We start from the raw sequence: 57,671 nt of genomic DNA, 5'->3' as shown, positions 1-57,671 counted from the left end.
TAATAATATTTTTATCCCTTTTGCCCCCTTTTTCTTATATTAGCAAAAACGTTATCGATGAGATTTATTTTCTTTTTTTTTATTTGTTATGCATCCCTTTTTGCCCAAAATCAGTACCCTAAAGAGTATTTCAGGTCTCCATTGGATATCCCATTACAACTTTCCGGAAATTTCGGGGAATTGCGCCCCAATCACTTTCATGCGGGCTTTGATTTAAAGACTCAAAAAATGGAAGGGCTAAATGTTTATGCTGTTGCAGATGGATATATTTCCAGAATTAAAATATCTACTTTCGGTTATGGTAAGGCCATATACATCACACATCCAAATGGATTTACCTCTGTGTATGGGCATTTAAAATTTGCAGTGCCAAAAATTGAAAAATACATAAAAGCCAATCAGTACAAAGAAAAAACCTTTGAGATTGATATTTTCCCGAAGCCCGAAGAATTGGTAATTAAGAATGGAGATATTATTGCATTTTCAGGAAATACAGGAGGTTCCGATGGTCCGCATTTGCATTTTGAGATAAGGGACACACAAAGTGAGAAAGTCATCAATCCGATGTTTTTTAATTATGGAAGCCAGATAAAAGACACCAAAAAACCTATAGTTACCAATCTGATGGTTTATCCGCTGGATAAAAACTCCGTCGCTAACCTTTCCCAAAATCCGATGATGCTGAATCTTACTTTGCAGAGCGACGGTTCTTACCTGGCTGAAAAGGTACTTGCCAATGGAAAAATTGGTTTTGGAATCAATACCTATGATGTTTATGATGTTGCCTGGGACAGGAATGGCGTTTATAAAATCCAGTCATTCCTGAATGGAAGATTCTCATTCGGATACCAATTCGATACCTTTTCATTTGATGAAGCCCGCTATGTCAATGCCTTGATTGATTATCCGAGATATAAAAAAATGTCGCAAAGAGTTCAGAAATTGTTTATGAAACAACCATACAACCTTAGTATTATTCAGCCCGACGGCAATAATGGAATTATTGAGGTGTTACCAAATATGACACAGATGTGCCGGATTGAAGTTTCCGATTTTAATGACAATAAAACGATTGTCAGCATTCCGATTCAGTATTCCTCGGCTACAGCTACCGACCATTCGCAGGTGCAGGAAACACCCTATTTGGTAAAAAATAATAAAGAGTACAACTTCGAAAAGGACAATATGTCTGTCTTTATTCCGGCCGGAACGTTCTACGAGGATTTTTATCTGGATTTTGACGTAAAGGACAGTGTACTTTATTTTCATAATGATGATGTGGCTGTTCATACCAATTTTGTGGTTTCGATTCAGGATTCCGTAGCCACTGACAAACAAAAAGAAAAAATGTTTATTGCTTCCGTTGAAGGTAAAAAACGGGGTTATAATCCGACGCGACGTAATAAATATACGTTTACTACCTATACCAAAAACTTAGGCCAGTTTGTTTTGGCTTTGGATACTGTTGCCCCAAAAATTACAATTCCGAAAAGTATTGAGGGGAAGTGGTTGACGGATCAAAAAAGCATCCGGCTTTCTATTAAAGATGAATTATCAGGTGTAAAACAATATAACGGTTATCTCAACGGGCAGTGGATTTTATTTGAATACGATTATAAAACCAGAATGCTAACCCACACTTTCGATGACGCAATAGTTGCAGAAGGGAAGAACGATTTAAAAGTGGAGGTTTCTGATAATGTAGGAAATTCAACTATCTTTGAAACTCAATTTTTTAGAAGTCAGAAACAATAAAAAGAAAGCTCTTGAAAATCATATTTAAAATTACAACCCTGTTTTTTTTGTTCGTCGGATGTGCGGTTTTTGCACAGAATGCGAGAGTAAAGGGAATTATTCTGGATGAGAACAATAATCCGGTTGAAAATGTTAATATTTCTTATCAAAATAAATCCGTGGTTACCAATGCCAACGGTTTTTATTCGTTAACGGTACCGGCAAACCAAAAAGTAGTGTTGGTCTTTACGCATATTTCCCTTAAAAAAACTACAGCGACAGTTAACCTGAAGCCTAACGAAGATTTCGAGTTTAACGTGGTTATGAACGAAAACGCTGAACAAATGGGCGAAGTAATCGTAACTGCTAATAACCGCAAACGTGTACAGGGTATCACCAGTATTGAGCCCGAAGTAATCCGAAAAATTCCGGGAGCAAATGCCGGGATCGAAAATATTTTAAAAACCTTACCGGGTGTTTATTCGAACAACGAATTGAGTACGCAGTATGCGGTTCGCGGCGGGAATTATGATGAGAACCTGGTTTACGTTAATGAAGTCGAAGTATACCGGCCCTTTTTGGTTCGTTCCGGACAGCAGGAAGGATTGAGTTTTACCAATACGGATTTAGTACAGAATGTTGAATTTTCTGCCGGTGGTTTCCAAGCTAAATATGGTGACAAACTATCTTCTGTTCTGGATATTACCTATAGAAGGCCTACTAAATTTGCCGCTGCCGCAGAAGCCAGTCTTCTTGGTGGAAGTTTAGCCATAGATGCCGTTTCAAAGAACCAAAAATGGTCAGCAATAACAGGAATCCGTTACCGCGACAACAGTCTTTTGGTCAATAGTCAGGAAACGGAAACTAATTTCAAACCGACATTTGCCGATGTTCAGACCAATATTAATTTCATTTCTTCGACCAAATGGCAATGGAGTTTTTTGGGTAATGTTTCTCAAAATAAATATAATTACCAACCGTTATCGCGTCAGACTAATTTTGGTACAATCGATGAACCAATTGCTTTACAGGTGTTTTATGAAGGACAGGAGAAAGACCGTTACGACACGTATTTCGGAGCAATGAAATCTACCTTTACTCCCAATGAAAATAATACCTTTAAAGTTATCGCTTCGGGGTATCATACCTTAGAACAGGAATATTTTGATATTTATGCAGCCTATTTTTTAGGTGAGGTAGATACCAATATCGGTTCGGAAACACTGGGAGATGTTACTTTCAATAGAGCTATCGGTACTCAACTGAATCATGCCCGAAATGATTTGGATGCCGTGATACTAAATGGGGAAATAAAAGGATTCCATATTCTGAAAAAAAACCAGATAGAATGGGGCGTTAAATTCACACGGGAAGATATCCGAGACAGAGTAGTGGAGTGGGAAGTTATTGATTCTGCAGGATTTTCCATCAATCCTATATATGTTGATCCTGTTAATGATCAGCCTAACAATCCTTACATGGGGCCATTGGTACCTTATCATAATGTGAGAGCCATTAATTTTAATGTTATAAACAGATTATCCGGTTATGCTCAGTGGAATAGAAAAAGCAAATTGGGAAATCACGATGTATGGTTCAATGCCGGTGTCCGAATGCATCAGTGGCAGGTAGAAAATAGAAATATACAAGGTAAAAGTCAGATGGAATTCAGTCCCAGAGGGCAATTTGCAATTAAACCCGCTTGGGAAAAAGATATGGTTTTCAGATTTTCCACAGGGTTGTATGTTCAGCCACCTTCCTACAGGGAGCTAAGGGATTCCACCGGAACAGTGCTTCTTAATGTTAAGGCCCAAAAATCCATACATTTTGTATTGAGCAATGATTATAGTTTCAAAATGTGGAACCGTCCTTTCAAATTGGTTTCCGAAGTCTATTACAAGTCATTAACGGATGTAAATCCCTATACGCTTGAAAATGTACGGATTCGTTATGCTGCTGCCAACAATGCCAAGGCCTATGTGCAAGGATTGGATTTCCGTTTAAACGGTGAGTTTGTTCCCGGTACCGAATCGTGGTTTAGTTTTAGTTATTTAAAAACCGAAGAAAATATCGAAAACAAAGGTTTTATTGCAAGGCCAACAGATCAAAGATTAAAATTTGGCGTTTTGTTCCAGGATTATATGCCCAATCTTCCGAGTGTGAAATTGTACCTAAATCTGGTTTACAACACAGGTTTGCCTGGTGGTTCACCATCATATGCAGATCCTTATGTATATCAAAGCCGTTTGAGAGATTACCGCAGAGCGGATGTTGGTTTTTCGAAGGTTTTCACGGATAATAATAAAGATCGTCCTGACGGACATTGGCTAAAAAAATTTAAAGATTTATCTGTTGGTTTGGAAATTTTCAACCTTTTCAACAATCAGAATGCCATTACCAATACTTGGGTACGCGATGTTTACACTAAGAATCAATACGGAATTCCAAATTATATGACCACCCGGACTTTTAATTTAAAAATTACCGCAAGGTTGTAATAGATTAGAAAGCGTAAAATTGCTTATATTTGACTATGTAATTCACCCCAAAATTTGGAGGGCATAAGAATAAAAAGATCGAAACAATGAAAACAATAAATATACTTCTCATCGGATTTTCTGTTATGTTGCTCACCAGCTGCAAGCAAGAAACAAAACCTAAAGTAATTTATGAAGCAACAAAAGATAAAGGTAAAACCACTAAACGGGATACTGCCCAAATTGAAATTGCCGATTTACCAATCCAAATGCAAGGAACGAATTATATGATTCATCCGGTAGGAGATTTAAGCGTTTTAGATGGAAAGGCAAAGTATGCGGATCGTGTCAGTTTCACGATTTCAAATACCAGTGAATTTGAAATTACCGGTTATTTACGAAATTTAAAATTCCAGAAAATTGGTTCGGATACAATTACAGCATTGACTGACAAACCGGTATTGATCCAAACGGCCACATATCTTAAAACGGTTTCGGATAAAACCAAGCAGCAGATCATGGTGTATACGATGGCGGATGTAGATACTAATAAAGATGGCAAATTGGACACAAGTGATATCAAAACGCTTTATATCAGTGAAATCAGCGGTAAGCGATTGATGAAACTTTCGCCTGATTTACAAGACTTAATTGATTGGAATGTAATTGAGTCCAAAAACCGTCTGTATTTCAGAACCATAGAAGATGCCAATAAAAATGGCCAGTTCGATAAAACCGATATTCTCTATTATCACTTTGTGGATTTATCCAATAAAGATTGGAAAGTTCTGGATTACAAACCGATTTAATCTTAAATCAGGATATCACTTTCCAAATCTGATTTTTCAATTTTAAAATCAAACCCCAACCGTTTTACCAATTCAATGACCAGGTTTTTATACCAGTTTTCTGATTTGGGGTGAATGTAGATTTTTTCAATCAGCTGATTGATATCTACATCAATTTTAAGTCCATTATCGATGGAGACGTTTTGGTGCGTCAAATCCGAAATGATCCTGATTTCTCTTTCGTACTGAAAACTCTTCCGTTTGAACAAAAAAGGAAAAAAGGCATCGTCAAAAGGGATGTATTCTTTTTTGTAATCAATATAGTTTACCGCACCAATATATTGATCGTAGTTTACTTCCGGGGTCAAAGCTTGTTGTAATCTGCCCACGGTAGACTGGATAGCTAATCCTTCGCTTTTCTGGGTAAAAATCTGCCACATCGCAAACGATTCGTATTCGTTAAGATGCCAGCTACTGATGACTACATTCTCCCGATGCATTTTATAAAAATCCAAAAAGTCGGGATTGTTTACCGATAATTTCCGGATTTCCTCAAAAGTAGGTTCGCTGAAAGTTCCTTCATATTGGTCTTCGAACTTATCGGAGCGGGACATAAATAATTTTCGGTAAAGCAGTAAATCGACAAATTTGGACAGGTCAAGGTATTTCCAGACAATAGTATCTGAATCGTAGGGAAGATCGATGTTTTTGTCTTTGAGATACATATTATATTAGAGTAATTCGCAGTTCAACTTTTTTAAAATCCATGTTGAAGGTACGGATTTTTATCATTATTCAAAAGATTGCATCGTCACTAATTTCTTATAGGTACCATTCAGTGCCATCAATTCGTCGTGTTTTCCTTGTTCGACAATGATTCCTTTTTGCATTACAACAATCTTATCGGCTCTCTGGATGGTGGAAAGTCGGTGCGCAATCACAATAGAAGTCCTGTTTTGCATCATGTTTTCCAAAGCCACCTGAACGAATTTTTCGCTTTCGGTATCCAACGCAGAAGTCGCTTCGTCCAAAATCATAATCGGAGGGTTTTTCAATACGGCACGGGCAATGCTCAGTCTTTGTTTCTGGCCTCCCGAAAGTTTGTTTCCGCTGTCCCCAATATTAGTATAAATACCTTGAGGTAAGTCCTTAACGAATTCGTAAGCGTTCGCAATTTTAAGGGCATCTATGATTTCTTCATCCGAAGCATCTAACTTCCCTAAGGAAATATTCGCTTTGATCGTATCGTTGAACAGAATGCTGTCTTGTGTTACCAATCCCATCAATCCACGAAGCGATTGCAGGTCCATATCTTTGATGTTCAGACCGTCGATGGCAATCGTTCCGTCATTGACATCATAAAAACGCGTCAATAAATTGGCAATAGTGCTTTTTCCGCTTCCGGACTGACCAACAAGCGCAACAGTTTCTCCTTTGTTGACATTTAAAGAAAAGTCCTTTAAAACATTTTCTTTTTCGTATTTGAAATTGATGTTTTGGATGCTTATTTCCGAATCGAATGTGTGTTTTTCCACGGCATCCATCTTACTGGTAATTGGATTTTCCTGGTCTAAAATTTCCAATACGCGTTCTGCTGCGGCATTTCCCCTCTTGATATTATAAGATGCTTTGGAAATAGATTTTGCAGGCGTAAGAATGTTATAAGCTAAACCCATATAGGCGATAAACGAGGCGCCATTCAGTGTTTTTTCAATTAAAACCATGTGTCCGCCATACCAAAGCAAAATTGCAATCACCATAATTCCCATAAACTCACTTACAGGTGACGCCAGATTTTGTCGGTTGCCAATACTATTGGATAAATTAAAAAAACGTTGGGTAGACTCCTGAAATATCCGGTTGAAATAATTTTCCGAATTATAGCCTTTTACGACTTTCAATCCTCCTAAAGTTTCCTCTATAGTCGATAAAAATTGCCCTTGTTCCTGTTGTGCTCTCGTGGATTGTTTTTTTAACTGCTTTCCGATTTTGGATATTACTAATCCTGAAACGGGAATAAATATGAATACAAACAACGTGAGTTTTACACTGATGGTCAACATTGCTGTTATTGTAAAAATAATAGTTAACGGTTCTTTTACAATAAGTTCCAGAATTGAAAGAAAGGATGTTTGTACTTCATTCACATCGCCAGCAATCCTGGAAATAGTATCGCCTTTCCTTTTTTCAGAGAAAAAAGCAAGCGGCAAATCGATGGTTTTTTTATACATCGCATTCCGCATGTCCCTTAAAACACCATTTCGAAGAAAAGTGATAAAAAACATCGCTAAATAATCACTCAGGTTTTTTAGTAAGAAAATGGAAATAATTCCGGCAACCATTATCGATAGAGTAAACCCAATCCCGTTATTGTCGGTAGAAGTGGTAATATAATAACTTAAAAAATCTTCTAGAAATCCTTTTGCATTAGCTATTCCTTCCCAAACTGGCATTATGGTATTTCTTTTGGTCTGGTCAAATAATACCTGCATCATCGGAATCAATGCCATAAAGGAAAGTGTACTGAACAAAGCATACAAAATATTAAAAAAGATATTTAGGTAAGCAAACTTTTTATACGGAATAATAAAAGGATATATTTTTTTGAAATTACTCATTAAACGATTTTTAAATCTATTAAAATGTTCTTGATTTTAGTATCTAACTCAGCTTCCACTTCAGCAGCCTCTTCAACCGAATGAAGAGGAGCGTTTACGCTAACGTAAAACTTTATTTTCGGCTCCGTTCCGCTTGGCCTTGCCGCAATTTTAGCGCCATCTTCAGTATAGTAAATCAATACGTCCGATTTGGGGATTTCCATCGTCTCTTCTTCGCCGGTAAACAGGTTTTTGGCAATGGAAGTCTTATAATCTTCTACCATCACCACACGTTCGCCATTAATTTCTTTCAAAGGATTCAGGCGTAAATCCACCATCATCTGATTGATTTCCTTTAATCCTTCTATTCCTTTTTTGGTCATTGAAACCAAATGTTCCTTATAAAATCCGAAATCAACATACAGGTTCAGTAATTCCTTATATACCGAACTGCCATTGGCTTTTGCCTGAGCGGCAATTTCGCATATCAGTAATGTAGCGGCTACAGCATCCTTGTCACGAACGGCATCGCCGACCATAAATCCGAAACTTTCTTCGCCACCACCTATGAAATTCAATTCCGGGAAATCCTTGATCATTTTGGCAATCCATTTGAAACCGGTCAGTCCGACTTTGCATTCCACTTCATATGCAGAACCCAGTTCCAACATCATCGGAGTCGAAACAATCGTAGACCCGATGAATTGCTTTCCGTTGATTTTACCTTGTTTTTTCCATTGCTCCAGTAAAAAAGCGGTCATCATCACCATACTTTGATTCCCGTTAAGCAAAATCATTTTACCTTCATTGTTCCGTACCGCAACGCCTAATCGGTCAGAATCGGGATCGGTTCCCACGACGATATCGGCATTTACTTTTTCTGCCAGTGCCAAAGCCATGGTCAGTGCTTCAGGCTCTTCCGGGTTCGGTGATTTTACCGTAGGGAAATCTCCATTCGGCTCGGCTTGTTCCTCCACAATGTGTACGTTGGAATATCCGGCCTGCGCCAAAGTATCCGGCACCGATTTGATCGAAGTTCCGTGCAAAGACGTGAAAACAATGCTCAGGTTTTCTTTTGAGGCAGCAGCAGTGTCAAAACTTGCGTTTTTAATCGAAGACTGGATAAAGGCTTCATCCACTTCACTGCCAATATATTGAATCAGGTTTTCATTCGCCTGAAATTTAATCTGATCGTATTTTAAATCTTCGATAACTTTAATAATCTCGGCATCCTGAGGCGGAACCAATTGCCCGCCATCTTCCCAATAGACTTTATAACCGTTGTATTCCGGCGGATTATGGGAAGCGGTAAGCACAATACCACATTGACAGCCTAGATATTTCACTGCAAAACTCAATTCCGGCGTCGGGCGCATGTCCGAAAACAGATAAACCTGAATGCCGTTTGCCGAAAACACATCCGCAACCACTTTTGCCAAAGTATCACTGTTATGACGGCAATCATAAGCAATAACGACTTTCAGTTCTTTTCCCGGAAATACCTGATGCATATAATCGGAAAGTCCCTGCGTATTTTTCCCCAACGTATATTTATTGATACGATTGGTACCCACGCCCATAACGCCACGCATACCGCCAGTGCCGAATTCCAGGTTTTTGTAAAAACGATCTTCGAGTTCTTTAGGCGAAGAAGTCATTATTTCCTTGATCTCCTCTTGGGTCTGTTGGTCAAATGCTGGAGTTAACCATTCATTTGCAGCATTTAGTATGTTTTGTTCGATATGCATTTCTTTATTTTTTTCAGGAGCTATTTCCTGCTTTCCGCTGTATCCACACAAAAAAGTGTGGGATGCCGCTTCAATCAGGGCTAGGCATTTAGTCTAAACAATTATATGTTGGCAGTATTTGAGATTTTGTAGCGTTCCTCATTATTTTTGGTGCGCAGGATAATTTCGCCTAAAAACCCGGCCAGAAACAATTGGGTTCCAATAATCATCGTCGTCAATGAAATATAAAACCACGGATTTTGGGTTACCAGATTCGCAGACAGGTGATTGCCAAGGCGGTATAATTTGGTAACTCCTATTATTCCCGCGGCAACAAACCCAATGATAAACATGATGGAACCTAAGGCGCCAAACAGGTGCATCGGTCTTTTTCCGAAACGCGACAAAAACCAGATCGTAATCAGATCCAGAAACCCGTTGATAAAACGATCCATTCCAAATTTGGTCGAACCGTATTTTCTCGCCTGGTGTTTGACCACTTTTTCGCCGATTTTTCCAAATCCGGCATTTTTGGCCAAAACCGGAATGTAACGGTGCATTTCGCCCGAAACTTCCACATTTTTGACCACCACATTTTTATAGGCTTTCAGGCCGCAGTTGAAATCATTCAGCTGCACACCGGAAGTTTTCCGGGCCGCCCAATTGAATAATTTCGATGGGATGTTTTTGGTTACAACCGAATCATACCGTTTCTTTTTCCAGCCCGAAACCAAATCAAAATGCTGTTCCATAATCATCCGGTACAACTCTGGAATTTCTTCCGGATTGTCCTGCAGGTCAGCATCCATGGTAATGACCACATCACCTTTGGCTTCAGCAAAACCGGCATGTAAAGCCTGGGATTTTCCGAAATTTTTCAGAAAACGGATTCCTTTTATATTTGGATTTTCGGAGGATAATTGTTTAATGATTGACCAGGAATGATCAGTGCTTCCATCATCAATAAAGATAACTTCATAAGAATAATTATGCGTATCCATTACAGAAACAATCCAGTTATGGAGCTCCTGCAAGGATTCTTCTTCATTAAGAAGAGGTATGATGACGGATAGGTTCATTAATTGGAAATTAGAAACTTTGAGGCTTTTCATTTTTAACAATAGCCCCAATTATTAAGGAGTACAATAGTCCAAAAAAGGCATACATAGCTATAGTGGCCGGAAATGCAATCATTGGATTCATGAATTTTCTTTGAAATGATAAACCCATTTCTAATTGTTTGCTTGTTATTTCGGGAGTTTTCTTTATAATCTCAGATCTAATTATCGAAATCATCTCATCAACGAATTCAGGAAATATTAAGTTAAAAATAACATTGAAAGCAGCATAAATCAAAGCAGCTATAACCATCATAGAAACGCCCACTTTTAGACATTCACCGAATGAGGCAAAACCATTATTCAGATTTTTGTAGTTTTTACATCCCATATAAATAAATAATAATGGGAGTCCAATAAAGTTTAAAAGATTTACGATCATGCCAACGGGTGAACCAATCAAGGATTTCATTCCTATAACGTACATTATTACGAATTCTAAAACCATAATAACTCCAAATAAAATACCTAACTGAAGTCCAGATTTAGCTGGTGAAATTTTTTCTGTCATTTTCTTTAATTTAAATTAAACCACAAATATATGAATTACCAAATTATGGAACGATAAAATTTAGTTTTAGATAAAGTTTAAAAAAACACACTTAAAGATTTGATTATTAAAAAATAATTGTAAATTTGCAAACTCAAAATAATATAGTAAAATAAAAGTTATAGCGGGTTTATACCTTTTCAATTAAACGAAAAGCTTCAAAACAGGTTATAATTCAACAAATAAAAAAAGATTTACAAGATGAAAAAAGGAATTCACCCAGAAAATTACAGATTAGTAGCGTTTAAAGACATGTCTAACGAAGAAGTTTTTATTACTAAATCTACAGCAGACACTAAAGAAACTATTACAGTTGATGGTGTTGAGTATCCAGTTGTGAAAATGGAGATCTCCAGAACTTCTCACCCTTTTTACACAGGTAAATCTAAACTTATCGATACTGCAGGACGTATTGATAAATTTAAAACTAAATACGCTAAACATACTAAATAATAGTAGTTTATCCTTATATATCAAAAGCCTTCCAATCGGAAGGCTTTTTTGTTTTTTATTGAATTGAAAACTTTGTAACTTTGAATTCTAAATTTTGTGACTATTAGACTTTTGGAATCAGGATATCGAATAACCAAATCAACGAATTAACGAATCGACATTTTTATGAACTATATACTTTTTGACGGTACAGTCCGCAACGCATTACTTCCCTTTACTTTCACGAGACCTGTAGCCGACATTCGCGTAGGGATTCTGACAATCCGCGAAAAATGGGAAAAGCATTTGGGTTCCACTACCACGACTTTGACCGAAGAGTATCTTTCCGAAAAATTCCCAATGGTCGAACTGGAAGAAAATGTGATGATCAATGCTTCGTTTCTGCCTAATAATGTACTGTCGGAACTCGTGCGCAATCTGGAGCCGAATCAGGCTATTTTCAAGGGAGAGGAAGTGATTGCTTTCTATACCCAGGAATCTCAGGAAGAAGTGGATTTTGATTCCTATGACATCATTGATTATAAAGAAGACTGCCTGACGATCGAAAAAACATGGGATATTTTCGCGAAAAATGATGCCGCTATCCGTGAAGATTTTGAACTGTTGACCGAAGACCGGACCTCACAACCAATCCCGAAAAGTGTCAATGTAATGGCCCCGGAAAATATTTTTATTGAAGCTGGTGCGAAACTTGAATTTGTTACCTTAAATGCATCCACAGGGCCTATTTATATCGGAAAGAACTCTGAAATCATGGAAGGCTCTGTAATCCGCGGACCATTTGCTTTGTGCGAGGAAGCGCAGGTGAAATTGGCATCCAAAGTATACGGTGCAACGACTGTAGGTCCGCATTGCCGAATTGGGGGCGAAGTAAATAATTCCGTGTTGTTTGGGTATTCCAATAAAGGACACGATGGGTTTTTAGGGAATTCTGTATTGGGGGAATGGTGTAATATCGGTGCCGACAGTAATAATTCGAACCTGAAAAATAATTATGAGGAAGTGAAATTGTGGAGCTACGAAACTGAAGGCTTTGCCAAAACAGGCCTGCAGTTCTGCGGTTTGATGATGGGAGATCACAGTAAATGCGGTATCAACACGATGTTTAATACCGGTACAGTAGTTGGTGTGAGTACCAACATTTTCGGAAGCGGTTTTCCACGAAATTTTATCCCGAGTTTTTCTTGGGGCGGTGCTTCTGGGTTCACGACTTACATCACGAAAAAAGCTTTCGAGACGGCACGAATCGTAATGTCGAGACGGCATGTTGACTTTACGGAGCAGGATGCTAAAATTATGGAACACGTATTTGAAGAAACAAAAAAATACCGAAAGGAATAAGTTTTACCATATTTGTAATAAAAACGAACCGCAATTGAGAAATCATTTTGCGGTTTTTTTTATCCCTTAATTTATTTAAAATATGATATTCAGTAGTTTTTGGCTACAAAATAAGAAGTATCTTTAGAGTAATTTAATACAAAATAACATAAAATGTATAGAGTAGAAAATGATTTATTAGGCGATCTCAATGTTCCCGTCAACGCCTATTATGGTGTTCAGACACAACGGGCAATTGAAAATTTTCAAATTTCCTGTGTCAAATTAAATCAGTTTCCGGAATTTATCAAAGGCCTGGCGTATGTCAAATGGGCTGCAGCTGAAACCAATTTTAACTTGGGTCTGCTGGATGAAAAAATGAAAGACGTGATAGTTCAGGCTGCCAAAGAAGTGATTGAGGGAAAATTTAATGAAGAATTTCCAATAGATATGATTCAGGGTGGTGCCGGAACTTCTACCAATATGAATATCAATGAAGTGATTGCGAATCGTGCACTTGAAATTTTAGGCTATGAAAAGGGTCAATATCAATATTGTTCTCCCAATGATCATGTGAACTTATCGCAATCGACTAACGATGCCTATCCGACTGCAATAAAGCTGGCCAGCATTAATTCGAACAGCAACCTGATTGAACATTTAAGAAAATTGATTCAGTCATTCCGACGAAAAGGTGAGGAGTTCAAACATGTCCTTAAGATGGGAAGAACCCAATTACAGGACGCTGTTCCGATGACTATGGGGCAGGAATTCGAAGCCTATGCTGCTACTTTAGAAGAAGAAATCGAACGCCTGAACCAAAATTCGGCCTTGTTTTTTGAAATCAATATGGGTGCAACCGCAATCGGTACGGGTTTGAATGCCGCGCCGGGGTATGCAAAATTATGCGCTGAAAATTTGGCGAAAATCACAGGTCATCCTTTCGTTTCAGCACCGAACCTCATTGAGGCAACGCCCGATACGGGTTCGTATGTGATTTATTCTTCTGCATTGAAAAGAATGGCAATCAAAATTTCTAAAATATGCAACGATTTACGCCTCCTTTCTTCCGGTCCGCGTTGTGGTTTGAATGAAATTAATCTTCCTCCGATGCAGCCGGGTTCTTCCATTATGCCAGGCAAAGTAAATCCGGTGATTCCTGAAGTAATGAACCAGGTTTGTTTTAGGGTTATCGGGAATGATCTTACCGTTACCATGGCAGCCGAAGCCGGGCAATTGCAATTAAATGTAATGGAGCCGGTCTTGATTTATAGTATTATGGAATCGATGAAACTGCTTGAAAACGGAATGGATACTTTGGCGACCAAATGTATTGACGGAATCACTGCCAACGAGGAACACTGTAAAGAAATGGTCTTGCATAGTATCGGAATTGTGACCGCGCTGAATCCATATATTGGATATAAAAACAGCACCAAAATTGCCAAAGAAGCATTGGAAACCGGTAAGAGTGTTTACAAGCTCGTATTGGAACACAATCTTTTGTCTAAAGAACAATTGGATGACATTCTGAATCCCGAAAATATGCTGGCACCAAAATCCAAATAAATTAAAAAGAAATAATCTCCAGCCACGATTATACATATAGTCGTGGTTTTGATTATTATTCAATTCGGAATTAATTCAAATAGTTGATATGTAGCAGATTAATAATTTCTTCAAACCGATTATTGTATGTAAATTTGCAAACTCTTTTTATAAAGTGTTTTGTGTGAGGGATTGCAGTGGAAATCCCACGCTTTTGGGCGTGGATTGAAACGGAAAGCCCGACCCGATAGGGGCACACCCAAATAAGAGAATGGATTTATGGAAAACAGAAAAAAAGTTGCCTTTTATACGCTCGGTTGTAAGCTGAATTTTTCAGAAACATCAACAATTGCCCGAAATTTTCAGGATGAAGGTTTCGACCGTGTTGATTTTGAAGAAGTGGCTGATATTTATGTAATAAATACCTGCTCGGTTACCGAAAATGCTGATAAACAGTTCAAGCAAGTGGTGAAAAAGGCGATGAAGCTGAACGATAAAGCGTTCGTCGCGGCGGTTGGTTGTTATGCTCAATTGAAGCCTGAAGAACTGGCAGCAGTGGATGGCGTGGATTTGGTTTTGGGTGCCACCGAAAAATTCAAGATTACTGATTATATCAATGACTTGTCCAAGAATGATATGGGCGAGGTGCATTCCTGTGAAATTTCAGAAGCCGATTTTTACGTGGGAAGTTATTCCATCGGAGACCGAACGCGTGCTTTCTTGAAAGTTCAGGATGGATGTGACTATAAATGTACCTATTGTACGATTCCATTGGCAAGGGGAATTTCCCGAAGCGATGCATTGGAAAATGTATTGAAAAATGCGAAAGAAATTTCACAACAAAACATCAAAGAAATTGTACTGACGGGAGTGAATATTGGTGATTACGGAAAAGGAGAATTTGGAAATAAGAAACACGAACATACATTCTTTGAGTTAGTTCAGGAGTTGGATAAAGTAGAAGGTATTGAAAGATTGAGAATTTCGTCTATCGAACCCAATCTATTAAAAAATGAAACTATTGAATTTGTTTCCAAAAGCCGGACTTTTGTTCCTCATTTTCATATTCCGTTGCAATCGGGAAGTAATGACATACTGAAGTTAATGAAGCGTCGTTATTTGCGCGAAGTGTATACGGAACGTGTGAATAAAATTCGGGAAGTGATGCCGAATGCTTGTATTGGTGTCGACGTAATTGTGGGATTTCCGGGCGAAACTGACGAACATTTCCTTGAAACGTATCATTTTTTGAATGATCTGGATATTTCGTATCTGCACGTTTTCACGTATTCGGAACGGGATAATACCGAAGCCGCTACTATGTCTGGGGAAGTTCCTGCGAATGTAAGAAGCAAAAGAAGTAAAATGCTTCGTGGATTATCAGTGAAGAAACGTCGTGCTTTTTATGAAAGCCAGTTGGGAACTAACAGAACCGTATTGTTCGAAAGTGAAAACAAAGAAGGTTATATTCACGGGTTTACCGAGAATTATGTAAAAGTTAAAACCCCATGGAATCCGGAATTGGTTAACACACTATACGAGATCAACCTGACGAAGATAGATGAAGATGGTAGCGTAAGAATGGAATTTGTTGCTGTCCTAACATAATTTGTGGATAGCATTTGAAATAAAAAACCGCCTGCTAAAGGCGGTTTTTATTTATATCTTAATTCCTGGAGGTAATAAATCTTTGTAGGTGGAATTTTTTCTGAAGAAAGCAGCTATTTTTGGCAGAATAGGAACTACTTTTAATTTGCGTTCATAGGCGATTTCCATAATGTTTTTAAGAAAATCCACTATGAATTCTTCGTTTTCAAAATGATCGGGCACGTTAATCTTGGTCAGGAAAATCTTCTTTTCCTGAAAAGAATATTCAAGTGAAATCAATTTGCCGTCCACGAAGGTTTCAAATTGTCTCGAAAATGTGTTGTCTTTAATTTCCATAGCTGCTTGTGCTTCCATAAGTTATTACTGCATTGGTTAAAAAAAATGGTTATTCCTAAAGCATCTTTGGGGCTCAAAGTGGTTTTGTTTTATCTGGATTTCTCCTTCAATTCAAAAGATAAACACCGTTTTAGGGAATTATACTGTGTATTTAATTGTTTTTATACTTTTAACATACTTAAATAGAAAAAAGCAAAACAACAGTTACAAAGATACCGATTTGCCTTTCAATATCAAATAATTTTGACTCATATCTCCGTGTTAGCCTGCTGTTTGTCGGTAAAAACTGACAGCGTACCGATGTTATCGATTTATCGCTCTATTACTTGTTCAGAAAGTGGTTAAGTCAGAATAGAGTCATAATTAATTGATAAATAAATGTGGCCTTCCGGACGGGTTATTTTAAAAAAACTATTTTTATAAAAATTTTAGTACATGGCCAAAATTCCAGTTTACTTTATGCCCGGTTTGGCTGCAAGCCCGCTTATTTTCGAACGGATAAATTTGCCAGTAGAACAATTTGACACTTTCCTTTTGGAATGGGAAATTCCGTTAGAGAATGAATCCTTATCAGAATATGCAAAACGAATTTCCGCAAAAATTACACATGAAAACCCGGTCTTAATCGGGGTTTCCTTTGGTGGGATTGTGGTTCAGGAAATGGCTCAGTTTATCGTAACCAGTAAAGTAATTATTATTTCAAGTGTCAAAAGTAACTTGGAATTTCCCAAGAGAATGGCGTTTGCAAAAACCACGAAAGCCTATAAGCTGATACCGACAAATATGATTTTAAATCTTGAAAGTTGGGCTAAATATTCTTTTGGGGAAACCATCAATGAAAGACTGAAAATATATGAAAAATTTCTTTCCGTTCGGGATCGGGGATACTTGGATTGGGCTATCGAGCAGGTAGTTTTGTGGGACAGAACGGAAGCGGATAAAAATGTAATTCATATCCACGGCGATGCTGATGAGATATTTCCGATAAAATATATTTCCGACTGCATCGTTGTAAAAGGAGGGACACACATTATGATCCTGACGAAGCACAGATGGCTGAATGACAATCTGCCGAAAATTATTTTGGGGCGGGATTTATAAAACGGACAGATTTTTGTAGGTTTACGAATTGAAAACAGTAAAAGAAAGAAAATGAACTGGATAAAAAAAACTGGCATTATTGCCTCGGTAGTGGTTGTAAGTGGTGTTTCTATTTTCGCCATTTCTACTCAAAATAAAAATAAAATCACCCATGAAGGTACGTCAAATTTTTTTCCGACTGAAGTAGATTTTGCCGGAGAGCAAACGCCTTTAAATATTTCGGATGTCAACGAACGTTTTGATAAGGAGCTATTGATTAATACGAATCTCCATTCTTCCACGATTTTGGTAATTAAAAGGGCTAATCGTGCCTTCCCTGTCATTGAGCCTATATTGAAAAAAAATGGAGTGCCTGATGATTTTAAATATCTTGCAGTAATCGAAAGTGCGTTGACCAATGCAGTTTCCTCAGCGGGAGCAAGAGGAGTGTGGCAATTTATGCCGGATACCGCTAAGGGAATAGGCATGGAAGTAAGTGAAACAGTTGACGAACGGTATCATTTGGAGAAATCGACCGAAGCGGCCTGTAAATATTTATTGACTGCAAAAGAGAAATTTGGATCGTGGACTTTAGCTGCGGCTTCTTACAACGGGGGTATGGGCGGGGTTTTAAGACAAATGGAAAGTCAAAAAGTAACCAATTATTATGATTTGTTGCTGAACGATGAAACCTCCAGATATGTATTCAGGATTTTGGCTTTAAAGGAAATTATGAAAAATCCTGAAAAATATGGTTATACAATTCCACAGCAGGAATTATATTTTATTTTGCCGACAAAAAAAATTGAGGTAGACAGTTCTATTACGGATTTGGCCACTTTTGCCAAAGGACAGGGAATTAATTACAAGATATTGAAAATCCACAATCCGTGGTTGAGAGATAAGAAATTGGACAATGTGAATAAGAAAATTTACACCATTGAAATCCCTTTGAAAGGTTACAATTAATACTAATTGGTAGCCAGACGCGAATGTACTACTGATTTATTTATCAGTGATTCGTTGATGCTTTTACTTAAATTATCATAGCTCTGAGCTATTGCAATTTTTAATGCCGTTTTAGGTTGAAATTGACTCACAACACGTTTAATGCTGACTACCTTCTTATTTTCATCAATAAAGTATGAAGTGGGGAAGCCCAAGGTGTGTTTTAGGGTCGAAACAATACGGGAATCATTATCGTAAGATTCGTTGGCGTAACACACTTTTATATTGCTGTTGAAGAGATTGGCAATTTTCTTGATGTTGCATTTTTTATCCCAGAACAATACGATAAACTCCATATTATTGCGGTGCTCTTTCGCTAATTTATTCAATGCTGGGATTTCGCCTTTGTTTAAGACACACCACGAAGCATAAGTGATGATGAATACCGGTTTTGTGATTTTATTCAGCTCCACTTTTTTGGAATTGTAACTCTTAATAGTAAAGTTATCAAATTGGGTACCTACTAATTTATACTGTACCAAAGAATCAAATAACCGCTGTCCTTCGTTAAAATCTCTTTTTTCAAAAGCAAGGTCACTGGCCTTATTATAGGATTTGATATTAGCTTTCAAAGCATCGGAGAAAAAAACAATGGAGTCCTGGCTATAAGAAGCTGAAAACGAGAATATAAAAAGGACTGTAAGTAAAGTTTTATTCATGAGAGTTTAAATCTGTGGCAAAACTACTACATGAACGGTTATTCGCAAAAATTATTCGATGAATCGTAAAAATACTCGTTAAAAAACATTAATTGCACAAAAAAACCACCTTCTGAGGTGGTTTTGATTGTTGATGTCGTAATAAGAAGTATTTTTTGACTAAAAATTACATTTTCTTTAATTGACCTTTCATCATGACGATCTGGTCTTTCAGCATACCTTGTTTGTCTAATTTTTTAGCTTCGTTCAGTAAATTGGTTGCCTCCAATTTTCTTCTGCGCGTCATTGCAACCCCAGCTAAATTTAATTTGGCTACAGCCAAATCCATATCCATGGACAAACCTAACTCGATAGCTTTTTTGAAATACTTTTCTGCCTGTGACAAATTAGTCTGCGAAAGCATGATTCCGTGTAAGTAATTGAAATAACCCTGCTGTTTGCGTACCAATGCCGATTCAGGTTTTTTGATATAGGCAAGCCATTTTTGGGCACCAGGAAAATCCTGTTTTCTTAATTTTAAAAAGGCCAATAGAATAAATTCGTTTTTGAAGTACAAAAGAACAGGTATTGCACTTAGTAAAATCAGGAAAATCCCATTTCCTATATTTCCTTCTGTAAATTGCCAAACCCCTGCAATAATAATAAGTCCGGCTATTATAAGCTTAATATTTCTGTGAAACATATATAAGTGTTTTTATGAGTTGGCAAAGATAGTAAAAGGATTTTAAAATATTTTTACAAAACCACTTGCCAGAAAAAAAAGTCTTTGTATATTTGCACTCGGTTTTAAAACAACACAAGTAAAAAACCAATACAGATATTTTAATTCAAGATTTTAAAGATAACAAACAATGAGCAAAAGAACATTTCAACCATCGAAAAGAAAAAGAAGAAATAAGCACGGATTTATGGACAGAATGGCTTCTGCTAATGGAAGAAAAGTCCTTGCTCGCAGAAGAGCTAAAGGAAGACATAAATTGACTGTATCTTGCGAACCAAGACATAAAAAATAATGTTTGAATAAACATAAATAAAGGCGTTACTTCTATTAGTATCGCCTTTTTTTATATCTTGTCGTGACTAAAAAAAGCCTAAAAGCTTTAATTCGAAGCGATTAAATGTTACCTGAAATACTTATAACTACACACTAACTACAACAACACACAATGCCAAAAGACAATTCAATAAAATCCGTTTTAATAATAGGGTCAGGTCCAATTGTTATCGGCCAGGCATGCGAATTTGATTATGCCGGATCCCAATCTGCACGTTCTATCCGTGAAGAAGGAATCGAGGTAATCCTGATCAATTCGAATCCGGCTACCATCATGACCGATCCATCCATGGCGGATCATGTTTATTTATTGCCACTGACTACCAAATCAATCATTCAAATCCTAAAAGAGCATCCGCAAATTGATGCGGTCTTACCGACTATGGGAGGACAGACAGCTTTGAATTTATGTTTGGAAGCGGATGAAAAAGGCATCTGGCAGGATTTCGGGGTGAAATTAATCGGGGTGGATATCAATGCCATCAATATTACCGAAGACAGAGAGCAGTTCAAGCAGCTTTTAGAGAAAATTGGAATTCCGGCGGCACCTGCAAAGACAGCGACTTCTTTCTTAAAAGGAAAAGAAATAGCACAGGAATTTGGATTTCCGTTAGTAATCCGTCCTTCGTTTACTTTAGGAGGAACCGGAGCTGCTTTTGTACATACAAAGGAAGAGTTTGACGAAAAACTAACCTATGGATTAGAAATGTCACCCATCCATGAGGTCTTAATTGATAAGGCATTAATTGGATGGAAAGAATACGAACTGGAGCTTTTAAGAGATAAAAACGACAACGTAGTTATCATCTGTTCTATCGAAAATATGGACCCAATGGGAATCCACACCGGAGACAGTATTACGGTGGCGCCGGCAATGACCTTATCGGATACGACTTTCCAGAAAATGCGTGATATGGCCATTCTGATGATGCGTAGTATCGGAAATTTTGCCGGAGGTTGTAATGTTCAGTTTGCGGTTTCACCGGATGAAAAAGAAGATATTGTAGCGATTGAAATCAATCCACGTGTTTCCCGCTCTTCTGCCTTGGCATCAAAAGCTACTGGTTATCCAATTGCCAAAATTGCTTCAAAATTAGCTTTAGGATATCATTTGGATGAACTGCAAAATCAGATTACCAAATCGACTTCCGCCTTATTTGAACCAACACTGGATTACGTTATCGTGAAAATCCCACGTTGGAACTTTGATAAATTTGAAGGTGCCGACAGGACTTTAGGCTTACAGATGAAATCGGTAGGGGAAGTAATGGGAATCGGACGCTCCTTTCAAGAAGCGCTTCACAAGGCCACACAATCTTTGGAAATCAAAAGAAATGGATTGGGAGCTGACGGAAAAGGATATAAAAATTACGAACAGATTATCGAGAAACTGACTTTTGCAAGTTGGGACCGTGTTTTTGTGATATATGATGCAATTCAAATGGGAATTCCATTGAGCAGAATCCACGAAATCACCAAAATCGATATGTGGTTCCTAAAGCAATATGAAGAACTTTATACTTTAGAGAAAGAAATTTCAAATTTCAAAATAGATACGTTACCAAAAGAATTGCTTTTGGAAGCGAAACAAAAAGGATTCGCTGACAGACAAATTGCCCACATGTTAGGCTGTCTGGAAAGTCAGATATATAAATTGCGAGAGGATTTAGGCGTAAAAAGAGTTTACAAATTAGTGGACACTTGTGCAGCTGAATTCAAAGCAAAAACCCCTTATTATTACTCGACTTTTGAAGCTGAAATCGAGAAACCAAACGGTGAACGGTATGTTGATAACGAAAGTATCGTTTCCGATAAGAAAAAAGTAGTGGTATTGGGCTCCGGACCAAACCGGATTGGCCAAGGTATCGAATTCGATTATTCTTGTGTTCACGGAGTTTTGGCAGCCAAAGAATGTGGTTACGAAACCATCATGATCAATTGTAACCCGGAAACGGTTTCCACTGATTTCGACACCGCCGATAAATTGTATTTCGAGCCTGTTTTCTGGGAACATATTTATGATATTATCCGTCACGAAAAACCGGAAGGTGTCATCGTACAATTGGGAGGACAAACGGCGCTTAAATTAGCTGAAAAGCTTTCGAAATACGGAATCAAAATTTTAGGAACTAGCTTTGATGCTTTGGATTTAGCGGAAGACAGAGGACGTTTCTCTGAATTGCTGACCGAATTGAAAATACCTTTCCCTCAGTTTGGTATCGCTGAAACGGCTGACGAGGCATCTGCTCTGGCGGATATTCTGGATTTCCCGCTTTTGGTTCGACCATCGTATGTTTTGGGAGGGCAGGGAATGAAAATTGTCATCAACAAACAAGAATTAGAAGAACACGTAATTGATCTATTAAAATCGATTCCGGGGAATAAATTGCTGTTGGATCATTATTTGGATGGTGCAATAGAAGCAGAGGCGGATGCGATCTGTGATGGCGAAAATGTATACATTATCGGTATAATGGAGCATATTGAACCATGCGGAATCCATTCCGGAGACAGTAATGCGACATTGCCTCCTTTCAATTTAGGGGAATTCGTCATGCAGCAAATCAAAGACCATACGAAGAATATCGCTTTGGCATTACGGACTGTTGGTCTTATCAATATCCAGTTTGCGATAAAAGACGATACTGTTTATATTATTGAAGCCAATCCAAGGGCGTCCCGTACCGTACCATTTATAGCAAAAGCGTATGGCGAACCGTATGTGAATTATGCCACTAAAGTAATGCTGGGCCATAATAAAGTGACCGACTTCAAATTCAATCCGCAATTAAAGGGATTTGCGATTAAACAACCTGTATTCTCATTCAGCAAATTCCAAAACGTGAATAAAGCATTAGGTCCTGAAATGAAATCTACAGGAGAGAGCATTTTGTTTATCGACGATTTGAAAGACGATCAATTCTATGAATTGTACTCCAGAAGAAAAATGTATTTGAGTAAATAAATCCAATCATTATAAAAATAAAAAATCCCTCAGCTGAGGGATTTTTTTATGGGACAATCTTAATTAGGAATTGATTTTCTTAACTAAAATTTTCTCTTGTGTGAATTGATATGCTGCATCAAGGAAATCAACTATTTTACTCCAGTTTTTATTTGGCTGATAATAATCCGTATAATATTTATACGTTTTTATTTTCAGTTTATTTCCTTCTATCACTGCCGAACTGATAAATCCGCCGGTTTCATTCTCTACTTTTTTATTTAATTTTTCCAGACCTGTCGCGGTGTATCCTTCCGGGATTTCAATAATAAGTTCATTATCCAAAGAACGAGGAAATCCGTAATAAATATTATTGGTACGTTCTTTTTCTTTTTTGGAAATGTCAACCTGGACGCCAATCAGTTTTCCAACTTCCAGGATGTAATTTTCACCCGCTTTTTTCACAAGGCCATTTTTGATTGTGAAATCTTCCTTGTAAGCGAGAGGCGTTGTTTTACCATACCTTCCGGTATTGAGAATTTCATAACTGTGATTGTCGATTTCAAAAGTATAACCATTCTCAGTTGATTTTTTGAAATCCTCTTTTCTTTTATCTTTCAGTTTATTGACAATTGCGTCAAATTCCTTTTGATACTGTTCTCTTTTTTTCTTGTTTTTCACGCGTTCCATTAGCGGCAACGTTTCGTATTTTTTATAATCTTCAGTGGTGTAATCAAAAAAGTATAATTTTTCTGCCTGCTCAGAAGTTTTATTTTGTCCGCTCAAAGCCGTTTCCAAATTGATCTGCATGGTGTTGAAATCTTTTGCCAGACTGGCAGTAATCACCTGTTTCCAAACATTGTCTTTATAGGTAGACGAAGGCAGTTTTACACGTTCTACATCTACCACTTTTTTCAGTTTTGAAACTTTCAAAGCATAGGCTTCCGTGTTTTCAAGCTGGGATGAGAATTGATCGACATCAGAATAAGGGGTGAAATATTCAATGTATATTGGCTTTTCTGTATTCACTTTCAATAACAGGCTGGCATTTTTTTGAATCAATAAGTCTTTAATATCGCCATTATATCGGTTGGTAGCCACAATAATATCGTAATCAATTTTATTATCCTTCAGGAAAGCCATGAAATAGTTGATGAAATTTTCTTCTTGTGTAAAGAATATCGGATTGGTACCATAAAGATCAAATGGGAACATAATTTTTGCCTCATTAGCAACAAAAGCCTCCACATACATCGTGTAATAGTAATGTCTGGTGAAATAGTACACCGCCTTAACTTTTTCTTCTGTCGTGGCAAATGTGTTCTTTTTGAGAAAACGTTCAATATGTCCTAAATCTCCATAAGGTCTGAATTTGTTGGTATAAAAATTCAGTACATCTTCTTTTGAAACGGTCTTTTTAATTATATTTTCTTTGGCAGGCAAAAAGGCATCCGCTCTTTTTTCAAAAGTGCCGTTACGGGCAAAAAATACCTGAAACTTATAACAAGGTAATTCTACTAAAGGATAAAACCATTTTGGGAAATCGTTTTTGGCAATGTCCGTGGCAACTATTTCATATTTACGTTCGTTGCTTCTATCCAAAGCTATTTCTTTTAATTCAGGACCGCCATTATACGTATTGAAATTTACAAAAAAGTCATTTTCGGTCTGAAAAGTAAGTTTGTAATTCATTATCGGATGCGTATCGCCCAAGGTTTTTTCCACTTCTTCAAAACCATATTCCATAAAAGATTTGAAGGTTTCGGTGTTATAACTGTAATAATCAATGATATCGCCAACTTCTAAATTAGGAATAGCAATTTTTTTACTACTATCCAATTTAACAGCATCCGCGTCCACATTAATCTCCACTTCTTTTCCGTCTGGTTTGATGACTTTTATGCCCAGAACAATTTCGGTTCCATACCGTGTTTTTGAATTTTCCGAAAATGTAAATTCCGAATATTCCGTTATACCGGCCTGATCCTGTAATTTGATTCTTTTACGAAATGCGGATCTATAGGTAACGTTTTTACCAAATTTGTGATAATCATAATCTTCATATTTATAAATGATGACTGCCGATTCATTTTTCCATTTTTCAGGAATCGTTGACACAGATTTATAGGCATCATTTTTTCCCCAGAAAAATTCTTTTATTTCAGCTTTGTCCTGCGCCAGAAGCGAACTGGAAACAAATAATAGTAGGGTTAAAATTTTTAATTTCATGGCGATTATGATTTGGTTAGGGTAATTTGTTCGTTGTAGATTTTTGACAATTTTTCCAAAAAAGGATTCCAGTCCGTAAAATCGGCCGATTTGATCACTCCGTTTTTGAAGGTAAATTGTTTTTTGTAAATAATTTCGTTTCCAACCTGCTGATAACTGATGTCTACCAATAAGTTGTCTTTTGAAAAAGAAATGGATTCCGGAAGTTTGACTACTTTGTATCCGGCGGGAATTTCCAATTTGATGGTTGATTCATAATTTTCCTTGTATGGAAACTCATAATCGTTTTTGCGTTCCTTAAAATCAAGGGTCGCAAATTCTTTTTTGAAATCCAGATCAATGTAAAGGTCATTGTCGAAACTCGACACTTTATTGTCCAATTTGGTATTGTATTCCAATGACAACATCTTATCCCTGTTTTTCAGGTCGGAAGTAGTGATATTCGTTACCGTAAAATTTTTATCTCGGTCGGTGATGTATTCCTGTAAGGCCTCCTCTTTTTTATCTGTTTTGGTGTTGTTATAATTATACAAAAAGGACGCACGGCTTTCTCCGAGAAAGGTGTTTTTTGTATTTCCAATCAACGATTCGTTCTCAATATGGAAAGTGGAAGTCAACGTTTCGGTATTTGCCGCAGCATTTGTAGCCGGGATTTTTTCGATTATGAAATCAGTTCCGTTTTCAATTAAAACCTCTTTCCCCTGAATCCGTTCTGCATATTCACCAAAGGAGTTGTATTTTTCAGTTCCGTCCAAGAAGTATTTTTTACCTTTAAATAGCAAGGTGCAAATCATGTGATTATCGACAGATAATGACGGCGTAGTGTAATCATAAGCGATTCGTTTGGTTCCAATCCAGGTTAAACGCGCATCAAAGCCAGCCTCTTTCAGCATTTGTTTGGTAAGGTTAGCCATTCCTTTGCAATCGCCATAACGCTTCTGAAAAACATTTTGGGATTCGTCCGGTTTAAATCCTGCTATTCCATCCTCAAATGCAATATATCGGATATTGTCCTGAACCCAATAATAGATGTTTTTGATTTTCTCTTCATCGGAAGTTGCTTTTTCAGTGAGTTCTTTGACTTTTTCCTTCAAAAGAGCCGGATTTTCCTGCATCAGATCCACAAGTGACTTATACCATTTGTATAAATCAGATGTTGCGTTAAAAAGCGTCGTTTTTTGGTTATCCTTAGTGTATGATTTTGCGATCAGCATCAAATGAGGATAAATGTAACTGGGGCCAGGAGTTGCTTTTTCAACAGGTGTTGGGGCAACATTTTCGATAGTATAAGTGTATGTTGTGGTCTTAGCTTTCTCGTCTTTTTTCTCGGTTTTCTTGATTTCAAAACCTTTAAAGTTGAATTCTTTTATTTCAAGTTCCAACCAACTTGGAATGACAATCGTAATTTCTTTTTTTACTACGGGATAATCATCGTTGAGGTACACCGTGGTAAAATATTTTACGTCTTTGTATTTTTTATCCAACTCATAAAAATAAGTATAGCCCTGAACCGGAAAATCGACATTCATGTATTTTACACGTGCATCATTATAAAATAAATCATCATTTTTATAGAATTCATCCTTAACCAAAAAATAGGCGTTCTTTTCATTACGGTATTTCAGCCTGAAGTTTTCAATCATAGACTCACTATCATAGAACTCATATTTTTGAATATCCGTCCTATGTGTTATATTCATTAAGTTTTCACGTAGGCTATGATTAACTGTCACCTTTCCTTCCTTGGAGTTTAATCCGAATGAAATAATCGAATAACTCGAAAGGACTGCGACGTCAGATTTAGAGTTTTTTTCGCGAAGCTGTTTCGCTAAAACAATATCCTCGAGTGTCGGGTCAATGTTTTTTTGTGAAAATGAACTATACGTAATGAATACAAATAGTAACAGGACTATGCGTTTAATTGTCATAATTACAGTAGATTTGGAATGCGAAGATAATAATTAAAACGAGATACAGGCCCTATTAGCACATTATATTTTATTTAATTTTACTCGTAAACTACTGATTCTCAATATATATGAAAAAATTTAACAATAAAGCAAAAACTGATAAGAATACAGGATTCGGAACCAACGCATCCAATTATGGAGGCCGGTTTGTCAATAAAAACGGCACTGCTAATGTCGAAAAACGGGGCCTGCATATTTTACACCGGATAAGCTGGTATCATACGCTCATCGACTTGCCGCGTTGGAAATTCATGTTTGTCGTTTTGGCTTTTTATGTTGGAATGAATTTTATTTTTGCTGTGATTTATTATGGAATAGGCATTGAACACTTAAACGGCATCGATACGGCAGGTTCGGAATGGACCAAATTCGGACAGGCTTACTTTTTTAGTGCGCAAACTTTTACTACTGTGGGTTACGGGCATATTAGTCCGTCCGGTTTTTTGACTAGTTCTATTGCTGCCGCAGAAGCCTTAATTGGTTTGTTGAGTTTTGCTATTGCGACAGGATTATTCTTCGGAAGATTCAGTAAACCGACTGCATTTTTGAAATTTTCACATAATGCCCTGATTGCACCTTATGGTGAAATAACTGGATTGATGATTAGAACCACGCCTTTTAAGAATACCAATTTTACAGATGCCGAAGCTAAGATGACCCTGGGAATGAGTGTAGAGGAAAATGGTATAAAGACCAACAAGTTTTTTGCATTGGATTTAGAACTGAAAAAAATTAATGCGTTGACCTTGAGCTGGACATTGGTGCATCCAATAACCGAGGACAGTCCACTCTATAAATTTACAAAAGAGGATTTTGCGAATATGAATGGAGAAATACTGGTTTTCATCAAAACCTTTGATGATATGTTTAGTAACACGGTTGCCGCGCGAACGTCCTATACCTTTGATGAAGTGGTGTATGGCGCAAAATTCGAACCCATGTATACCCGAAGCGGCGACAGCTCAAAAACGGTGTTGCATTTAGACAAGCTGAATATTTTTAATGCAGTTGACCTGCACTGCTTTATTTAACCAGGAAATTGGTTTTAATATTGACGGTTTTGGATACTTTATTACTGACTACCTTTGGAATGCTGATTCTGAAATCCTCTGAATTCACATTGAAATCAGAAAGTATTTCCAGTGCATCATCTACTTTTCGAAGCTTTACAGTGGTGTAAATTTCCCTGCTTCTTCCATGCAATTCGAGTTTGCCCTTCATCTTGAATTCTTTGGAAGCAGTTCCTATAATATTCCAATTAAAACCTTGAATGACGCCTTTAAACATTGCTTTCGGATAGGTGTCGCTTTCCATGTAATTCTCGTTGAAGTGTTCTTCCATTAAAGCGATTTTAAAACGAAATCCTTTAATCAATGCCAAACTGGCAAATTCTCCTGTTTTAATGTTTAAAATACAAGTAACTGATTCATTGGTTCCTTCCACTTCTTCAAAGGAAGGGACTGAAGCTTCAAATGTAACCGTGCCCGTTTTGGTAAGCTTTTTATCTTGTGCAAAAATAGAATGGAATGACAAGAAGGTGATCAATAAAACTATTGATTTTTTCATGATGGCGTTAATTTGGTGATGTGCTAACTATTCTAATAAACCGTCGTTTTTCCATTGTACAATCAGGTCAATCGTACTTTGTGGTAACCTTGTTCCTCCGTTCGGCATCATTCCCGGGCTTCCCTGAGGTCTTGAGATTCTGTCTAATAATCCTCTGAATAGCACTGCGTTTTTGACATTGGCATAAGTAGTTAAGGGCATTGGCGCTCCATTTACAGGAGTGCTTGCATGACACATAATGCAGTTATTGTTGATTATGCCTCGAACAGTTTGTGTGTAAGTAATAGGCTCTGTATTGTTATTGATTTCAGTCAGATCCGATTCGGAATCGGTATCGCAGCCCCAAAACAGAGTTGCTGCAAAAAAATAAAAAAATAAAGTTTTGATTGTCATCTTAGTGCTATTGGCTTATTAAAGTTAGCGATAAAAAAATTAATATTAAAGAAAAAATTAGTTAAATTTGTAAGATAAATTTACAAAACATGCAAAAAAATACATTATTTATAATTGCAATTTTTTTTATTATTACCTGCATTGGTTTGTATTTTTATATCTATAAAAGCCACCGCGATATCAATTCGGAAAAAGAAAGTTTTAAGGTTTCCGCTACTTCAATCTATACTGAGTTCATCAAAAATGAAACCAAATCTAACCAAAAATATCTGGATAAGACAATTGAGGTTTCCGGGAAAATTTCGGGTAGCGATCCTTCTGCAAATGTTATCATTCTTGACGATAAGCTGGTTGCCGTTTTCAAAGATAAGTTCCCAAATGATTTAAAGACTTTAACTGCTGTGAAAATAAAAGGACGGTTTATAGGCTATGACGAATTATTGGATGAATTAAAAATGGATCAGTGCGCCATAGTAAACCCATAAATTTTTCTTATGAAATATTTTTACGTAACTTTAATGATGATTGTTTTGCAGCCTGTATTTTCACAACAGGATATCTTTGATGTAGCCCGAAAAGGAACTGTTGAGGAAATAAAAAACATTATTAAACAAAATCCGGACGCCATTAATTCGGTTAATGAAGGTGGATATTCACCCCTGGTTTTAGCCTGTTACAAAGGAAATATTGCCGTTGCCGATTTTTTGGTTACCAGAGTGAAAGATATTAACGGCACCAGTTCTATGGGAACTCCTTTAATGGCAGCAGTTGTAAAAGGAAATAAAGAAATAGTTAAAATTTTACTGGACCAAAAAGCCAATCCTAATATTGCTGATCCAAGCGGGAATACGGCTTTAATTTATGCAACCCTTTTTAAACATTTTGAAATTGTGGAAATGCTGTTAATAGCTAAAGCGGATATAGCTTTAAAAGATATCAGAGGAAATTCGGCAATGGATTATGCCAAAATGAACAACGATGAAAAATTGATGCAACTTCTAAAAAATTAAATCATGAGAAAAATTACATTTACTATTCTAGGGCTATTGTTTACGGCTAGTGGATTATTTGCCCAAACGTATTCAACAGGTACGGTTCCTTTTTTTGGAGGTGGCGCAACTACGGCCTATTCTGGTAAAATTGATGTCACAGCTGCAACAGTAACCTTAACATTAATTGGGCCTTCTACAAGTTGGCTGGGAATGGGATTTAATACGACAGGAATGGGTACTGTAGGTAGGGACGTCGTTATTTATGACGGTATCAATATGACAGACAGAACATTTGTCGGCGTAGGCTTTGAACCTCCTCTGGATGCAATACAAAACTGGACTATAAGTTCAGATGTGGTAAACACCGGAGTAAGAACCGTTGTCGCTACTAGAGCGCGAAATACCGGTGATTCCAACGATTATGTTTTTCCTGCTGCAGCGCAACCAATTAATGTAGTTTATGCTCGTAGGCTAGGATCGATGGTGGTTGCTTACCACGAATCCGGAAATTGCGGTGCAACAACAGTAAACTTAGCATTGGGTACAGAAGACTTCGCTTTGGCAAAATTCAAAATGTATCCAAATCCAACGATTGGTTATACAACCATTGAATTACCGGAAGGTTTCACAGATGCGAAAGTAGCCGTATATGACTTCTTAGGGCGAATAGTCAAAAAACAATCGGTAAGCAATGCGCAAAACAATATCGATATAACTAATTTACAAAAAGGTTCTTATCTTTTGAAAGTCAGTACAGAGGATGGGTCGGCTGTTAAAACCCTGGTAGTGAATTAATATGAAGAAAATCCTGCTCGCTTTATTATTTCCCCTCTGCGCTTTTGCCCAAGATGATTTATTGTCTAAAATTGACAGTGCTCAAGTGGATACAAAAGTGGAATCGGCTTTCAAATCGATGAAAATAGTCAATATTGAATCGACCAAATTGGCCGCAAGAGGTGATTTGTATTTTGTAGTTGCACATCGTTTTGACTATGTCAACCACGGTTTTGATGATTTCTTTGGTATGGATAATGCCAATACCCAACTTAAGTTTTTATATGGGGTAATAGATTGGTGGACTGTTCATGTGGCCCGAAGCGGATTTCAGGAAACCTATGACGTAGGGGTCAAATATCGCTTGCATTCGCAGGAAAAAAATGGATTCCCTTTTGCAATAGTTGGATTTAACAGTGTTGCTATTAATTCTGAAATGAAGGAGGAAGATTATCCCAAAATGAAATTTTCCAATCGTTTGAGTTATGTAACACAAGTATTGATTTCGAGAAAATTCAATGATAAATTGTCTTTGGAAGTAGCACCCACCTATTTTCATGAAAACACCGTTCGGGATATTCTGGATGAAAATGACGATGCGATTTTGCCGAATCCGCAAGATAACAGTCAGTTTGCGATTGGAGTCGGCGGCAGGTATAAATTTGCGAAACGCTGGTCAGTTAATATGGACTATGCGGCACATCTCAATCGCGCCAGTCAGTCCGTCTATAGAAACCCATTGTCTATTGGTGTCGATTTAGAGACAGGCGGACATGTTTTTCAAATGCATTTTACAAACTCCAGAGCCATGCATGAAACGGGTTATTTAGGCCAAACAACCGGTGATTGGGGTGAAGACGAAATTGCTTTCGGGTTTAATCTGGTACGGGTTTTTTAGAGATTCCGATATAAAAAAAATCCCATTCATGAACGGGATTTTTTTATTTTAATGCCAATTGGATATTGTATTTTTTAGTTCCAAAACTACTTCTTCTGACGTGTAATCAAAAGTTTCCTCATCATGAAAAAGTCCGGTACTTTTATATAAGTGACCTTATGCAAACTTAAGTTTGAGAACGGCTTTAGTTATAATGAAATTAAATTTAATATCATTATCGAATGAGTTTGTTAAGCATTCCATTAAAAATAAATCCGTGAAAGGGCAAAACAGAATACCAATATAATTTACCCCAAATACCTTTAGGTTTGAATGTTGCCGTTTGGTATAAGTTATTATTGATGATTTTGAACTCTAACCAGGCCTGACCCGGCAATTTCATTTCGGCGTATAACAGCAGTTTTCCTTCTTCTTTATTGGAATATAAAACACGCCAAAAATCCAGAACATCTCCCGTATGAATTTCGGTTCTGTTGGTTCGGCCTCTTCTGGAGCCCACACCTCCGTATAACTTATCGATAAAACCTCTTACGTCCCAAAGCCAGTCTGCATAGTACCAACCCGTGTCTCCACCCAATGACCAGATTCGGTTGATGGTGAAATCCATGTTTTCAATTGTTTTTTTTCGGCGGTCAATGTAACAATCTTTTCTGGGAACTTTAATATATTCGGATATACTGGTGCTGAATCGCCCGCTGACAAAGGAATCTTTCCAACTGGAAGCAATTTTGTTCTCATCCACTTTTATCAAAGCTCTGGAGATTGCCTGTTCATAGGACATTGGTGTAATGTGTAAGATTTCATTGATTCTATGATCTCTGCAAATCACTTCCACTTTCATGCTGCTCACCAAGGCAGATGCCAGTTTGTAAGATGTTGAGGTTATAAAATAAAGCCAATATGACGATAATTTCGGTGTCATGACCGGAATGGTAAAAATCCGCCTTTTGAGTTTTCTGGCTTTGGCAAAACCCAATAGCATTTCTTTATACGTTAAAATGTCGGGGCCACCAATATCAAAATTCTGATTATAGGTTAGGGGATTAAGTAACGATTTGATTAAAAACTCGAGTACATCGGTTATTGCAATAGGCTGACATTTTGTATTCAGCCATTTGGGAGCAATCATGATGGGAAGTTTATTGACCAAATCTCGAATGATTTCGAACGAAGCACTTCCGGAACCCACAATGATACTGGCTCTTAAAGTGGTTACAGGAAAGGTTCCGGAATTTAATACTTCTTCCACTTTTTTTCTGGAGGACAAATGTTTTGAAAGCGATTTTTCATTGACAATGCCGCTCAGATAAATCACTTGTTTTGCAGTAGTTTGATTAATCCGTTCTACAAAATGCTCTGCCGAAATACGCTCTAATTCATCAAAATCATCCGAAGCACCCGACATAGAATGAATTAAATAATAAGCGGCATCAATGGTTGTGGGGATATTATATAATGTAGTTTGATCTAAAAAATCGACTTCGATAACTTCGACATTTTTCTGTAATTCTATTGGACAATAAAACCTGTTTTTATCTCTTACACAACAAACAATGTCATGACCCTGCGCTGCTAAAATAGGCAAAAGTCGCTTCCCAATATATCCTGTTGCGCCGGTTAAGAGAATTTTCATGGTTTTAATTTATATATTTAAAGCTTTTAGCTCAATTTATTGGAAACCAAGCTGATAAATTCTTTTCTGGTTTTGTCTTTTTCAAAGGCACCCGTAAATGAAGAAGTGGTGGTTACGGAATTTTGCTTCTGAATGCCACGCATTTGCATGCACATATGTTGCGCTTCAATAACCACAGCAACACCAAGCGGATTTAAAGCATCTTGAATACAATTTTTAATTTCGTCCGTAAGTCTTTCCTGAACCTGCATTCTTCTGGCAAAAGCATCGACTACTCTTGGTATTTTACTCAATCCTACAATTTTTCCGTTCGGGATATATGCAACATGCGCTTTACCAAAAAACGGCAGCATGTGGTGCTCACACATCGAATAGACTTCGATGTCTTTTACGATAATCATTTGTTTGTGTTCTTCGGAGAACATGGCCGATTTTAATATTTCCGATGGGTTCAAATCGTAACCATGGGTTAAAAACTGCATTGCTTTTGCAGTGCGTTCCGGTGTTTTTTGAAGTCCTTCTCGGTTTAAATCTTCGCCCAGATCTTCAATAATGGATTTGTAATTTTTTGATAGAGATTCAATTTTTTCTATATCGTATATTTCAGTTTTTTCGTAGCTTTTCATTTTTTAGGTAATGTTGTTTTATTCTTATTTACATTTTAAAGGTGACCAATCCATAGTCCATTTCGAAAACCTGCCCTGAAATGGATTTGGCATTTTCCGAAATAAGGAAATGCGCCATTTGTGCAACTTCATCTGGCTTTAAATAATTTTTCATCGGATGACGCTCCATCATATTTTCCTTCATTCGGTCGCTTCGCAGGATATTTGCCGAAAGGGATGTTTCCGTAATCGTTGGGGCAATGGCGTTTATTCGGAGAACGGAAGCAAGTTCAGCACCAAGCGATTTTACCAGTCCTTCGACACCTGCTTTGGCTGTGGCAATGCTGGCATGAAACGGCATTCCTAATTTTGCGGCCACGGTGCTAAATAATACAATCGAGGGATTGTTTCCTTTTTTTAATGCCGGTAAATATTTCTGGATGGTTTTTACAGCACCAAGCACATTGATTTCAAAATCATTTTTAAAATCATCAATACTCAAACTCATAATTGGTTTTAAGGTGATGGAACCCGGACAATAAATCAGCGCATCGATGCTTTCTATTTCCGGAAGTTCATCCTGGAGCACATTCAGTGTAAAATGTTTCAGGTTAGGATGCGTAATTTCAGGAGCGGTTCTGCTGATATTGAAAACCGTATTGTATTCGAGTTGCTGCAATAAAATGGCATGCCCTATTCCTTTGCTTCCGCCAATGATTACAATGTTTTTCATATTATCTTTTTGAAATTTTATTTATTATTGATTTGTCTTTGCATCGTACATTTAAAACGTACTTCTTTAAATGCTCGCAACTTTTCATTCTTTGTTTTTTCCTCCGTGAACTCACTTGCACCACATTTTCAAACTCGAAGCCTTCATTGGGATTGCAACAAATTAATTACTTGCTGTTCTTTTAATCCAAAATTCAATAAAATAGCATGGAAAGTGGCTCGATTTTACCAAGTCATTTCTATAACTAATTCTTTATCCAGATCATTAAGCTCTTTGATTCATATTTTTATTGGTATTTCTGATATTGATTGACCACAATTTCGGCTTTCAAATCAAACATCAAATTATACAATCCAAAGAAAGTTCGGTTCATATAGATGAAATGTTTCGAACCACGATTGCCATTCATTTTTCTGAGATTGGTGTCATTGGCAAATCGTTCACCCAATTTGGCGATATTTTCAAAAAATAAGGCATCGGAAAAATCAAATGTCGTCTTCTGAAACGGTTTGGTGAAAAGCGACAATAAATCATAAAACATCTTGGTGAAATATTCGATTTCTTCTTTACTGTCATCCGCTCGCAGGATTTCCAAAGCAAATAATTTCTCGTTGAAGATTTTTTTATTATCGATTACTTTTTTATCAATCAATTCAAAATAGGGGAGGTAGAAATCATCCGGAATTTGTTTCATACAGCCAAAATCCAACGCTACGAGTTCGTTTTTTTCGTTGACCAGAAAATTTCCGGGATGCGGATCAGCATGCACTTTTCTCAGCACATGAATCTGATACATATAAAAATCCCATAAAGCCTGACCGATTGTATTAGCGGTGTTTAAATCGGTGTTTTTATTGGTAAATTCCGAAAGATGGATGCCTTTCATCCAATCCATGGTAATGATTTTATCGGAAGAAAATTCAGGATAATATTCCGGAAAAACCAAATTTGATATTTTTTTGCACGCTTTAACGACTTCCTGGCTCTGTTTCAGTTCCAATAAATAATTGGTTTCTTCGATCAGTTTATCTTCGACTTCCTTAAAGTATTTATCCGAATCTTTTCCCTGAAGGTTAAACATTCGGATCGCGATTGGTTTTACCAAAGCTAAATCCGAAGAAATGCTATTGGCGACCCCAGGATATTGAATTTTTACGGCGAGTTTTTTACCGTCTTTTACCGCCAAATGCACCTGACCAATGCTGGCGGCATTTACTGAATTGGCATTGAACTCATCGAAAATTTCATAAGGTGTTTTTCCGAAATTAGTCTTAAAGGTTTTCAATACTAATGGTGCGGATAATGGCGGGACAGAAAACTGGGACAATGAAAATTTTTCTACATAAGCCTGTGGCAAAAAACTTTTGTCCATGCTTAACATTTGCGCTACTTTCAAAGCACTTCCTTTGAGGCTTTTCAGGCCACCATAAATGTCTTCAGCATTATTCTCGTTGAGTTTGTCTTTGGTGATATCGGGGTTTATTAATTTCTCTCCGTAATATTTCAAATAGTTAACACCCACTTTAGCGCCGGTTTGCATTAATTTACTTGCACGTTCTATTTTTGATGTTGGAATATAATCGATGGTTTTCATGATTTGTTGTGTATTTTTTCTTTAAAAAGGAATTTGCCAAAATCAATCAAACTGTCAATTGGCGTTATATTCATTAATTCGAAAGTAGCTTTTACGGATTTTTCAATAAAGATGTCTGTTTTTTCAAATGCAGGCGACGAATCGTCCAGCCAGAATTTCATAGTCAGTAAAAGCTGTATCCAAAAGGCTTCCTGAATGGCTTTCTCCTGGAAATTTTGGAAACGTTCCTGTTGTGTTCTGAAATCGTCGGTAATTATTTCGGAAGCATATTTTTTGAAACTGTTTCTCAAACCTGAAAGCTGCATCAAATTTTTCAGTTGGTTCTGATGTTCCTTCAAACTCATGACCACATAGCTTCTGTTGGCAGACAATAATTCGAAGAAAGTGAAATAAAAACTCAGCATTTTAGTTTTCATGTCATAATCTTTATAGTCTTTGTTTTTATAGAGTAACTCTACTGTCTTTTCAAAAAAAGTCTTGAAAATTTCCTTATCGATACTTTCGATCGTTCCGAAAAAGCTGTAAAACTCTGTTTCCGAAATGCCATTTAGTTTTGTGAAATTGTAAACTGATTTTGGTTTGTGATTATGCTCCAAGGTATAATTTATATACATAGAGATAATTTTATCTTTTGTAAGTGCTGTTTTTTTAGTTGCCATGTGTATTTCTGATTTAGAGCCTAAAGGTATGTAATGTTTAACGGTTTGTAAATATTGTTAAACAAATTTCACTTTATTTTATGCTTTTGAGAAGCATTTTCTAGAAATGGCAATTTGAAAGTTGATTCAAGCTAAGAAGTGTCGTGATATATTAGAATTGCTGATTAAATTGAATCAACTATTTTAGTTTTACTGAAACATTATATTGTGCGAGTTCGTTTAAAACCTCTTTGGAACTATAATCGAAAGTTTCCTCATTACGTTCTCTTTCTTTTTTTAGCGCCATTTTTTTTAGGCAATTGTAAAAACGTCGCACTTCTTCCATATTTGATATAATTAGTCCCGGAACCAGCACGGAAGTTCCCGCGTCGTTTTTGGCCACCATCGTAAAATAAGAAGAATTACAGTGTTTCACTTTTCCGGTTTGGATATTTTCGGATTCCACACGGATACCAATGACCATAGAAGTATGCCCAACATAATTGACCGAAGCTTTCATTGTAACTAATTCGCCAATTTCAATAGGTTTCAAAAAATCCACCGTATCGACTGATGCAGTTACGCAATACGAACCCGAATATTTAGAGGCACAGGCAAACGCAATCTGATCCATCAGCGACAAAATATAGCCACCATGGATTTTTCCGTTAAAATTAGAATGTGAAGGAAGCATCAATTCTGAAATCGTCACCTTTGATGAGCGTACTGTTTTAAAGTTGGATTCCATTCTTTAGCGGTTGTTAAAATGAGGAGATTGTTCCTTTTCAACATTCGTGACAAAATATTTAGTATCACCCCACCACGAAAAAGTCCGGTATCTTTCTATATAGGTGACTTTCACATACTGGCCTTGAAAATTTTTAAGGTCTTCAATGACTTTTTTGTCCTTGTCCAAAACAGAGAAAGCAAATATTTGTGCCCCGGAAATTCCCTGGCTGACTTCTCCTTCCCAAGTTTTATAGACCATTCCTTTATTGCTGATTTTTATCAGTTCGCCGGAACGGACGCCTTCACTATAAGGAACATAATATAAAAAGGCATAATAGCAAAGTAATAGCAAGAGTAACGCAACGGGAATAATAATTAGAAGTTTTCTCATTTTAGTTGGTTTTTAAAGTTCGGTTTCGTCTATTTCAGCTCTTTTTAAAATATTCTCCGGAAGCGTTTTCTTTGCTTTAGCTCCCATTTTTCTGAGTTTTTCCACACTGGTTATCAGGTTGCCTTTTCCTTCTACTAATTTATTCATAGCCCCCTGATATTCGGTTTTACTTTCGTCTATTTTCTTTCCGATTCTTATTAAATCACTCACAAACCCTTCAAACTTATCATACAATGCTCCCGCCTGACGTGCAATTTCAAAGGCATTTTCCTGTTGCTTCTGATTTGCCCACATACTGTCAATCGTGCGCAAAGTCGCCAAAAGGGTAGAAGGGGTAACAATCACAATATTCTTCTCAAATGCCCTGTTGTATAACGATGTATCTTCATTTAAGGCCATTGCGAAAGCTGGTTCCATCGGAATAAATAAAAGTACAAAATCCGGGCTTTCTATTTGGTATAAATCATGATAGTTTTTATCACCCAATTGTTCCACATGGCGTTTTATGGAATTCACGTGCTCCTTTAAAAAGCCGATTCTTAAAAGGTCGTCTTCTTCGTTAATGTATTTTTCATAGGCGATTAAGGAAACTTTGGAATCGACTATCATCTTTTTTCCGTCAGGCAGATTAATCACCACATCAGGAAAAACACGGTTTCCATCCTCATTGGTGTGGGACTGCTGTACATAGTATTCCCGGTCTTTTTCCAAACCGGATTTCTCCAGGACTCTTTCCAAAACCAATTCTCCCCAATTTCCCTGCATTTTGGTGTCTCCTTTTAATGCTTTGGTCAGGTTGAGTGTTTCCCTGCTCATTTGGAGATTCATTTCTTTCAATCCCAGAATTTGCTGACGCAGCGCCGCATGATAATCTATGCTTTCTTTGTGGGTATCTTCGACTTTTTTCTCGAATAAGTGAATTTTATCCTGCAATGGTGACAGGATATTTTTCATATTTTCCCTGTTCTGTTCGGTAAATTTATTCGATTTTTCTTCCAGTATTTTATTGGCCAGGTTTTCAAATTCTTTGGTAAATTTTTCCTGTAGCTTTTCGACTTCTTCTTTCTGCTCTTTATTGCGTTCCCAAAGATTTTCGAAATCGACTTCCTTTTTCGTCAGTTGAATGTTTAACGCTTCTTTTTCGTTGCGGATGGTTTCTTTTTCAAAATTTGCCTGATGCAGTTGTTTCTCAAAGACGGTTTTGTCCTCGGCCTGTTGTTCTTTCAGATTTTGGAACTGCGCGGTCATACTGAGCAATTTTTCTTCCAATCCAATTTTTTCCGATTGAAACCGGGCCGAAAAAACGAGTTTTCCAACATAAACACCAATGGCAAGCGCAATAAAAAAGACAATTAACAGAGAAAACATTTCAGACATACAGCTAGTTATTTTTGTAGAAAGTAAAAGTAAGGAATATTACGGATTAGTTAATTTGAAATTGAATTTACTTCTGAAAAAGCCGATTTTGTTCTCGCATTTGTTTGATTTTCTGAGTATATTTGAGAGTAGAATTAAACAAGCTATTATGAAAACTACTATTTTGGGGTTGCGAACTGTAATCTATAAAGTGGGCAACATCGCTGAAGCAAAATTATGGTATGCACATCTGTTTCAGACGGAACCTTATTTTGATGAGGTGTATTATGTCGGTTTCAATATTGGAGGTTATGAATTGGGACTGCAGCCTGAAGAAATCCCTGCCATCGAAAAGCAGGAAAGCGTCATGGCCTATTGGGGTGTAGATGATATTGATTCCGAATATGAAAGAATGTTAATCCTGGGTGCCACGGCACATGAGAAACCCCAAAATGTAGGTGGCGATATTATGGTTGCCAGTGTTAAAGATCCATGGGGCAACTGTATTGGTTTAATATACAATCCTGAATTTAAGCTATCTTAAATAAGAATTTTAAATATAAAAAAGCCGATAAGAATAATCCTGTCGGCTTTTTTTAAATGTTGAATTCATTATTCATCAAGTTTCATATTTCCACGGTCTTCACGGTTTTCCGGGTTCGAATTTGGATATCTATTGGCTGTTATATCTGAATTTCTGTCTTTGTTTTCTATTGTTCTTTTTACTTCACCTTCGGATAAATCCCGATTCATGTTTTCATCTTCATTCCAATGATGATGAGGTGGCTCAGGAATATGGACCGGTGTCGTGTCTAAGTCCCGTGCTCTTTGAACGATTATTGGATTTCCGTTTAAGTCAATTTCGACATCCGGTTTTAGAATGGGTCCTGAAGGATTATGCATCGCCGACATGTTGTCTCCACTAAAGCCCTCATTCACATTTTGTTTGTTGTTCATCTTTTTTGAACCTAAATCTTTGCTTTCCATGACATTGTGTTTTTTATTATTTATTCTCCAACTATAATATTACATCTTTTATCTTGAAATATCCAGTCATTTAACATAGCTTTTGGACACTTTACGGAAAGTGGATAACTCTTGTTAAATCTCAGAAAACAAGATTATCTTTGCATTCTAAAGTACGTAAAATGCAACATTCTCATTATATCATTCACAAACCATATGGTTATTTGAGCCAGTTTATTTATGAGTTGAAGCGAAAGAAAAAACTTTTGGGGGAATTGTATGATTTTCCCGCCGGAACCATGGCGATTGGGCGACTTGATGAAGACTCCGAAGGCTTACTTTTATTGACCACCGACGGAAAAGTAAGTGAAATGGTGCGCAGTAAAAAAGTAGATAAGGAATATTACGTACAGGTTGATGGTATTATCACCCAGGAAGCTATTGATAAAATTAAAAAAGGTGTCGAAATTGGTTTTAATGGCACAAAATACATAACCAAACCCTGCGATGCTTTTCTGGTGAAAGAAGTTCCGGCTTTTGGTACCCGGGGAAAAAAAATACGGGATGAGCGTCATGGCCCTACATCCTGGGTTTCTATTACCGTGAATGAAGGGAAGTTTCGCCAAGTGAGGAAAATGACAGCAGCGGTTGGTTTTCCAACACTTCGGTTGATTCGTGTCCGTATTGGGAATGTCTATCTGAAGGATTTGCAAGCTGGGGAAGTGCTTCAGGTTGCCGATTTTCAATTGGACCTATAGTAATAAAATTTATCAAATATAAATATGTTAAACATTGTTTTAGTAGAACCTGAAATTCCAAATAATACCGGAAATATTGGACGACTTTGCGTAGGCACAGGCAATCGCCTGCATCTGATTCATCCTTTCGGGTTTCAGATTACCGATAAAAACCTCAAGCGTTCCGGATTGGATTATTGGGTACATCTTGATTGGAAAGAATATTCGAGCGTCGATGATTGGATGGGGCAAATTCCGGATATTTCCCGTGTGTTCTTGTTCAGTTCTCATAGTGAGACTTCGTATCTGGATGCTAAATTCCAAGACGGGGATTGGTTGGTTTTCGGAAAGGAAAGTGTCGGGTTGAGCGAAGGCATTTTGGCGACATTTTCAAATCATCTTACAATTCCTATTTCACCCTTGGTGCGCAGTTACAATCTGGCAAATGCGGTAGCCTTCGCTATTGGTGAGGCAAAACGACAAATTGAATATGATATTTAAGAGGAAGATTCTCTTTTGCGTATGAAATTTTATATATTTGAGTGAGACATTGCAATACGATAAATGTCTTTAAATAGTACAATATGATAGATAAAATTTCCCTCAGAAGTTCCATTTTTAGGCATTTGGATGGTTTGGTAACCGCGCCAGTAGCCTTTTCTCTTCAAAAGAAAGGCGTATTAGAATATATTGTGGACAAAAAGGAAGCAACACTATCGGAACTTGGAACCAAATTTAAAGCCAATGAAGGCTACTTGAATGTCGGTCTTCGTGTTTTATGTTCGCAGGGATTTTTGAATTATAATATCAATAATAAAAATGGCGAAATCCGTTTTTCAGTTACCGAAAAAAGTGAAATAGCTTTTTCGATGTTTCACCTGTATGAAGATGTGGTGGATTTGCTTCAGTTCTCGATGCAGTTTCATCCCCGGCTTTTTGAAGATGCTCCTTTTGAAAAACTGAATGTCATATTCGAAAAATACAAAAATAATTACGGCATCCAGTTCTCGGAGGATGCTTTGACAAATTCCATACAATATCAGATTTTAAAACACATTGAAGGTGCTTTGGTCGGGCCAACATTAGTCCGATTGGGCATGAACGGCATGTTTCATAAATATTTTATGGAAATTTCCTTCCGTCCCGAAGAGTTCCACAAATCACCTGAAAACTTCAAAAAAATATTAGACTTCTTTGGCCATTTGGGTTGGTTTACCGAAAAAAACGGCAATTACCAATTTACAGAAACCGGTTTGTTTTTTGCTAAAAGAGCCACAGCTTACGGGGTAACAGTTTCATATCTGCCCACTTTCAGTAAAATGGACGAACTGCTTTTCGGTAATCCGAATGTTTTAAGAACTGTTTCGGAAGGGGAGGATGAAATCCATGTCGACAGGGAAATGAACGTTTGGGGAAGCGGTGGGGCCCATGATACCTATTTCAAAATCGTAGATGAAATCCTGATAAAATTATTCAATCTGCCCATTGAAGAACAGCCCAAAGGAATCTTGGATATGGGTTGTGGAAATGGCGCTTTTTTACAGCATGTTTTTGAAGTAATCGATCGACAGACACTCCGTGGTAAAATGCTCGATGATCATCCTTTATTTTTGGTGGGTGCCGATTATAATCAGACAGCTCTGAAAGTAACCAGGGCAAACCTTATAAAAGCGGATATTTGGGCCAAAGTGATTTGGGGTGATATTGGACGTCCGGATTTATTGGCAAATGACCTGATCGAGAATTATAATATTGACCTGAAAGATTTACTGAACGTCAGAACATTTCTGGATCACAACCGGATTTGGGAAATGCCAAATCACTTAACTAACGATAGAGTTAGTGAATCCACAGGAGCTTTTGCACACCGTGGCCAACGAATCAATAACAATTGGGTAGAAGATAACTTGTTGGAACATTTCAAGAAATGGTCACCTTATGTGAGTAAATATGGTTTGCTGATGATTGAATTACATACTATTGCACCACATTTGACAGCCAGCAATTTAGGGAAGACTGCCGCTACGGCGTATGATGCGACACACGGTTTTTCAGATCAGTTTATTGTGGAAATTGAAGTGTTACATAAAATATGTGCCGAAGCTGGATTATTTCCGGATACTCATGTTTTTAGAAAATTCCCGGATTCGGAGTTGGCAACCGTCAGCATCAATTTGTTGAAGGGTGATTAGACAATCATAAATTTACCTTTCTCCTTATCGAAAACAATATGATCATCCTTGAATAACGTGCTGAAAGTCCCGTTTGCAATAAAATTACAGGGCTGATCCTGGACTACAGTTTCCGCAGTCATCACAATCATTTCATCGCTCAGCTGAATCGCCATGTCAATATCATGCGTGGAAAACAAAATGCATTTCTGGGTTTCCTGAGTCAGTTTCTTCAGTAATTTGAATAATGATACTTTGTGCAGTAAGTCCAAATGGGTTGTAGGTTCATCCAGTACAATTAATGGAGTATCTTGTGCCAAAGCGCGGGCGATTAAGACTTTTTGCAATTGTCCATCACTGATTTCATAATGTTTTTTGGCTGCTAAGTGACTGATTTGCGTCATTTCCATCGCTTCGTTCACTTTTGCAATATCAGTATCAGTTAACTTTCCGATCCAATTTGTGTACGGTTGTCTTCCTAATGCAATGAGTTCAAAAACAGTTAAGTTACTAGGAGGTAATTTTTCGGTTAAAACGACACTTAAATTCTGTGCCAAGGTCAACGCGTCACTTTCATGGATGTTTTTTCCATTGAGGAAAACGGTACCTGAAATGGTTTTCTGAATTCCGGTTATCGTTCTTAAAAGAGTCGATTTTCCAATTCCGTTAGCACCGATCAAAGCGACTAACTTTCCTTTTTTGAGTGATAGATCAATATTTTCAGCAACAATGCTTTGTTCTTTTTTATGAGAATAGCCAATGCTGATAGAGGAAGCTTGTAAGATGATTGTGTTTTCCATTATGCCATCATTTTTCGTTTTCTAACCAATAGCCAAATAACAATAGGAGCGCCAAAAATAGATGTCACGGCATTTATTGGTAAGGTAATATCGCTTCCCGGTGCCTGCGAAATTATATCGCAGATCAGCATGATGATGGCTCCAAAAACCAACGTACTCCAAAATAATATATTGTGATTGCTGGTTTGGAAAACTAGTTTTGCAATATGTGGAACAGCTAACCCTATAAAAGCAATGGGTCCTACGAAAGCTGTGATGCTTCCTGCAAGAATGCTCGTGGCAAAAATGATGACCAGTCTCGCTTTTTTATAATTCAACCCCAGACTTTTGGCGTAATTTTCTCCCAGAAGAAGTGCATTTAATGGCTTGATACTGAAAATCCCCATCAGCAAGCCGATGGCTGTACATATTGTTAAAATGAGTATTGCTGTCCAGGATAAATTCCCCAAATTCCCCAACGACCAAAAAGTAAATTTTTGCAATTGTTCAGCAGTACTAAAATAGGTTAAGGTTCCTACAATCGCGCTGGTTAAGCTTCCAAACATCAATCCCACAATTAAAATGGCCATGGTATCGCGCAGCCTTTGGGAAACCGCCAAAACTGCCAATAACACAAAAAAACTTCCTAAACTGGAAGCCAAAACAATACCATAGGAAGATAATAAAACTGAAGCTATAAAAGGCGGGAGAAAAGCCGCGCCCAAAATAACCATGGCTACCCCTAAACTGGCACCGGAACTCAATCCCAAAACATAAGGTCCTGCAAGCGGATTTCGAAACAGGGTTTGCATCAGCAATCCACTGATAGAAAGTCCCATTCCAACGAGAACCGCTGCAATAGCTTTTGGCAAACGGTAGTTAATGATGATGTATTCCCAAGTGTCTTTAGTGGCATTTCCTCCAAAAAGACTGGTGAAAATCTCTTTTACCGGAATTGAAACTGAACCCAGGCTGATGTTGATGACAAACAAAAAACAAAGTCCCATGGTCAGGAATATGAAAAGAGCGGTATTTCGGGTGGTATGGTTCAATTTATTCTAATTTCTGAAAGAAAAAAAGTTTATGATTGGGTAATAATTCAGGATGAAAAATTTTAATCAAATCCTTAAGGACTAAGTCGGGTCGTGTTGGAGACAATTCGAAATAAATAGTTCCGCCTTTGGCTCCTTTATTTACACCATACGAATATACTTTTTTATTTTTAAATGACGCAAACTGATTGTAATGCGGGTTGCTGTCACTCATTTGTTTTAGGGAAGAAAAATCTCCGGGCGCAACCCAGAATTCGGCATGCTGAGCTTTTTCTAAAATGTTTTCGAAAGGTAATGTCAGGCTTCCGGTTCCTTTACTGTCTTTCCAAAGGTATTCTGATTGGGCATTTTGCAGGAACAAAGCGGCCCAACTCTCGCCTTGAGGCACATACCATTGATCCTGAAACATTGCACCACTCAAAACAGTAGGATTCGTTGTTGCTTTTTTGGCTAAAGCCAAAGTCGCATTATATTCTTTTTCGATTTCTGAGAAAAGCGAATTTGCCTTATTATCCAAGCCATACAGGGTGCCAAAAAACTTGATCCATTCGGCTTTTCCCAGTGGAGACTGCTCGGTCCAATCACCATTTAGGATTACTTTTAAACCGCTTTTCTGTAAATTTGTTAACGTTGGATTGCTGTTGTTCAGGCTGAAACTGACGATTACATCCGGGGCCATATCAATCAGGACTTCGGTATTCAGGTTTTCGTTTTTACCGATTTCCCGGACTTTCCCGGCATCAATCAGTTGGCGGGTTTTTTCAGAAGAAATATAATCCGTATTCGGAAATCCGATTAAGGTATTTTCAACACCAAGCATTTCCAGTGAGGGAATATGAGTAGTTGAAGTCACCACAATGGATTTTATCGGAATGGGAATAGTGGTAAACTGCTTCAGACTGTCCGGGATAATTCCATTTTTTTGCTTTAGAATATAGGTTAAGCTTTCTTTCGCTTCCGGCCACGGATTCGTAATTTTTACAACCGAATAGCCTTCATGTTTGTAGATTTCCAAGCCGTTGGCATATTGAATCGAATTTTGTGCTTTGGTTACAGTAAGGGTAGTTGTTTGGTCCTTTTTGCATCCAAGCAAGGAGATTACCATCAAAAACAGAACAATACGGCGAATATTTGATTTCATAATAAAACTTTTGCAAAGAATGCAAAGGTATAAGAATCCTACGGCAAAATGGAATTTTATTTCTTTACCAATTTATAGTTGGCATTCTGTCCGTTTTCAAATTGAAGTTTTAAGATATAAAGACCAGAATTTAATTGAGGAGAAAAATTATCTAATTCACTTTTTAATTTAGTATTAATTATTTGTTTTCCTGTGTTATCCAAAACAGTATAATTTATAATCCCTTCTGTACCATTAATATTAAAAGTATCTTCAAATGGATTTGGATAAATGGTCGTTTTGGATAAATCAAATTGTGAATTTCCAAGTAAATAGGCTGCGTTAATATATTCGGCATGGTCAACTAAAGTATTGTAATTATCCAATGCCGTTTTCAATAAGGTATTGTCGCAATTGCAAACTACATCAAAAACTCTTAATAGAGAAGATCCAATAGAGGCATATGGAAAGGATTGCGTATAATAAAAGACATTATAATTCTGAAAAATTTGATTTAGTCCCGCATCATTTGTAACAATAATGTTGTTGTTAGTTCCTGTTGGAATCCCATAGTTTAAATTAAAAAGTTGCAGTCTCAAAGCATCTTTAAAGTAGCCATAAGTTGAAACTTTGGCAGCAGCTACTACCGTAGAATAGGATTGCAAATCTAGAGCTAATTGATTCAAGTTACAGTTATTACATTGGGCTTCCATTACCTTATTTGCATAATTGGGATAAGGATGCCCACCTTTTGGTATATAGCTATAAACATGGTGCGTTTGAAAAATTGCATTTAATACCGCATCATTGGATTCGGTCGTCTGATTAACTGTATAATTAAATAAAGGTTGCCCAAATGATGCATTAACTATTCGAATTTCAACAGTGGACTGTGCCATTGCAAAAGTTGAAAACAAAAGAAAGAGTATTGTTTTTTTCATGATAATAGGTTTCAAATCAGTTATAAAAATAAGAAAAATATTAAAGAAAGTCCGAAATTATATTCATTCTTCAAAAAAACATTGTTAATTCCTTTTTGAGAACCTATATTTGCACTCGAATTAAGGTTGTGATTATGATTTTCATAAATCACATTAAAAGGGAATTAGGTTCAAAACCTAAGCTGTTCCCGCAACTGTAAGCTACTAAGCTTGTTGTTATCTACAAAACCACTGAGTTACTGATTATTTCAGCTATTTGGGAAGGTAAACAACAAGACGCAAGCCAGGAGACCTGCCTTTTTCTTAACGAATATCGAACTTTCGGGAAAAAAAGTTCAGAAATTATGACTGCGAAAAAGCTACTTTTATTTTGTCTTTTATTTATGTGCCAAATTGGTTTGGCTCAGCATGATTCTATAACAAACTTAAATGAAGTCCTCATTTCCGACACCTATCTTAAAAACTTCTCCAACACCCAATCGGTTCAAAAATTAAACGATTCGATTATTGAGAAAAACCAGCCGTCATTAACTTCGCTTTTGAATTATAATACGGTTATCTATTTTAAAGAAAATGGTCTTGGCATGGTTTCTTCGCCTTCTTTCCGAGGAACAACCGCACAACAGACCGCGGTCATCTGGAACGGGATCAACATCAATTCACAACTTAACGGACAAACCGATTTCAATACGATAACCACACGCGATTTTAGTTCGATATCTGTAAGGGCTGGCGGTGGAAGCGCAATTTATGGCAGCAGTGCCATTGGCGGAAGCATTCACCTGAATAATGATTTGGATTTCAGGAATCAGTTTGTGAATGAATTGCAATTGAACTTCGGGAGTTTTAATACTTTGGGAGTACATTATGATCTGAAAGCTTCCAATGAAAACATAAGTTCTCAGGTTAGTATTTCCCGAAACAATTCTGAAAATGATTATAAGTATCTGTATACGAGTAAAAAAAACGAAAACGGAGAATATTACAGCACGAGTTTCAATGCGAGTGTTGGCTATAAAATAAATACCAAAAATACGTTAAAGCTATACAGTCAGTTTTTTGATAGCGAAAGACATTTCTCGGGAACCCTTGCGGCACCTTCAAAAAGTAAATACCAGAGTGTAAATGCCAGGAATATGTTGGAATGGGTTGGAGCTTATAAGCAATTTATATCCAAACTGAAGCTGGCTTTTCTGGATGAAGAATATAAATATTTCGAAGATAAGGATGCTGTTTTTTTTACCAAAGGGAAAGCTGAAACGAGTATCGTCAAATACGATTTAAGTTTTAAAGCAGGTTCTAATATCTGTTTAAATGTGCTTGCTGATTTCACGCAAACGAAAGGTTATGGTTCGGATATTGGTGAAAATAAAAGACAAATCGGTTCGGGAGCTTTATTGATGAAACATCGTATTTTGGAGAATTTGGAATATGAAATCAGTTTCAGAAAAGAATTTACGACAAATTATAAAAGCCCTATTTTGTATTCTTTAGGGGCAAAATATGACATTTCTAAAAATTATGCCTTAAAATACAACGTTTCCAGAAATTTCAGAATTCCCACTTTTAACGATTTGTATTGGCAGGGAAGCGGAAACCCCAATTTAAAACCCGAAAGTTCCTTCCAGACCGAAATGGGACAAGAGATAAAATATAAAAACATTACTCTTTCCACCACAGGTTATTATATTAAAATAGAGGATATGTTACGGTGGTCACCGGGTCCAAATGGAGTCTGGTCACCAAATAACATCGCCAAGGTTACTACCTACGGAACTGAAGCGTTATTTAATTGGGTTAAAAATACAGGGAAACATCATTTTGAGCTGAATGGAACGTATGCTTATACTGTTTCAAATGATGAACAAAAACACAAACAGCTGATATATGTCCCATTTCATAAGATCACCGCTTCAGCATCTTACTCCTTCAAAAAAGTAACGGCTTCTTACCAATTTCTATATAACGGTCAAGTGTTTACTTCCTCGGATAATTATTATGCTTTGGATAGTTACAAAGTTTCAAATCTGGGAATTGATTATAATTTCGGAAAAATAAGTACGTGCAAACTAGGCTTTCAGATCCTGAATCTTCTAAACGAAAACTACCAAAGTGTGTCGATGAGACCCATGCCTGGCAGAAATATAAATATGAATCTAACCCTTAAATTTTAATACAATGAATTTTAAAAAAGTAATTTTAGTCACATTGATAAGTACTGTTTTTTTGGTGTCTTGCGATAATAATGATAATGTGCAGGATGCGCCTCTTGGTACTTATGACAATGGTGCCTTAATTTTGAATCAAGGTGGTTTTGGAAATGGGAATGCATCTGTTTCGTATCTCTCTAATGATTTTGCAACCTTTCAAAACACTGTTTTTTCAGTAGTGAATCCCACGATTACTTTAGGTGATACCGCTCAGGACATGGGTTTTTACAACAATTATGCGTTCATCATATTGAATGGTTCTAATAAAATAGAGGTTGTAGATCGTTATTCATTTGAAACGGTAGCAACAATTACTACAGGATTGAGTAATCCGAGATATATCGCTTTTGCAAATGGTAAAGGCTATGTAACGAACTGGGGAAATGGGAATGATGCAAATGATGATTTCGTAGCCGTTATCAACCTTACCGATTATACAGTTTCAAGTACAATCTCAGTTTTGGAAGGTCCGGAAAAAATCGTTGAATATAACAATAAATTATATGTGGCCCATTATGGTGGTTATGGTTTTGGAAGTACCGTTTCGGTAATTAACTCGGCTACGAATACCGTTTCAACAAGTATTCCGGTTGGAGATCTTCCAAATTCTGTTGAAATAAATAATGGAAATCTATATGTAATTTGTGGAGGGAAACCTTCTTGGTCGGGTGCTGAAAGTGCTGGTAAACTGGTTAAGGTGGATTTGAGTAATAATACCGTTACCGGCACAATTAATTTTGCGACGGCATCACATCCTTCTAATTTGGAAATTGAAAACGAAGCGGTGTATTATACTTTGGATTCAGGAATTTTTAAAACTACTTTAACGGCAACGACCTTACCTGCAACCCCTTTGTTTACCACTACAAGTCAGGGCGCTTATGGAATTTATAGTTTTAAAGTGGAAAACAACAAAATCTTTGTTGGTGATGCAGGAGATTATAGTGCCAACGGAAAAGTGTATATTTATTCGTTAACAGGAGTATTGGAACATGATTATACTGTAGGTGTTATTCCTGCAGGTTTTTATTTTAATGACTAATTCAATTAGTGCTTCACATATAAAAAAAGGCTTCCACGTATCGGAAGCCTTTTTTTATATGTGAATATCTTTATTTTAATTCCGAGATGAATGAGACAATGGTTTGAGCGATTTGATTTTGCTCTTCTTCACCGGTCAGGTATTTTCTATCATTTTCGTTTGACAAATATCCTAAGTCAATAAGGATTGTGGGAACTTGTGATTTTTTCAGGATATGATAATTAGCTGTTTTTATTTCGGATGTTTTCAAATTAGTATTCGAAAATTTATTGCAAAGTTGTGTGGCAAGTGTATGCGAGGCTGGAGCCGATGGGGTTTCTTTTGCAACATACATTTCCATTCCGGATTTTGATTTGTTTTTGCTGGAGTTCACATGCAACGATAAAACCAAATCCGGTTTTAATGCATTGATTGTTTTGGTCCTTTCCTCTAACGGAACAAAAATGTCAGAGCTTCTGGTCAGGTGAATTACCACATTTTTATTGGTATTCATCGCATAAATCTTGTGCGTGATCTGCTCCACAATCTGTTTTTCGGTAAAAAGATGCGTTTTGGCACCCATATCTGATCCGCCATGACCGGCATCAATAACAATGTTGATCTGTTTTACTTCTTCTGGTGAAGGTTTTACAAATGCAAAAGAAACCACTGATGTAAGTGCTAAAAATAATTTGGTTGTGTTTTTCATGTTTTAGGTTTTGAGTTTTGTTCCTTTATATTATCGGATAAATGTACCTTTTATTGTATAGGAATATGAAATAAGTCAGTAATTTCCTCCTTATAAGCATTTTGACCTCTGAAATTCTCGCTATTTTTATTTTTGGTGTAACAAAAAATAATAAGCCTCGTCTTGCTTATATAACCGACCTAATAAACTATAAAATGAACCAAAAAGAGTTCGTGCAGTTAATCTCTCCTTTTAAGGACAAAGTCTTCCGACTCGCAAAAAGATTACTGGTAAGTACAGAAGAAGCAGAAGATGCCACACAGGAAGTGTTGGTTAAATTGTGGAACAGAAATGAAGCGTTAGGCGATTATAATAGTGTTGAAGCTTTTGCGATGACGATGACCAAAAATTATTGTCTGGACCAGTTGAAATCAAAGAGAGCCGGTAATTTAAAAATCGTGCATAATAACTTCACCGACAGGGAAGCGAGTGTACAACAGAAGGTAGAGGATTTGGACAGTTTAAGCTGGGTAGAAAAAATTATAAATGAGCTGCCCGAACAGCAAAGATTGATTATTCAAATGCGGGACATCGAACAATATGAGTTTGAGGAAATCGCTAAAATTTTAGATATGAACGAAACCGCCATTCGTGTGGCGCTTTCAAGAGGACGAAAAACGGTACGGGAATTTATGTCAAAAACACACAGTTATGGAATCAGATAGAATAGAAATATTAGTAGAAAAATACTTTCAGGGAGAAACCAGTATTGCTGAAGAAAATGAATTGAAAAATTATTTTTCATCCTCAGATGTTGCGCAGCATTTGGAGCAATACCAGCCATTATTTGGCTATTTCTCTCAGGCAAAAAAGCAAGAGTTTAAGCAAGAAATTCCACTACAATCTAAAAAACGTAATGTAGCGTGGTTATCGATTGCTGCTTCAGTTGTTGTTTTGCTGGGAATAGGAACATTCACCTATTTTAATAATAATAATGTAGAAAATCAGGATTTGGGCTCTTATGACGATCCGGAAGTTGCTTTTGTAGAAACGCAGAAAGCATTGGCATTATTATCAGAGAATGTGAATGTGGGCATAGAAAGTGTGCATATTATTAACGAATATGAAGTCGCCCGAGACAGAGTGTTCAAATATTAAAATGAAAACAAATTAAATAAAAAACAACAAATAAGAAATTATGAAAAAGATAATTATAACACTGATATTCGCTTTATTGCCAACCCTGTTTTTTGCACAAAATGCATTTGATAAATTTGACGGACAGGATGATGTAACTTCAATCATTGTGAACAAAAAAATGTTTGAATTGATGAGTAAAGTTAAAATGGATGCTTCCGATAAGGAAGCGCAACAGTATCTGAATTTAATCAAAAAATTAGATAATCTTAAAGTGTTTACCACAACCAGCACAAGAGTTTCAGCTGAGATGAAGGCAACTTCAGATAAATATTTGAAAACTGCAGGATTGGAAGAATTGATGCGTGTGACCGATAACGGAAAAAACATCAAGATTTTGGTAAAATCAGGTTCAAAAGATTCTCAGATTAAAGAATTGCTAATGTTTATGGAAGGGAATTCCAAAGGGAATCAAACCGTATTAATGTCCTTGACAGGTGATTTCGATTTGAATGAGATTTCAGTGTTGACAGATAAGATGAGAATGCCGGGTGGTGATGAGTTGAAAAAAGCAACCAAAGGTTCTAAAGGTCCAAAAGGTTCTAAATAATAGAGTCGTTAAAACGTAAATAAATTATCATGAAACGAATCTATATCATCGCAATTATTTGCAGCTTGTTTTTAACTGGCTGCCATAATGAACCTACTTTGCAGAAATATTTTGTTGAAAATACCGAAAACAAAAATTTTATAGCTTTGGATGTTTCGCCAAGTATTCTGAATGTCGACAAAACAAAATTATCTGCCGAAGAGAATGAAGCATTGAAATCCTTTGATAAAATGAACATTTTAGCTTTTAAACTAAATGATTCTAACAGAGCACAATTTGATACAGAAAGAGCGAAAGTGGTTACGATTTTAAAAGACGAGAAATACCAGCAGTTAATGAAGTTTGGTAACGGTAAAGAAGGAGCTTCTGTAAGCTTTGTAGGCGATGATGAACATATCGAAGAGTTTGTGTTGTTTGCCAACCAAAAAGAAAATGGCTTTGCGGTCGTCCGCATTTTAGGAAAAGATATGAATCCGACGGGAATTATGACGATGATGTCTGTTTTGAAAAGTTCCAACCTTGATATGGAACAATTGAAACCAATAGTAGAGATGCTGAAGAAATAGTTTTACAGTTTATTTTAAAAAAAGCGCTTCCATCGAAGCGCTTTTTTATTTTTTAAAATATTTGAATGGTACCATTAGCATGCCAAAACATTCCCCATGATCTTTGCCAAGATGTTTATGATGCATTTTATGTGCTCTTCTGACCGCACGAGCATATGCGTTGTTGGCATTGCGAAACAATTTGAAGCGTTGGTGAATAAATATATCGTGGACGATGAAATAGGCCATACCATAGGCGAAAATTCCGATTCCAATTGACAGTCCGATTTCTAAAATGCCATGGCGCCATAGCAGAAAAAAAACGATGCTGATAATCGCATAAAAAATAAAGAAGGCATCATTTTTTTCAAACCACGAATTATGATCTTTCTTATGGTGGTCGGCGTGCAATTTCCACAAAAAACCATGCATGATGTATTTATGGCTGAACCATGCCATGAATTCCATAAAGGAGAAAGTCATCAGAAAAACTAAAATTTGTAATCCCATTATTTTTGATTTAAATGATATTCAGCTTATAACTAAAATAACACTTCGCGAAAAGCCCATATTTCTGATAGGTGGGAACCCGGATCCGGCTGTTTTTTATTTGAGCAGAAGGCGTCATTTTTAATTTATAGAGCAGTTTTTTATAATAGATATATGCGGTGTAGACGCCAAATTTCGCGTCCAGAGGCAAATTTATAATACCTTCATACCCGGCCTTGAAATCGGCTTCAATTTCTTCAATAATTTTCTGTTTGGAAGTCTCATCCAGTCGGTTCATATCAGTATTGGGAAAATACGAACGGTTTAGGCCTTCAAAATCTGCTTTTAAATCTCGCAAAAAGTTGACCTTTTGAAAAGCCGAACCCAATCTCATGGCAGCATTTTTCAATTCGGCATATTGATCATCATTCCCTTTAACAAAAACTTTCAGACACATTAAACCCACAACATCTGCTGATCCAAAAATATATTCGTTGTATTCCTCCTGGGTAGCGTACTGGTTTTTTGTCAAATCCAATCTCATGCTTTTCATAAAGGACGCAATCAATTCCAAAGGAATGTTGTATTTCGCAACTGTATGTTGGAATGAATTCAACACAGGGTTTAAACTGATTTTATTCTTTAACGCCAATTCCAAGTCTCTTTCAAATAGCGCAAATAAAATCGCCTTGTCATAATCATGGAAACTATCGACAATTTCATCCGCAAAACGAACAAACCCATATACATTATAAATGTCCTGGCGAATATCCGGTCCGAGCATTTTTACTGCTGACGAAAAGGACGTACTGTAGGATTTAGTGACATTCCTACTACATTCAAACGAAATTTTATCAAAAATAGCTTTCATGATTTAAATGTTTTTCTCGATTAATCCTGCGGTCAGTTTTCCTGAAATCAAAGCAGGCGGCACTCCTGGTCCCGGAACAGTCAGCTGCCCGGTAAAATACAGATTCCTGACTTTTTTACTTTTTAATTTCGGCCTGAGGAAAGCGGTCTGTAATAATGTATTGGCCAATCCATAGGCATTTCCTTTAAAAGAATTATACTCTTCAACGAAATCATTTTTACAGAATGATTCTTTAAATAGGATGTTCTTTTTTACGTCTTGCTGAGTAATCGTTTCAAAACGTTCGATAATTTTATTGAAATACTGCATACGTAATTCTTCTGAATCAATAATATCCGGTGCTAAAGGAATAAGAAAGAATCCGGATTCCATGCCTTCAGGGGCCGCTGTTTCGTCTGTCATGGAAGGAAAATTGGCGTAAAACAAAGGTTCTTTAGGCCATTGTGGTGCGTCATAAATGTCTGTCGCGTGTTGATCAAAATCGACGTCAAAAAATAAATTGTGATGCGAAATGTTTTTTAATTTTTTATTAAATCCCACGTAAAACAATAGTGATGAGGGTGCAAAAATCCTGCTTTCCCAATATTTTTTGGAGTACATCCGATGTTGCTGATCAAGTAGTGTTTCCGTATGATGGTAATCAGCCCCGCTGACAATCACATCCCCGTAACGGATTTCCCCATTGACAATTAACGCAACTGCTTTGTTATTTTCTACGACTATTTTCTCAATATTAGAATTGGTATGAAAGCGGACACCCAGCTCCGACGCCAGTTTTTCCATCGCTGATACGACATCAAACATTCCTGTTTTAGGATGCCAGGTTCCCAATCCGAAATCAGCATAGTTCATAAAACTATAAAAGGATGGCGTTTGGGATGGTTTTGCGCCTAAGAATAAAACGGGAAATTCCAAAATTTGAATTAATCGCTGATTCTTAAATTTTTTGTGGACATCTTTACTTATGGTACTCAAAAACTGTCCTAATTTTAATGCCGTTTCAGTGGTAATCAATTCAATTGGAGAAATCCCTGGGCGGTAAACCAGATTTTTGATGGCGATATCATAATTACTTTTGGCTTTTGCTATGAAAGATTCCAAAGCCACTCCGCTGCCTTTTTCGATTTTTTCAAAAGCTAAAATGATTTCCGGCAGATTATCGGCAATGGTAATAAAGTCATTGATTCCAAAATATACACGGTAGGCAGGGGATAATTTGATGAGTTGATAATAGTCCGATGGTTTTTTGTCAAAATCGGCAAAAAAACGCTCGAATACGTCGGGCATCCAATACCAGCTGGGACCCATGTCAAAAGTAAATCCGTCTTTTTTAAATTGCCGTGCCCGACCACCTATAGCGGCATTTTTCTCGTAAACAGTAACTGTGTGACCGCTCTTAGCCAAATAACAAGCTGCAGAAAGAGCAGAGAAACCGGATCCTATTATTTTGATATCTTTCATTTGTTTAACAAAAATACAAAATACTTGAACAAGAAAATGATTTTATAATATAATATTTTAAAGATTATCGACGCATTCAGAGATAGTGTCGAATATTACTGTGTTCGGAATCAGTTTTTTAGTATCGATAAACCGCGTCATTTTTCCCAAAAGCCACAATTTGGAAGTTGAATCATTTAAAATTTCGTTAGTAAATTTAGTAAGGTAGTCGTCAATCTGATCCATTTGAGGCTGAACTGTAAAATAGGATACAAACACAATGGAGTCAAAATATCGCTTCAGATCATTGAGATTTTCCATAGGGATACTTTCACCCAAATAGATGGACTGATAACCCTGTAGCATAATCTCGTAGTGAAGATACATCAATCCCAATTCATGGATTTCATTCAATGGCAGATACAAAATAAACACTTTGTCAGTTTTGGTACGGGGCAGCATTTGAATTTTTTCAGTATTTATCAGTAATTTTTGTCTGATCAGATAGGAAATGAAATGTTCGTGGGCAGGAGTAATGGTGTTTGTTTGCCATAACAGGCCTATCTCTTCCAGAAGAGGAATAAAGACTTCGTAAAAAATTTCGTTAAAAGATTTTTCTTCCAGTAAATTAATATAAGTTACAGAAAACGATGTCTGATCGAACTTCATCATTGCTATTTTAAGTGCATTGATGGCATGGTTTTTTACGCTTTTTTCAGATAAAACATCCAGGACCATTTGTGAGATTGCTTCATCCGAAAATGTAGCAATCCTTGAAATTTTAAAACCGTGATTATGTAATAAAGTAATGTTAAGTAATTTTTGGAGACTTTCCAGATTGTAGTAACGGATATTCGTATCAGATCGCATTGGTTGCAGGATATTATATCTTTTTTCCCAAATCCGAATGGTATGCGCTTTTACCCCAGAGAGATTTTCAAGATCTTTTATACTAAAGACATTTTTAATGTTCATGGAATAATCATTTTTGTTAAACAAAAATAAAGATTTTATTTGATAAACGGTGTAGAGTGGATGTGAAAACGCAAAAAGCCTACACTTTCGCATAGGCTTTTCTTGTTATTGTGACCACGGTGGGATTTGAACCCACACGCCCTTGCGAGCACCAGCCCCTCAAGCTGGCAAGTCTACCGTTTCTCCACGTGGCCGTAAATAAAAAAAGTCAAGCAGGAAATGCTCGACTTTTTGTGACCCGACTGGGGCTCGAACCCAGGACCCCATCATTAAAAGTGATGTGCTCTACCAACTGAGCTATCGAGTCATGCTTCAAGAAATTCTGTAAATGATTGGTCATTTTGTGACCCGACTGGGGCTCGAACCCAGGACCCCATCATTAAAAGTGATGTGCTCTACCAACTGAGCTATCGAGTC

At 37.0% G+C, this 57,671-nt stretch carries 57 protein-coding genes, 3 tRNA genes and 1 riboswitch; of the genes, 26 read left to right on the top strand and 34 right to left on the bottom strand.

Going from position 1 to position 57,671, the window contains the following annotated elements:
* The first annotated feature begins 57 nt into the window (after positions 1-57).
* From FNW07_RS13160 to FNW07_RS13150, 3 genes are all read left to right on the top strand, one after another.
* On the top strand, positions 58-1,755 hold the full coding sequence (locus FNW07_RS13160) for a M23 family metallopeptidase (RefSeq protein WP_126744596.1): 1,698 nt from the start codon (positions 58-60) through the stop codon (positions 1,753-1,755).
* An 11-nt stretch (positions 1,756-1,766) separates the two neighbouring features.
* Positions 1,767-4,232: a TonB-dependent receptor gene (locus FNW07_RS13155; protein ID WP_255512776.1), complete on the top strand. Its 2,466-nt coding sequence runs from the start codon at positions 1,767-1,769 to the stop codon at positions 4,230-4,232.
* 86 nt (positions 4,233-4,318) lie between these two features.
* On the top strand, positions 4,319-5,020 hold the full coding sequence (locus FNW07_RS13150) for a hypothetical protein (protein WP_126744598.1): 702 nt from the start codon (positions 4,319-4,321) through the stop codon (positions 5,018-5,020).
* A gap of 2 nt (positions 5,021-5,022) precedes the next feature.
* Here the strand turns inward: FNW07_RS13150 and FNW07_RS13145 are convergent, their stop codons facing one another.
* The 5 genes from FNW07_RS13145 to FNW07_RS13125 form a co-directional block, all read right to left on the bottom strand.
* Positions 5,023-5,724 (bottom strand): hypothetical protein, encoded by a 702-nt coding sequence (locus FNW07_RS13145; RefSeq protein ID WP_126744599.1) that lies wholly within the window; start codon positions 5,722-5,724, stop codon positions 5,023-5,025.
* 66 nt (positions 5,725-5,790) lie between these two features.
* Entirely contained in the window at positions 5,791-7,617 is a 1,827-nt protein-coding gene (locus tag FNW07_RS13140) for an ABC transporter ATP-binding protein (RefSeq protein ID WP_126744600.1), read from the bottom strand.
* Entirely contained in the window at positions 7,617-9,344 is a 1,728-nt protein-coding gene (locus tag FNW07_RS13135; RefSeq protein WP_126744601.1) for a phospho-sugar mutase, read from the bottom strand. Before FNW07_RS13135 ends, FNW07_RS13140 begins: the two co-directional genes overlap by 1 nt.
* 101 nt (positions 9,345-9,445) lie before the next feature.
* Positions 9,446-10,402, bottom strand: coding sequence for a glycosyltransferase family 2 protein (locus tag FNW07_RS13130; protein ID WP_126744612.1), 957 nt, complete (start codon positions 10,400-10,402; stop codon positions 9,446-9,448).
* Positions 10,403-10,412: 10 nt separating this feature from the next.
* Entirely contained in the window at positions 10,413-10,952 is a 540-nt protein-coding gene (locus FNW07_RS13125) for a DUF4199 domain-containing protein (protein ID WP_126744602.1), read from the bottom strand.
* A gap of 240 nt (positions 10,953-11,192) precedes the next feature.
* On the opposite strand from FNW07_RS13125, the gene FNW07_RS13120 reads away from it, so the two are divergent.
* The 4 genes from FNW07_RS13120 to mtaB all read left to right on the top strand — a co-directional run bounded on the left by FNW07_RS13120 (position 11,193) and on the right by mtaB (position 15,920).
* A complete protein-coding gene (locus tag FNW07_RS13120; protein WP_126744603.1) occupies positions 11,193-11,444 on the top strand; it encodes a type B 50S ribosomal protein L31 in 252 nt (83 codons plus the stop codon).
* A gap of 165 nt (positions 11,445-11,609) precedes the next feature.
* Complete coding sequence (locus FNW07_RS13115; protein WP_126744604.1) at positions 11,610-12,785, top strand: GlmU family protein; 1,176 nt, start codon at positions 11,610-11,612, stop codon at positions 12,783-12,785.
* 153 nt (positions 12,786-12,938) lie between these two features.
* Entirely contained in the window at positions 12,939-14,333 is a 1,395-nt protein-coding gene (gene aspA / locus FNW07_RS13110; RefSeq protein ID WP_126744605.1) for an aspartate ammonia-lyase, read from the top strand.
* A 258-nt stretch (positions 14,334-14,591) separates the two neighbouring features.
* Positions 14,592-15,920 (top strand): tRNA (N(6)-L-threonylcarbamoyladenosine(37)-C(2))-methylthiotransferase MtaB, encoded by a 1,329-nt coding sequence (gene mtaB / locus FNW07_RS13105; protein WP_126744606.1) that lies wholly within the window; start codon positions 14,592-14,594, stop codon positions 15,918-15,920.
* 51 nt (positions 15,921-15,971) lie between these two features.
* Here mtaB and FNW07_RS13100 read toward each other — a convergent pair whose 3' ends face one another.
* Positions 15,972-16,274, bottom strand: a complete 303-nt coding sequence (locus FNW07_RS13100; protein ID WP_255512775.1) for a GNAT family N-acetyltransferase — start codon at positions 16,272-16,274, stop codon at positions 15,972-15,974.
* 417 nt (positions 16,275-16,691) lie between these two features.
* Here FNW07_RS13100 and FNW07_RS13095 point away from each other — a divergent pair, with 417 nt between their 5' ends.
* Positions 16,692-17,357: an alpha/beta hydrolase family protein gene (locus tag FNW07_RS13095; RefSeq protein ID WP_126744607.1), complete on the top strand. Its 666-nt coding sequence runs from the start codon at positions 16,692-16,694 to the stop codon at positions 17,355-17,357.
* 51 nt (positions 17,358-17,408) lie between these two features.
* Positions 17,409-18,305, top strand: a complete 897-nt coding sequence (locus FNW07_RS13090) for a lytic transglycosylase domain-containing protein (protein ID WP_126744608.1) — start codon at positions 17,409-17,411, stop codon at positions 18,303-18,305.
* A gap of 2 nt (positions 18,306-18,307) precedes the next feature.
* Here FNW07_RS13090 and FNW07_RS13085 read toward each other — a convergent pair whose 3' ends face one another.
* Together FNW07_RS13085 and FNW07_RS13080 are read right to left on the bottom strand one after the other, a co-directional pair.
* A complete protein-coding gene (locus FNW07_RS13085) occupies positions 18,308-19,003 on the bottom strand; it encodes a thioredoxin family protein (RefSeq protein WP_126744609.1) in 696 nt (231 codons plus the stop codon).
* Between the two features lie 166 nt (positions 19,004-19,169).
* Positions 19,170-19,685, bottom strand: a complete 516-nt coding sequence (locus FNW07_RS13080; RefSeq protein ID WP_126744610.1) for a DUF2892 domain-containing protein — start codon at positions 19,683-19,685, stop codon at positions 19,170-19,172.
* A 169-nt stretch (positions 19,686-19,854) separates the two neighbouring features.
* Between FNW07_RS13080 and rpmH the strand changes: the two genes are divergently transcribed.
* Positions 19,855-20,016: a 50S ribosomal protein L34 gene (gene rpmH, locus FNW07_RS13075; RefSeq protein ID WP_007136275.1), complete on the top strand. Its 162-nt coding sequence runs from the start codon at positions 19,855-19,857 to the stop codon at positions 20,014-20,016.
* A 153-nt stretch (positions 20,017-20,169) separates the two neighbouring features.
* Positions 20,170-23,022 (top strand): carbamoyl-phosphate synthase large subunit, encoded by a 2,853-nt coding sequence (carB, locus tag FNW07_RS13070; protein ID WP_126745114.1) that lies wholly within the window; start codon positions 20,170-20,172, stop codon positions 23,020-23,022.
* A gap of 63 nt (positions 23,023-23,085) precedes the next feature.
* Here the strand turns inward: carB and FNW07_RS13065 are convergent, their stop codons facing one another.
* Entirely contained in the window at positions 23,086-25,230 is a 2,145-nt protein-coding gene (locus FNW07_RS13065; protein ID WP_126745113.1) for a DUF3857 domain-containing protein, read from the bottom strand.
* A 5-nt stretch (positions 25,231-25,235) separates the two neighbouring features.
* Positions 25,236-27,158: a transglutaminase domain-containing protein gene (locus FNW07_RS13060; RefSeq protein WP_255512774.1), complete on the bottom strand. Its 1,923-nt coding sequence runs from the start codon at positions 27,156-27,158 to the stop codon at positions 25,236-25,238.
* Between the two features lie 110 nt (positions 27,159-27,268).
* On the opposite strand from FNW07_RS13060, the gene FNW07_RS13055 reads away from it, so the two are divergent.
* Positions 27,269-28,231 carry an ion channel gene (locus FNW07_RS13055; RefSeq protein ID WP_126745112.1) on the top strand — a complete coding sequence of 321 codons (963 nt, stop codon included), beginning with the start codon at positions 27,269-27,271 and terminating at the stop codon, positions 28,229-28,231.
* Here FNW07_RS13055 and FNW07_RS13050 read toward each other — a convergent pair.
* Both FNW07_RS13050 and FNW07_RS13045 read right to left on the bottom strand, forming a co-directional pair.
* Complete coding sequence (locus FNW07_RS13050; RefSeq protein ID WP_126745111.1) at positions 28,224-28,766, bottom strand: YceI family protein; 543 nt, start codon at positions 28,764-28,766, stop codon at positions 28,224-28,226. The two genes, FNW07_RS13055 and FNW07_RS13050, sit on opposite strands and share 8 nt — an antisense overlap.
* A gap of 27 nt (positions 28,767-28,793) precedes the next feature.
* Positions 28,794-29,159 carry a hypothetical protein gene (locus tag FNW07_RS13045; RefSeq protein ID WP_126745110.1) on the bottom strand — a complete coding sequence of 122 codons (366 nt, stop codon included), beginning with the start codon at positions 29,157-29,159 and terminating at the stop codon, positions 28,794-28,796.
* An 89-nt stretch (positions 29,160-29,248) separates the two neighbouring features.
* Here FNW07_RS13045 and FNW07_RS13040 point away from each other — a divergent pair, with 89 nt between their 5' ends.
* Genes FNW07_RS13040 through FNW07_RS13025 form a run of 4 tightly spaced genes read left to right on the top strand, consistent with a single transcriptional unit; the run spans position 29,249 to position 31,823 of the window.
* Entirely contained in the window at positions 29,249-29,644 is a 396-nt protein-coding gene (locus FNW07_RS13040) for a hypothetical protein (RefSeq protein ID WP_126745109.1), read from the top strand.
* A gap of 9 nt (positions 29,645-29,653) precedes the next feature.
* On the top strand, positions 29,654-30,169 hold the full coding sequence (locus tag FNW07_RS13035; RefSeq protein ID WP_126745108.1) for an ankyrin repeat domain-containing protein: 516 nt from the start codon (positions 29,654-29,656) through the stop codon (positions 30,167-30,169).
* 3 nt (positions 30,170-30,172) lie between these two features.
* A complete protein-coding gene (locus tag FNW07_RS13030; protein WP_126745107.1) occupies positions 30,173-30,946 on the top strand; it encodes a T9SS type A sorting domain-containing protein in 774 nt (257 codons plus the stop codon).
* Between the two features lies 1 nt (position 30,947).
* Positions 30,948-31,823 (top strand): DUF5777 family beta-barrel protein, encoded by an 876-nt coding sequence (locus FNW07_RS13025; protein WP_126745106.1) that lies wholly within the window; start codon positions 30,948-30,950, stop codon positions 31,821-31,823.
* A 214-nt stretch (positions 31,824-32,037) separates the two neighbouring features.
* Here the strand turns inward: FNW07_RS13025 and FNW07_RS13020 are convergent, their stop codons facing one another.
* The 9 genes from FNW07_RS13020 to rmuC all read right to left on the bottom strand — a co-directional run bounded on the left by FNW07_RS13020 (position 32,038) and on the right by rmuC (position 39,523).
* The gene (locus FNW07_RS13020) at positions 32,038-33,456 is read right to left on the bottom strand and encodes an SDR family oxidoreductase (protein WP_126745105.1); all 1,419 of its coding nucleotides are present in this window, start codon (positions 33,454-33,456) and stop codon (positions 32,038-32,040) included.
* A 26-nt stretch (positions 33,457-33,482) separates the two neighbouring features.
* Positions 33,483-34,082 carry a GTP cyclohydrolase I FolE gene (gene folE / locus FNW07_RS13015; RefSeq protein ID WP_126745104.1) on the bottom strand — a complete coding sequence of 200 codons (600 nt, stop codon included), beginning with the start codon at positions 34,080-34,082 and terminating at the stop codon, positions 33,483-33,485.
* A gap of 28 nt (positions 34,083-34,110) precedes the next feature.
* Positions 34,111-34,794: an SDR family NAD(P)-dependent oxidoreductase gene (locus tag FNW07_RS13010; protein ID WP_126745103.1), complete on the bottom strand. Its 684-nt coding sequence runs from the start codon at positions 34,792-34,794 to the stop codon at positions 34,111-34,113.
* A 143-nt stretch (positions 34,795-34,937) separates the two neighbouring features.
* Positions 34,938-34,991: a hypothetical protein gene (locus tag FNW07_RS13990; RefSeq protein ID WP_305069003.1), complete on the bottom strand. Its 54-nt coding sequence runs from the start codon at positions 34,989-34,991 to the stop codon at positions 34,938-34,940.
* An 89-nt stretch (positions 34,992-35,080) separates the two neighbouring features.
* Positions 35,081-36,388: an AarF/ABC1/UbiB kinase family protein gene (locus FNW07_RS13000; protein ID WP_126745102.1), complete on the bottom strand. Its 1,308-nt coding sequence runs from the start codon at positions 36,386-36,388 to the stop codon at positions 35,081-35,083.
* Positions 36,385-37,047, bottom strand: a complete 663-nt coding sequence (locus tag FNW07_RS12995) for a TetR family transcriptional regulator C-terminal domain-containing protein (protein ID WP_126745101.1) — start codon at positions 37,045-37,047, stop codon at positions 36,385-36,387. Before FNW07_RS12995 ends, FNW07_RS13000 begins: the two co-directional genes overlap by 4 nt.
* A gap of 178 nt (positions 37,048-37,225) precedes the next feature.
* Complete coding sequence (locus tag FNW07_RS12990) at positions 37,226-37,774, bottom strand: acyl-CoA thioesterase (protein WP_126745100.1); 549 nt, start codon at positions 37,772-37,774, stop codon at positions 37,226-37,228.
* A 3-nt stretch (positions 37,775-37,777) separates the two neighbouring features.
* Positions 37,778-38,146: a 6-phosphogluconate dehydrogenase gene (locus FNW07_RS12985; protein ID WP_126745099.1), complete on the bottom strand. Its 369-nt coding sequence runs from the start codon at positions 38,144-38,146 to the stop codon at positions 37,778-37,780.
* A gap of 12 nt (positions 38,147-38,158) precedes the next feature.
* Complete coding sequence (gene rmuC, locus FNW07_RS12980) at positions 38,159-39,523, bottom strand: DNA recombination protein RmuC (RefSeq protein WP_126745098.1); 1,365 nt, start codon at positions 39,521-39,523, stop codon at positions 38,159-38,161.
* Positions 39,524-39,671: 148 nt separating this feature from the next.
* Here rmuC and FNW07_RS12975 point away from each other — a divergent pair, with 148 nt between their 5' ends.
* Complete coding sequence (locus FNW07_RS12975; protein ID WP_126745097.1) at positions 39,672-40,046, top strand: VOC family protein; 375 nt, start codon at positions 39,672-39,674, stop codon at positions 40,044-40,046.
* 68 nt (positions 40,047-40,114) lie between these two features.
* Here FNW07_RS12975 and FNW07_RS12970 read toward each other — a convergent pair whose 3' ends face one another.
* Positions 40,115-40,489, bottom strand: a complete 375-nt coding sequence (locus tag FNW07_RS12970; RefSeq protein ID WP_126745096.1) for a hypothetical protein — start codon at positions 40,487-40,489, stop codon at positions 40,115-40,117.
* A 161-nt stretch (positions 40,490-40,650) separates the two neighbouring features.
* Between FNW07_RS12970 and FNW07_RS12965 the strand changes: the two genes are divergently transcribed.
* From FNW07_RS12965 to FNW07_RS12955, 3 genes are all read left to right on the top strand, one after another.
* Positions 40,651-41,226 (top strand): pseudouridine synthase, encoded by a 576-nt coding sequence (locus FNW07_RS12965; protein WP_126745095.1) that lies wholly within the window; start codon positions 40,651-40,653, stop codon positions 41,224-41,226.
* A gap of 24 nt (positions 41,227-41,250) precedes the next feature.
* Complete coding sequence (locus tag FNW07_RS12960; RefSeq protein WP_126745094.1) at positions 41,251-41,706, top strand: tRNA (cytidine(34)-2'-O)-methyltransferase; 456 nt, start codon at positions 41,251-41,253, stop codon at positions 41,704-41,706.
* Between the two features lie 83 nt (positions 41,707-41,789).
* The gene (locus FNW07_RS12955) at positions 41,790-43,397 is read left to right on the top strand and encodes a class I SAM-dependent methyltransferase (protein WP_126745093.1); all 1,608 of its coding nucleotides are present in this window, start codon (positions 41,790-41,792) and stop codon (positions 43,395-43,397) included.
* Here the strand turns inward: FNW07_RS12955 and FNW07_RS12950 are convergent.
* From FNW07_RS12950 to FNW07_RS12935, 4 genes are read right to left on the bottom strand one after another with little or no spacing between them, the layout of a single operon-like run.
* The gene (locus FNW07_RS12950) at positions 43,394-44,176 is read right to left on the bottom strand and encodes an ABC transporter ATP-binding protein (RefSeq protein WP_126745092.1); all 783 of its coding nucleotides are present in this window, start codon (positions 44,174-44,176) and stop codon (positions 43,394-43,396) included. The genes FNW07_RS12955 and FNW07_RS12950 overlap by 4 nt on opposite strands.
* Positions 44,176-45,162, bottom strand: a complete 987-nt coding sequence (locus tag FNW07_RS12945) for an iron ABC transporter permease (protein ID WP_126745116.1) — start codon at positions 45,160-45,162, stop codon at positions 44,176-44,178. Before FNW07_RS12945 ends, FNW07_RS12950 begins: the two co-directional genes overlap by 1 nt.
* Before the next feature lie 46 nt (positions 45,163-45,208).
* Complete coding sequence (locus FNW07_RS12940) at positions 45,209-46,348, bottom strand: ABC transporter substrate-binding protein (protein ID WP_126745091.1); 1,140 nt, start codon at positions 46,346-46,348, stop codon at positions 45,209-45,211.
* A gap of 56 nt (positions 46,349-46,404) precedes the next feature.
* Positions 46,405-47,268, bottom strand: a complete 864-nt coding sequence (locus tag FNW07_RS12935) for a T9SS type A sorting domain-containing protein (protein ID WP_126745090.1) — start codon at positions 47,266-47,268, stop codon at positions 46,405-46,407.
* 106 nt (positions 47,269-47,374) lie between these two features.
* Positions 47,375-47,583: riboswitch (cobalamin riboswitch) on the top strand.
* A gap of 29 nt (positions 47,584-47,612) precedes the next feature.
* On the opposite strand from FNW07_RS12935, the gene FNW07_RS12930 reads away from it, so the two are divergent.
* Together FNW07_RS12930 and FNW07_RS12925 are read left to right on the top strand one after the other, a co-directional pair.
* Positions 47,613-49,442 carry a TonB-dependent siderophore receptor gene (locus FNW07_RS12930; RefSeq protein ID WP_126745089.1) on the top strand — a complete coding sequence of 610 codons (1,830 nt, stop codon included), beginning with the start codon at positions 47,613-47,615 and terminating at the stop codon, positions 49,440-49,442.
* A gap of 4 nt (positions 49,443-49,446) precedes the next feature.
* A complete protein-coding gene (locus FNW07_RS12925; RefSeq protein ID WP_126745088.1) occupies positions 49,447-50,520 on the top strand; it encodes a YncE family protein in 1,074 nt (357 codons plus the stop codon).
* A 70-nt stretch (positions 50,521-50,590) separates the two neighbouring features.
* On the opposite strand, the gene FNW07_RS12920 is transcribed toward FNW07_RS12925, so the two are convergent.
* Entirely contained in the window at positions 50,591-51,208 is a 618-nt protein-coding gene (locus FNW07_RS12920) for an N-acetylmuramoyl-L-alanine amidase (protein ID WP_126745087.1), read from the bottom strand.
* Positions 51,209-51,402: 194 nt separating this feature from the next.
* Between FNW07_RS12920 and FNW07_RS12915 the strand changes: the two genes are divergently transcribed.
* From FNW07_RS12915 to FNW07_RS12900, 4 genes are read left to right on the top strand one after another with little or no spacing between them, the layout of a single operon-like run.
* Positions 51,403-51,912 carry an RNA polymerase sigma factor gene (locus FNW07_RS12915; RefSeq protein ID WP_126745086.1) on the top strand — a complete coding sequence of 170 codons (510 nt, stop codon included), beginning with the start codon at positions 51,403-51,405 and terminating at the stop codon, positions 51,910-51,912.
* The gene (locus FNW07_RS12910) at positions 51,899-52,345 is read left to right on the top strand and encodes a hypothetical protein (protein WP_126745085.1); all 447 of its coding nucleotides are present in this window, start codon (positions 51,899-51,901) and stop codon (positions 52,343-52,345) included. The genes FNW07_RS12915 and FNW07_RS12910 overlap by 14 nt, the downstream gene beginning before the upstream one ends.
* Positions 52,346-52,385: 40 nt before the next feature.
* Positions 52,386-52,934, top strand: coding sequence for a DUF4252 domain-containing protein (locus FNW07_RS12905; protein ID WP_126745084.1), 549 nt, complete (start codon positions 52,386-52,388; stop codon positions 52,932-52,934).
* Between the two features lie 29 nt (positions 52,935-52,963).
* On the top strand, positions 52,964-53,500 hold the full coding sequence (locus FNW07_RS12900) for a DUF4252 domain-containing protein (RefSeq protein WP_126745083.1): 537 nt from the start codon (positions 52,964-52,966) through the stop codon (positions 53,498-53,500).
* Between the two features lie 45 nt (positions 53,501-53,545).
* Here FNW07_RS12900 and FNW07_RS12895 read toward each other — a convergent pair whose 3' ends face one another.
* The 7 genes from FNW07_RS12895 to FNW07_RS12865 all read right to left on the bottom strand — a co-directional run bounded on the left by FNW07_RS12895 (position 53,546) and on the right by FNW07_RS12865 (position 57,671).
* Positions 53,546-53,989 (bottom strand): sterol desaturase family protein, encoded by a 444-nt coding sequence (locus tag FNW07_RS12895; protein ID WP_126745082.1) that lies wholly within the window; start codon positions 53,987-53,989, stop codon positions 53,546-53,548.
* 10 nt (positions 53,990-53,999) lie between these two features.
* On the bottom strand, positions 54,000-54,839 hold the full coding sequence (locus FNW07_RS12890; RefSeq protein WP_126745081.1) for a phytoene/squalene synthase family protein: 840 nt from the start codon (positions 54,837-54,839) through the stop codon (positions 54,000-54,002).
* 3 nt (positions 54,840-54,842) lie between these two features.
* Positions 54,843-56,300 carry an NAD(P)/FAD-dependent oxidoreductase gene (locus FNW07_RS12885; protein ID WP_126745080.1) on the bottom strand — a complete coding sequence of 486 codons (1,458 nt, stop codon included), beginning with the start codon at positions 56,298-56,300 and terminating at the stop codon, positions 54,843-54,845.
* 57 nt (positions 56,301-56,357) lie between these two features.
* Entirely contained in the window at positions 56,358-57,254 is an 897-nt protein-coding gene (locus FNW07_RS12880) for a MerR family transcriptional regulator (RefSeq protein WP_126745079.1), read from the bottom strand.
* Between the two features lie 111 nt (positions 57,255-57,365).
* A tRNA-Leu gene (locus tag FNW07_RS12875) sits at positions 57,366-57,448 on the bottom strand.
* Positions 57,449-57,488: 40 nt separating this feature from the next.
* Positions 57,489-57,561, bottom strand: a tRNA-Lys gene (locus FNW07_RS12870).
* Positions 57,562-57,598: 37 nt separating this feature from the next.
* A tRNA-Lys gene (locus FNW07_RS12865) sits at positions 57,599-57,671 on the bottom strand.

Source organism: Flavobacterium sp. GT3R68, from assembly GCF_007109225.1.
GTDB lineage: Bacteria > Bacteroidota > Bacteroidia > Flavobacteriales > Flavobacteriaceae > Flavobacterium.
This window is presented reverse-complemented; position numbering and strand designations above follow the sequence as displayed.

What these genes read in the sequence shown, in the direction of transcription:
- FNW07_RS13040 (WP_126745109.1), top strand. Translation starts at nt 29,249, where the DNA reads ATGCAAAAAAATACATTATTTATAATTGCAATTTTTTTTATTATTACC.
- FNW07_RS13025 (WP_126745106.1), top strand. Translation starts at nt 30,948, where the DNA reads ATGAAGAAAATCCTGCTCGCTTTATTATTTCCCCTCTGCGCTTTTGCC.
- FNW07_RS13020 (WP_126745105.1), bottom strand. Translation starts at nt 33,456, where the DNA reads ATGAAAATTCTCTTAACCGGCGCAACAGGATATATTGGGAAGCGACTT.
- FNW07_RS13050 (WP_126745111.1), bottom strand. Translation starts at nt 28,766, where the DNA reads ATGAAAAAATCAATAGTTTTATTGATCACCTTCTTGTCATTCCATTCT.
- FNW07_RS12950 (WP_126745092.1), bottom strand. Translation starts at nt 44,176, where the DNA reads ATGGAAAACACAATCATCTTACAAGCTTCCTCTATCAGCATTGGCTAT.
- FNW07_RS13140 (WP_126744600.1), bottom strand. Translation starts at nt 7,617, where the DNA reads ATGAGTAATTTCAAAAAAATATATCCTTTTATTATTCCGTATAAAAAG.
- FNW07_RS13150 (WP_126744598.1), top strand. Translation starts at nt 4,319, where the DNA reads ATGAAAACAATAAATATACTTCTCATCGGATTTTCTGTTATGTTGCTC.
- FNW07_RS13030 (WP_126745107.1), top strand. Translation starts at nt 30,173, where the DNA reads ATGAGAAAAATTACATTTACTATTCTAGGGCTATTGTTTACGGCTAGT.
- FNW07_RS13120 (WP_126744603.1), top strand. Translation starts at nt 11,193, where the DNA reads ATGAAAAAAGGAATTCACCCAGAAAATTACAGATTAGTAGCGTTTAAA.
- FNW07_RS13160 (WP_126744596.1), top strand. Translation starts at nt 58, where the DNA reads ATGAGATTTATTTTCTTTTTTTTTATTTGTTATGCATCCCTTTTTGCC.
- FNW07_RS12960 (WP_126745094.1), top strand. Translation starts at nt 41,251, where the DNA reads ATGTTAAACATTGTTTTAGTAGAACCTGAAATTCCAAATAATACCGGA.
- FNW07_RS12905 (WP_126745084.1), top strand. Translation starts at nt 52,386, where the DNA reads ATGAAAAAGATAATTATAACACTGATATTCGCTTTATTGCCAACCCTG.
- FNW07_RS13135 (WP_126744601.1), bottom strand. Translation starts at nt 9,344, where the DNA reads ATGCATATCGAACAAAACATACTAAATGCTGCAAATGAATGGTTAACT.
- FNW07_RS12885 (WP_126745080.1), bottom strand. Translation starts at nt 56,300, where the DNA reads ATGAAAGATATCAAAATAATAGGATCCGGTTTCTCTGCTCTTTCTGCA.
- rmuC (WP_126745098.1), bottom strand. Translation starts at nt 39,523, where the DNA reads ATGTCTGAAATGTTTTCTCTGTTAATTGTCTTTTTTATTGCGCTTGCC.
- FNW07_RS13095 (WP_126744607.1), top strand. Translation starts at nt 16,692, where the DNA reads ATGGCCAAAATTCCAGTTTACTTTATGCCCGGTTTGGCTGCAAGCCCG.
- FNW07_RS13045 (WP_126745110.1), bottom strand. Translation starts at nt 29,159, where the DNA reads ATGACAATCAAAACTTTATTTTTTTATTTTTTTGCAGCAACTCTGTTT.
- FNW07_RS13090 (WP_126744608.1), top strand. Translation starts at nt 17,409, where the DNA reads ATGAACTGGATAAAAAAAACTGGCATTATTGCCTCGGTAGTGGTTGTA.
- FNW07_RS12965 (WP_126745095.1), top strand. Translation starts at nt 40,651, where the DNA reads ATGCAACATTCTCATTATATCATTCACAAACCATATGGTTATTTGAGC.
- FNW07_RS12995 (WP_126745101.1), bottom strand. Translation starts at nt 37,047, where the DNA reads ATGGCAACTAAAAAAACAGCACTTACAAAAGATAAAATTATCTCTATG.
- FNW07_RS13145 (WP_126744599.1), bottom strand. Translation starts at nt 5,724, where the DNA reads ATGTATCTCAAAGACAAAAACATCGATCTTCCCTACGATTCAGATACT.
- FNW07_RS13035 (WP_126745108.1), top strand. Translation starts at nt 29,654, where the DNA reads ATGAAATATTTTTACGTAACTTTAATGATGATTGTTTTGCAGCCTGTA.
- FNW07_RS13125 (WP_126744602.1), bottom strand. Translation starts at nt 10,952, where the DNA reads ATGACAGAAAAAATTTCACCAGCTAAATCTGGACTTCAGTTAGGTATT.
- folE (WP_126745104.1), bottom strand. Translation starts at nt 34,082, where the DNA reads ATGAAAAGCTACGAAAAAACTGAAATATACGATATAGAAAAAATTGAA.
- FNW07_RS12920 (WP_126745087.1), bottom strand. Translation starts at nt 51,208, where the DNA reads ATGAAAAACACAACCAAATTATTTTTAGCACTTACATCAGTGGTTTCT.
- FNW07_RS12880 (WP_126745079.1), bottom strand. Translation starts at nt 57,254, where the DNA reads ATGAACATTAAAAATGTCTTTAGTATAAAAGATCTTGAAAATCTCTCT.
- carB (WP_126745114.1), top strand. Translation starts at nt 20,170, where the DNA reads ATGCCAAAAGACAATTCAATAAAATCCGTTTTAATAATAGGGTCAGGT.
- FNW07_RS12975 (WP_126745097.1), top strand. Translation starts at nt 39,672, where the DNA reads ATGAAAACTACTATTTTGGGGTTGCGAACTGTAATCTATAAAGTGGGC.
- FNW07_RS12935 (WP_126745090.1), bottom strand. Translation starts at nt 47,268, where the DNA reads ATGAAAAAAACAATACTCTTTCTTTTGTTTTCAACTTTTGCAATGGCA.
- FNW07_RS12990 (WP_126745100.1), bottom strand. Translation starts at nt 37,774, where the DNA reads ATGGAATCCAACTTTAAAACAGTACGCTCATCAAAGGTGACGATTTCA.
- FNW07_RS12890 (WP_126745081.1), bottom strand. Translation starts at nt 54,839, where the DNA reads ATGAAAGCTATTTTTGATAAAATTTCGTTTGAATGTAGTAGGAATGTC.
- FNW07_RS13065 (WP_126745113.1), bottom strand. Translation starts at nt 25,230, where the DNA reads ATGAAATTAAAAATTTTAACCCTACTATTATTTGTTTCCAGTTCGCTT.
- FNW07_RS13085 (WP_126744609.1), bottom strand. Translation starts at nt 19,003, where the DNA reads ATGAATAAAACTTTACTTACAGTCCTTTTTATATTCTCGTTTTCAGCT.
- FNW07_RS12940 (WP_126745091.1), bottom strand. Translation starts at nt 46,348, where the DNA reads ATGAAATCAAATATTCGCCGTATTGTTCTGTTTTTGATGGTAATCTCC.
- FNW07_RS13100 (WP_255512775.1), bottom strand. Translation starts at nt 16,274, where the DNA reads ATGGAAGCACAAGCAGCTATGGAAATTAAAGACAACACATTTTCGAGA.
- FNW07_RS12985 (WP_126745099.1), bottom strand. Translation starts at nt 38,146, where the DNA reads ATGAGAAAACTTCTAATTATTATTCCCGTTGCGTTACTCTTGCTATTA.
- FNW07_RS13000 (WP_126745102.1), bottom strand. Translation starts at nt 36,388, where the DNA reads ATGAAAACCATCGATTATATTCCAACATCAAAAATAGAACGTGCAAGT.
- FNW07_RS12925 (WP_126745088.1), top strand. Translation starts at nt 49,447, where the DNA reads ATGAATTTTAAAAAAGTAATTTTAGTCACATTGATAAGTACTGTTTTT.
- FNW07_RS12955 (WP_126745093.1), top strand. Translation starts at nt 41,790, where the DNA reads ATGATAGATAAAATTTCCCTCAGAAGTTCCATTTTTAGGCATTTGGAT.
- FNW07_RS13080 (WP_126744610.1), bottom strand. Translation starts at nt 19,685, where the DNA reads ATGTTTCACAGAAATATTAAGCTTATAATAGCCGGACTTATTATTATT.
- FNW07_RS12945 (WP_126745116.1), bottom strand. Translation starts at nt 45,162, where the DNA reads ATGGGACTTTGTTTTTTGTTTGTCATCAACATCAGCCTGGGTTCAGTT.
- mtaB (WP_126744606.1), top strand. Translation starts at nt 14,592, where the DNA reads ATGGAAAACAGAAAAAAAGTTGCCTTTTATACGCTCGGTTGTAAGCTG.
- FNW07_RS13130 (WP_126744612.1), bottom strand. Translation starts at nt 10,402, where the DNA reads ATGAACCTATCCGTCATCATACCTCTTCTTAATGAAGAAGAATCCTTG.
- FNW07_RS12900 (WP_126745083.1), top strand. Translation starts at nt 52,964, where the DNA reads ATGAAACGAATCTATATCATCGCAATTATTTGCAGCTTGTTTTTAACT.
- FNW07_RS12915 (WP_126745086.1), top strand. Translation starts at nt 51,403, where the DNA reads ATGAACCAAAAAGAGTTCGTGCAGTTAATCTCTCCTTTTAAGGACAAA.
- FNW07_RS12970 (WP_126745096.1), bottom strand. Translation starts at nt 40,489, where the DNA reads ATGGAAAGCAAAGATTTAGGTTCAAAAAAGATGAACAACAAACAAAAT.
- FNW07_RS12930 (WP_126745089.1), top strand. Translation starts at nt 47,613, where the DNA reads ATGACTGCGAAAAAGCTACTTTTATTTTGTCTTTTATTTATGTGCCAA.
- FNW07_RS12910 (WP_126745085.1), top strand. Translation starts at nt 51,899, where the DNA reads ATGGAATCAGATAGAATAGAAATATTAGTAGAAAAATACTTTCAGGGA.
- FNW07_RS13010 (WP_126745103.1), bottom strand. Translation starts at nt 34,794, where the DNA reads ATGAAAAACATTGTAATCATTGGCGGAAGCAAAGGAATAGGGCATGCC.
- aspA (WP_126744605.1), top strand. Translation starts at nt 12,939, where the DNA reads ATGTATAGAGTAGAAAATGATTTATTAGGCGATCTCAATGTTCCCGTC.
- FNW07_RS13055 (WP_126745112.1), top strand. Translation starts at nt 27,269, where the DNA reads ATGAAAAAATTTAACAATAAAGCAAAAACTGATAAGAATACAGGATTC.
- FNW07_RS12895 (WP_126745082.1), bottom strand. Translation starts at nt 53,989, where the DNA reads ATGGGATTACAAATTTTAGTTTTTCTGATGACTTTCTCCTTTATGGAA.
- FNW07_RS13060 (WP_255512774.1), bottom strand. Translation starts at nt 27,158, where the DNA reads ATGACAATTAAACGCATAGTCCTGTTACTATTTGTATTCATTACGTAT.
- FNW07_RS13115 (WP_126744604.1), top strand. Translation starts at nt 11,610, where the DNA reads ATGAACTATATACTTTTTGACGGTACAGTCCGCAACGCATTACTTCCC.
- rpmH (WP_007136275.1), top strand. Translation starts at nt 19,855, where the DNA reads ATGAGCAAAAGAACATTTCAACCATCGAAAAGAAAAAGAAGAAATAAG.